The organism is Wenyingzhuangia sp. IMCC45533 (assembly GCF_054111225.1).
This window is the reverse complement of sequence record NZ_CM134197.1, coordinates 672,501-730,171: the sequence shown is the minus strand read 5'-3', so window position 1 is coordinate 730,171 and position 57,671 is coordinate 672,501. Positions and strand designations below refer to the sequence as shown.

At 32.6% G+C, this 57,671-nt stretch carries 50 protein-coding genes, 5 tRNA genes, 2 rRNA genes and 1 pseudogene (2 of these 58 cut by a window edge); 45 read left to right on the top strand and 13 right to left on the bottom strand.

The genetic code is table 11. The features are described from left to right. On the top strand, window positions 1-180 hold the 3' portion of the coding sequence (locus tag ACXGQW_RS03190) for a penicillin acylase family protein (RefSeq protein ID WP_457823653.1). 2,181 nt of this gene lie to the left of the window's left edge; the window shows 180 of its 2,361 coding nt (coding positions 2,182-2,361); its start codon lies beyond the left edge, outside the window; it ends in the stop codon at window positions 178-180. 517 nt (window positions 181-697) lie between these two features. On the opposite strand, the gene odhB is transcribed toward ACXGQW_RS03190, so the two are convergent. Both odhB and ACXGQW_RS03180 read right to left on the bottom strand, forming a co-directional pair. After that, window positions 698-1,933 (bottom strand): 2-oxoglutarate dehydrogenase complex dihydrolipoyllysine-residue succinyltransferase, encoded by a 1,236-nt coding sequence (gene odhB / locus ACXGQW_RS03185; RefSeq protein ID WP_457823652.1) that lies wholly within the window; start codon window positions 1,931-1,933, stop codon window positions 698-700. Between the two features lie 50 nt (window positions 1,934-1,983). Further along, window positions 1,984-4,707: a 2-oxoglutarate dehydrogenase E1 component gene (locus ACXGQW_RS03180; protein ID WP_457823651.1), complete on the bottom strand. Its 2,724-nt coding sequence runs from the start codon at window positions 4,705-4,707 to the stop codon at window positions 1,984-1,986. Between the two features lie 210 nt (window positions 4,708-4,917). Here ACXGQW_RS03180 and ACXGQW_RS03175 point away from each other — a divergent pair. The 9 genes from ACXGQW_RS03175 to ACXGQW_RS03135 all read left to right on the top strand — a co-directional run bounded on the left by ACXGQW_RS03175 (window position 4,918) and on the right by ACXGQW_RS03135 (window position 13,053). Beyond that, window positions 4,918-4,991, top strand: a tRNA-Asn gene (locus ACXGQW_RS03175). Window positions 4,992-5,305: 314 nt separating this feature from the next. Further along, window positions 5,306-5,379, top strand: a tRNA-Asn gene (locus ACXGQW_RS03170). Window positions 5,380-5,446: 67 nt separating this feature from the next. Beyond that, window positions 5,447-5,523 (top strand) — tRNA-Asn (locus ACXGQW_RS03165). Between the two features lie 346 nt (window positions 5,524-5,869). After that, window positions 5,870-7,033 (top strand): tyrosine-type recombinase/integrase, encoded by a 1,164-nt coding sequence (locus tag ACXGQW_RS03160; protein ID WP_457823650.1) that lies wholly within the window; start codon window positions 5,870-5,872, stop codon window positions 7,031-7,033. A gap of 18 nt (window positions 7,034-7,051) precedes the next feature. Further along, window positions 7,052-9,577 carry a DEAD/DEAH box helicase family protein gene (locus ACXGQW_RS03155; RefSeq protein WP_457823649.1) on the top strand — a complete coding sequence of 842 codons (2,526 nt, stop codon included), beginning with the start codon at window positions 7,052-7,054 and terminating at the stop codon, window positions 9,575-9,577. Window positions 9,578-9,962: 385 nt separating this feature from the next. Continuing rightward, window positions 9,963-10,832 carry an ATP-binding protein gene (locus tag ACXGQW_RS03150; protein ID WP_457823648.1) on the top strand — a complete coding sequence of 290 codons (870 nt, stop codon included), beginning with the start codon at window positions 9,963-9,965 and terminating at the stop codon, window positions 10,830-10,832. After that, window positions 10,807-11,784: a DUF3871 family protein gene (locus tag ACXGQW_RS03145; RefSeq protein WP_457823647.1), complete on the top strand. Its 978-nt coding sequence runs from the start codon at window positions 10,807-10,809 to the stop codon at window positions 11,782-11,784. The genes ACXGQW_RS03150 and ACXGQW_RS03145 overlap by 26 nt, the downstream gene beginning before the upstream one ends. A gap of 473 nt (window positions 11,785-12,257) precedes the next feature. Then, the gene (locus ACXGQW_RS03140) at window positions 12,258-12,644 is read left to right on the top strand and encodes a hypothetical protein (protein WP_457823646.1); all 387 of its coding nucleotides are present in this window, start codon (window positions 12,258-12,260) and stop codon (window positions 12,642-12,644) included. Window position 12,645: 1 nt separating this feature from the next. After that, window positions 12,646-13,053: a hypothetical protein gene (locus ACXGQW_RS03135; RefSeq protein ID WP_457823645.1), complete on the top strand. Its 408-nt coding sequence runs from the start codon at window positions 12,646-12,648 to the stop codon at window positions 13,051-13,053. Window positions 13,054-13,057: 4 nt separating this feature from the next. On the opposite strand, the gene ACXGQW_RS03130 is transcribed toward ACXGQW_RS03135, so the two are convergent. Then, the gene (locus ACXGQW_RS03130; protein WP_457823644.1) at window positions 13,058-13,267 is read right to left on the bottom strand and encodes a helix-turn-helix domain-containing protein; all 210 of its coding nucleotides are present in this window, start codon (window positions 13,265-13,267) and stop codon (window positions 13,058-13,060) included. A gap of 130 nt (window positions 13,268-13,397) precedes the next feature. Here ACXGQW_RS03130 and ACXGQW_RS03125 point away from each other — a divergent pair, with 130 nt between their 5' ends. The 9 genes from ACXGQW_RS03125 (at window position 13,398) to ACXGQW_RS03085 (ending at window position 22,982) form a co-directional block, all read left to right on the top strand. Further along, window positions 13,398-13,934: a hypothetical protein gene (locus ACXGQW_RS03125; protein WP_457823643.1), complete on the top strand. Its 537-nt coding sequence runs from the start codon at window positions 13,398-13,400 to the stop codon at window positions 13,932-13,934. Between the two features lie 8 nt (window positions 13,935-13,942). Next, window positions 13,943-14,179 carry a hypothetical protein gene (locus ACXGQW_RS03120; protein ID WP_457823642.1) on the top strand — a complete coding sequence of 79 codons (237 nt, stop codon included), beginning with the start codon at window positions 13,943-13,945 and terminating at the stop codon, window positions 14,177-14,179. A gap of 5 nt (window positions 14,180-14,184) precedes the next feature. Next, window positions 14,185-14,766, top strand: a complete 582-nt coding sequence (locus tag ACXGQW_RS03115) for a DUF4339 domain-containing protein (protein ID WP_457823641.1) — start codon at window positions 14,185-14,187, stop codon at window positions 14,764-14,766. Continuing rightward, a complete protein-coding gene (locus ACXGQW_RS03110) occupies window positions 14,763-15,194 on the top strand; it encodes a hypothetical protein (protein ID WP_457823640.1) in 432 nt (143 codons plus the stop codon). Before ACXGQW_RS03115 ends, ACXGQW_RS03110 begins: the two co-directional genes overlap by 4 nt. A gap of 65 nt (window positions 15,195-15,259) precedes the next feature. Continuing rightward, entirely contained in the window at window positions 15,260-15,694 is a 435-nt protein-coding gene (locus ACXGQW_RS03105; protein WP_457823639.1) for a JAB domain-containing protein, read from the top strand. A gap of 187 nt (window positions 15,695-15,881) precedes the next feature. Beyond that, window positions 15,882-18,440, top strand: coding sequence for an SIR2 family protein (locus ACXGQW_RS03100; protein ID WP_457823638.1), 2,559 nt, complete (start codon window positions 15,882-15,884; stop codon window positions 18,438-18,440). A gap of 480 nt (window positions 18,441-18,920) precedes the next feature. Further along, entirely contained in the window at window positions 18,921-20,057 is a 1,137-nt protein-coding gene (locus ACXGQW_RS03095; RefSeq protein WP_457823637.1) for a sterol desaturase family protein, read from the top strand. Between the two features lie 175 nt (window positions 20,058-20,232). Further along, window positions 20,233-21,255, top strand: coding sequence for a Holliday junction branch migration DNA helicase RuvB (gene ruvB / locus ACXGQW_RS03090; protein ID WP_457823636.1), 1,023 nt, complete (start codon window positions 20,233-20,235; stop codon window positions 21,253-21,255). Between the two features lie 2 nt (window positions 21,256-21,257). Further along, the gene (locus ACXGQW_RS03085) at window positions 21,258-22,982 is read left to right on the top strand and encodes a SulP family inorganic anion transporter (protein WP_457823635.1); all 1,725 of its coding nucleotides are present in this window, start codon (window positions 21,258-21,260) and stop codon (window positions 22,980-22,982) included. Here ACXGQW_RS03085 and ACXGQW_RS03080 read toward each other — a convergent pair whose 3' ends face one another. From ACXGQW_RS03080 to ACXGQW_RS03070, 3 genes are read right to left on the bottom strand one after another with little or no spacing between them, the layout of a single operon-like run. After that, entirely contained in the window at window positions 22,983-24,473 is a 1,491-nt protein-coding gene (locus ACXGQW_RS03080; protein ID WP_457823634.1) for a DUF4301 family protein, read from the bottom strand. Between the two features lie 6 nt (window positions 24,474-24,479). Beyond that, a complete protein-coding gene (locus ACXGQW_RS03075; protein ID WP_457823633.1) occupies window positions 24,480-25,187 on the bottom strand; it encodes a geranylgeranylglyceryl/heptaprenylglyceryl phosphate synthase in 708 nt (235 codons plus the stop codon). Continuing rightward, complete coding sequence (locus tag ACXGQW_RS03070; RefSeq protein WP_457823632.1) at window positions 25,188-25,799, bottom strand: 4'-phosphopantetheinyl transferase family protein; 612 nt, start codon at window positions 25,797-25,799, stop codon at window positions 25,188-25,190. It lies immediately after the preceding gene. A 55-nt stretch (window positions 25,800-25,854) separates the two neighbouring features. Between ACXGQW_RS03070 and ahcY the strand changes: the two genes are divergently transcribed. Continuing rightward, the gene (gene ahcY, locus ACXGQW_RS03065; RefSeq protein WP_457823631.1) at window positions 25,855-27,168 is read left to right on the top strand and encodes an adenosylhomocysteinase; all 1,314 of its coding nucleotides are present in this window, start codon (window positions 25,855-25,857) and stop codon (window positions 27,166-27,168) included. A 127-nt stretch (window positions 27,169-27,295) separates the two neighbouring features. Here ahcY and folK read toward each other — a convergent pair whose 3' ends face one another. Beyond that, complete coding sequence (folK, locus tag ACXGQW_RS03060; protein WP_457823630.1) at window positions 27,296-27,796, bottom strand: 2-amino-4-hydroxy-6-hydroxymethyldihydropteridine diphosphokinase; 501 nt, start codon at window positions 27,794-27,796, stop codon at window positions 27,296-27,298. Between the two features lie 58 nt (window positions 27,797-27,854). Here folK and sppA point away from each other — a divergent pair, with 58 nt between their 5' ends. Beyond that, the gene (sppA, locus tag ACXGQW_RS03055) at window positions 27,855-29,591 is read left to right on the top strand and encodes a signal peptide peptidase SppA (protein ID WP_457823629.1); all 1,737 of its coding nucleotides are present in this window, start codon (window positions 27,855-27,857) and stop codon (window positions 29,589-29,591) included. A gap of 271 nt (window positions 29,592-29,862) precedes the next feature. Here sppA and ACXGQW_RS03050 read toward each other — a convergent pair whose 3' ends face one another. From ACXGQW_RS03050 to pyrR, 4 genes are read right to left on the bottom strand one after another with little or no spacing between them, the layout of a single operon-like run. Next, window positions 29,863-30,777 carry a ribonuclease Z gene (locus ACXGQW_RS03050; RefSeq protein ID WP_457823628.1) on the bottom strand — a complete coding sequence of 305 codons (915 nt, stop codon included), beginning with the start codon at window positions 30,775-30,777 and terminating at the stop codon, window positions 29,863-29,865. Window position 30,778: 1 nt separating this feature from the next. Then, window positions 30,779-31,105: a ribonuclease Z gene (locus ACXGQW_RS03045; protein WP_457823627.1), complete on the bottom strand. Its 327-nt coding sequence runs from the start codon at window positions 31,103-31,105 to the stop codon at window positions 30,779-30,781. Window positions 31,106-31,108: 3 nt separating this feature from the next. Beyond that, window positions 31,109-32,038 carry an aspartate carbamoyltransferase catalytic subunit gene (locus tag ACXGQW_RS03040; RefSeq protein ID WP_457823626.1) on the bottom strand — a complete coding sequence of 310 codons (930 nt, stop codon included), beginning with the start codon at window positions 32,036-32,038 and terminating at the stop codon, window positions 31,109-31,111. Between the two features lie 3 nt (window positions 32,039-32,041). Further along, window positions 32,042-32,590 carry a bifunctional pyr operon transcriptional regulator/uracil phosphoribosyltransferase PyrR gene (pyrR, locus tag ACXGQW_RS03035; RefSeq protein ID WP_457823625.1) on the bottom strand — a complete coding sequence of 183 codons (549 nt, stop codon included), beginning with the start codon at window positions 32,588-32,590 and terminating at the stop codon, window positions 32,042-32,044. A gap of 169 nt (window positions 32,591-32,759) precedes the next feature. Between pyrR and ACXGQW_RS03030 the strand changes: the two genes are divergently transcribed. The 8 genes from ACXGQW_RS03030 to ACXGQW_RS02995 all read left to right on the top strand — a co-directional run bounded on the left by ACXGQW_RS03030 (window position 32,760) and on the right by ACXGQW_RS02995 (window position 41,114). Further along, window positions 32,760-34,100 (top strand): tetratricopeptide repeat protein, encoded by a 1,341-nt coding sequence (locus tag ACXGQW_RS03030; RefSeq protein WP_457823624.1) that lies wholly within the window; start codon window positions 32,760-32,762, stop codon window positions 34,098-34,100. Window positions 34,101-34,134: 34 nt separating this feature from the next. Continuing rightward, entirely contained in the window at window positions 34,135-35,058 is a 924-nt protein-coding gene (locus ACXGQW_RS03025; RefSeq protein WP_457823623.1) for a DUF368 domain-containing protein, read from the top strand. A gap of 3 nt (window positions 35,059-35,061) precedes the next feature. Further along, window positions 35,062-36,063, top strand: a complete 1,002-nt coding sequence (locus tag ACXGQW_RS03020) for a DUF368 domain-containing protein (RefSeq protein ID WP_457823622.1) — start codon at window positions 35,062-35,064, stop codon at window positions 36,061-36,063. Beyond that, on the top strand, window positions 36,060-36,803 hold the full coding sequence (locus ACXGQW_RS03015; protein ID WP_457823621.1) for a shikimate dehydrogenase family protein: 744 nt from the start codon (window positions 36,060-36,062) through the stop codon (window positions 36,801-36,803). The genes ACXGQW_RS03020 and ACXGQW_RS03015 overlap by 4 nt, the downstream gene beginning before the upstream one ends. 54 nt (window positions 36,804-36,857) lie before the next feature. Further along, window positions 36,858-37,268, top strand: coding sequence for a hypothetical protein (locus tag ACXGQW_RS03010; protein ID WP_457823620.1), 411 nt, complete (start codon window positions 36,858-36,860; stop codon window positions 37,266-37,268). 17 nt (window positions 37,269-37,285) lie between these two features. After that, window positions 37,286-37,873 (top strand): penicillin-binding protein activator LpoB, encoded by a 588-nt coding sequence (locus ACXGQW_RS03005; protein WP_457823619.1) that lies wholly within the window; start codon window positions 37,286-37,288, stop codon window positions 37,871-37,873. A 72-nt stretch (window positions 37,874-37,945) separates the two neighbouring features. Beyond that, window positions 37,946-39,340 (top strand): COG3014 family protein, encoded by a 1,395-nt coding sequence (locus tag ACXGQW_RS03000; protein ID WP_457823618.1) that lies wholly within the window; start codon window positions 37,946-37,948, stop codon window positions 39,338-39,340. Window positions 39,341-39,392: 52 nt separating this feature from the next. After that, a complete protein-coding gene (locus ACXGQW_RS02995; RefSeq protein WP_457823617.1) occupies window positions 39,393-41,114 on the top strand; it encodes a DUF349 domain-containing protein in 1,722 nt (573 codons plus the stop codon). Window positions 41,115-41,236: 122 nt separating this feature from the next. Here the strand turns inward: ACXGQW_RS02995 and ACXGQW_RS02990 are convergent, their stop codons facing one another. Next, window positions 41,237-42,439 carry an IS256 family transposase gene (locus ACXGQW_RS02990; RefSeq protein ID WP_457821179.1) on the bottom strand — a complete coding sequence of 401 codons (1,203 nt, stop codon included), beginning with the start codon at window positions 42,437-42,439 and terminating at the stop codon, window positions 41,237-41,239. 136 nt (window positions 42,440-42,575) lie between these two features. Beyond that, window positions 42,576-44,447 carry a peptidase U32 family protein gene (locus tag ACXGQW_RS02985; RefSeq protein ID WP_457823616.1) on the bottom strand — a complete coding sequence of 624 codons (1,872 nt, stop codon included), beginning with the start codon at window positions 44,445-44,447 and terminating at the stop codon, window positions 42,576-42,578. Between the two features lie 245 nt (window positions 44,448-44,692). Between ACXGQW_RS02985 and ACXGQW_RS02980 the strand changes: the two genes are divergently transcribed. The 16 genes and pseudogenes from ACXGQW_RS02980 to ACXGQW_RS02905 form a co-directional block, all read left to right on the top strand. Continuing rightward, the gene (locus ACXGQW_RS02980; RefSeq protein ID WP_457823615.1) at window positions 44,693-45,532 is read left to right on the top strand and encodes a 1,4-dihydroxy-2-naphthoyl-CoA synthase; all 840 of its coding nucleotides are present in this window, start codon (window positions 44,693-44,695) and stop codon (window positions 45,530-45,532) included. Between the two features lie 90 nt (window positions 45,533-45,622). After that, a complete protein-coding gene (gene purU / locus ACXGQW_RS02975; protein ID WP_457823614.1) occupies window positions 45,623-46,495 on the top strand; it encodes a formyltetrahydrofolate deformylase in 873 nt (290 codons plus the stop codon). A gap of 116 nt (window positions 46,496-46,611) precedes the next feature. Beyond that, window positions 46,612-47,226 carry a fumarylacetoacetate hydrolase family protein gene (locus tag ACXGQW_RS02970; protein ID WP_457823613.1) on the top strand — a complete coding sequence of 205 codons (615 nt, stop codon included), beginning with the start codon at window positions 46,612-46,614 and terminating at the stop codon, window positions 47,224-47,226. A gap of 46 nt (window positions 47,227-47,272) precedes the next feature. Further along, window positions 47,273-48,517 carry a CinA family nicotinamide mononucleotide deamidase-related protein gene (locus ACXGQW_RS02965; RefSeq protein ID WP_457823612.1) on the top strand — a complete coding sequence of 415 codons (1,245 nt, stop codon included), beginning with the start codon at window positions 47,273-47,275 and terminating at the stop codon, window positions 48,515-48,517. A 73-nt stretch (window positions 48,518-48,590) separates the two neighbouring features. Beyond that, a complete protein-coding gene (gene rpmB / locus ACXGQW_RS02960) occupies window positions 48,591-48,830 on the top strand; it encodes a 50S ribosomal protein L28 (protein WP_457823611.1) in 240 nt (79 codons plus the stop codon). Window positions 48,831-48,855: 25 nt separating this feature from the next. Then, window positions 48,856-49,038 carry a 50S ribosomal protein L33 gene (gene rpmG, locus ACXGQW_RS02955; protein ID WP_405302807.1) on the top strand — a complete coding sequence of 61 codons (183 nt, stop codon included), beginning with the start codon at window positions 48,856-48,858 and terminating at the stop codon, window positions 49,036-49,038. Between the two features lie 9 nt (window positions 49,039-49,047). Beyond that, the gene (locus ACXGQW_RS02950; protein ID WP_159243856.1) at window positions 49,048-49,200 is read left to right on the top strand and encodes a DUF4295 domain-containing protein; all 153 of its coding nucleotides are present in this window, start codon (window positions 49,048-49,050) and stop codon (window positions 49,198-49,200) included. 107 nt (window positions 49,201-49,307) lie between these two features. Beyond that, window positions 49,308-50,261 carry a signal recognition particle-docking protein FtsY gene (gene ftsY, locus ACXGQW_RS02945; RefSeq protein ID WP_457823610.1) on the top strand — a complete coding sequence of 318 codons (954 nt, stop codon included), beginning with the start codon at window positions 49,308-49,310 and terminating at the stop codon, window positions 50,259-50,261. Window positions 50,262-50,373: 112 nt separating this feature from the next. Further along, window positions 50,374-51,687 carry a 30S ribosomal protein S12 methylthiotransferase RimO gene (gene rimO / locus ACXGQW_RS02940; RefSeq protein WP_457823609.1) on the top strand — a complete coding sequence of 438 codons (1,314 nt, stop codon included), beginning with the start codon at window positions 50,374-50,376 and terminating at the stop codon, window positions 51,685-51,687. 321 nt (window positions 51,688-52,008) lie between these two features. After that, window positions 52,009-53,690 (top strand): annotated as a pseudogene (gene dnaX, locus ACXGQW_RS02935) (DNA polymerase III subunit gamma/tau). Between the two features lie 17 nt (window positions 53,691-53,707). Continuing rightward, window positions 53,708-54,289 (top strand): tRNA isopentenyl-2-thiomethyl-A-37 hydroxylase MiaE, encoded by a 582-nt coding sequence (gene miaE, locus ACXGQW_RS02930; protein ID WP_457823608.1) that lies wholly within the window; start codon window positions 53,708-53,710, stop codon window positions 54,287-54,289. A gap of 8 nt (window positions 54,290-54,297) precedes the next feature. Beyond that, window positions 54,298-54,741 carry a DUF4268 domain-containing protein gene (locus ACXGQW_RS02925; protein ID WP_457823607.1) on the top strand — a complete coding sequence of 148 codons (444 nt, stop codon included), beginning with the start codon at window positions 54,298-54,300 and terminating at the stop codon, window positions 54,739-54,741. A gap of 711 nt (window positions 54,742-55,452) precedes the next feature. Beyond that, a 16S ribosomal RNA gene (locus ACXGQW_RS02920) occupies window positions 55,453-56,975 on the top strand. 85 nt (window positions 56,976-57,060) lie between these two features. Then, window positions 57,061-57,134, top strand: a tRNA-Ile gene (locus tag ACXGQW_RS02915). Window positions 57,135-57,308: 174 nt separating this feature from the next. Further along, window positions 57,309-57,382, top strand: a tRNA-Ala gene (locus ACXGQW_RS02910). Between the two features lie 234 nt (window positions 57,383-57,616). After that, a 23S ribosomal RNA gene (locus ACXGQW_RS02905) occupies window positions 57,617-57,671 on the top strand; it runs 2,752 nt beyond the window's last position. Together the 16S and 23S rRNA genes with 2 tRNA genes alongside form the textbook arrangement of a ribosomal RNA operon.

The window sequence follows — 57,671 nt, the reverse complement described above, 5'->3', positions numbered from 1 at the left end:
TTGATAGATTTTTCGGATGTAGAAAACTCTGTAGCGGTTTTACCTACTGGGCAATCAGGTCATTTTTTAAGCCCGTATTATAAAAATCAAGCGACTTATTATAATCAAGGTAAATATTATAAGATGTTGATGAATGAGCAGGAAATTAGAGCGTTAAAACAAAAAATTACTTTTGAGTAAGCAGTTGTTGCTTAAATGAGAAAGATTGATTTTAGTGGGAGTGAACAACAGGATTTATATTACAGAGTTATACTTTCAAAGAGGTGGATATTTTTGTAGTATAAACGTGGCAATTTTGCATGAGTGATTGAACGGTATGTTTGAGCTCTTTTGTTTGGTGTTTGAGCGGAGTGGAGAACACTAAACAAAAAGCGAGTAGTGAAAGCACGACCCAAGTGAAGGGAGGGGCATGCCCAACTTAGATACATGACATTATTTTTCAGACTATGATTTAGTTAATTGTTACCTTGAACTTGTTACAGGATTGCACTTTGCTTGACGTATAGTTATTGGGATGAGATGCTGAAACAAGTTCAGCATGACGTTCCAAACACAAAAAGTATTTTTTCATTTTGAAGTGATAGATGAATTGGGCACAAAAGTAAAAAGGATGATTGCTAAATAGTAATCATCCTTTTTTAAGATTTAAAATTGCTTCTTTTTACATTTCGTAATAGAATAAACGTTAAGACTTATGTTAAAGTTCTAAAGCCTTTTTAGGATTGTTGTTCATTAACAATTCAATTGGGTTTTCAATAGCTTCTTTAATTGCTACTAAGAAACCTACAGACTCACGCCCGTCTACAATTCTATGATCGTAAGACAGGGCAACGTACATAATTGGTTGAATAACCACTTGACCGTTCACAGCCATAGGACGTTCTACAATGTTGTGCATTCCTAAAATGGCAGATTGTGGAGGGTTGATGATTGGGGTGGATAACATAGAACCAAATACACCTCCGTTGGTGATGGTAAAAGTACCTCCAGTCATTTCATCTACAGTAATTTGTCCGTCACGAGCTCTTAAAGCCAAACGTTTAACTTCTGCTTCTACACCTCTAAACGATAAGTTTTCTGCGTTTCTAATCACGGGTACCATTAATCCTTTAGGACCTGATACAGCGATAGAGATATCTGCAAATTCGTTTTTAATTTGGTAATCTCCATCGATCATAGAGTTTACGTCTGGATACAATTCTAAAGCTCTGGTAACGGCTAATGTAAAGAAAGACATAAATCCTAAGCCAACTCCGTGCTTGGCTTTAAATTCTTCTTTGTATTGTGCACGTAAATCAAAAACTGGTTGCATGTTTACTTCGTTAAAAGTAGTTAACATAGCAGTTTCGTTTTTAACAGAAACCAAACGCTGTGCTACTTTTCTACGTAGCATAGACATTTTTTTCTTTTCAGAGGCACGACTACCTGTGGTAGAACCCATAGCGGGGGTAGCGTTTACAGCATCTTCTTTGGTAATTCTACCATCTTTACCGGTTCCTTGAACAGCACCAGCATTAATTCCTTTTTCTTCTAGTATTTTTTTGGCTGCTGGAGAAGCAGTTCCGCTTGCGTATGTTTTTTCGTCGTTAGAAGGTGCATCTGCTCTAGCAGCTTCTGGTTGTGCTTCTTGTTCTTTTTGTTGTGGAGCTTCAGCTTCTTCCTTTTTTTCTGGAGCAGCACTACCGTCAGGTTTTGCAGCATCCATATCAATCAAACAAACGACAGCACCTACTTCTACAGCATCTCCTTCTTCTGCTTTTAGCGTAATAATTCCGCTTTCTTCTGCAGGTAATTCCAAAGTTGCTTTATCAGAATCTACTTCTGCAATGGGTTGGTCTTTTTCTACATAATCACCATCCTCAACTAACCAAGTTGCGATTTCTACTTCTGTGATTGATTCCCCTGGAGAAGGGACTTTCATTTCTAAAACCATGATAATATTTTATTATGTTATTTGTTTATTTAGTGTGTTCTTTTTTATTGTTATGATTGAAATACTTTATCAATCACTGCTTGGTGTCTTTTCTTAAATCTTGCGCTAGATCCTGCTGCAGGAACAGAGAAGAATCTTAATGAAGCTCCTGTTAACGGAACCAATTCAAAACGTTGCAACATATATGGCCACGCTCCCATATTTTCTGGTTCTTCTTGTGCCCATACATATTCTATGTCGCTAGGGTAGCTGTCTATAATCGCTTGAATTTTTTCTTTGTGTAGAGGGAATAATTGCTCTACACGCACCAAGGCGATAGATTTATTATCTAGCTTTTCTCTCTCTTCTAGTAAATCGTAGTAAAACTTACCTGTACAGAATACTAATTTTTTTACATCTGACTTGTTAATTGTAGAGTCGTCTATCACTTCTTGGAAAGATCCTTCTGCCAGTTGTTCAATAGTGTTTACTGCTTTTGGATGACGTAGCAAACTCTTTGGCGTAAACACAATTAATGGTTTACGGTGGTTACGCTTCATGTGACGACGTAACAAATGATACATATTTGCAGGCTCGGTACAGTTGGCAATCGTCATGTTATCATAATCACATAACTGCAAATATCTTTCTATTCTTGCGGAGGAGTGTTCAGAACCTTGTCCTTCGTATCCGTGAGGTAGTAACATTACAATTCCGTTTTGTAACTTCCACTTATCCTCAGCAGCACAAATATATTGATCGAACATAATTTGAGCTCCGTTTCCAAAATCTCCAAATTGTGCCTCCCAAATAGTTAGGGTATTAGGATGTGCCATTGCATATCCATAATCAAATCCTAAAACTCCGTATTCTGACAATAAAGAGTTGTAAATGGTCATCTTCCCTTTGCTATTCTTATTGGTGTTAAGCAAGTTGATACGCTCTTCAGAAATTTCATCTCTTAAAATTGCGTGTCTGTGACTAAAAGTACCACGTTCTACATCCTGTCCAGAAATACGAACATTGTATCCTTCTTCTAACAAAGATCCGTAAGCTAGTGTTTCTGCAAGACCCCAATCTAATTTGTTATCTTCAAAAACCATTTTAGCACGTCCTTCTATAATACGTTGTGCTTTACGTACAAATTTTACTCCTTCTGGATTTTGAGAGACTACTTTGGTAATATCTTCTAGTTTGTTTTGGGGATATGTTGTGTCTATAGGAGCTAACATTTCTTCCAAACCTTCTCTTACAAAACCTTCCCAAGTTTCTTTCATAAAAGGGATAACTCTAGAAGTCTCATCACTTTTAGCTTGTTGGAATTTGTCTTCTAACAAGTTTTTATAGTCGGTCTGTAATTGCTTAGCATAATCTAAATCGATGCTATTTTCTTTGATCAATTTATCAATATAAATATCTCTAGGGTTTTGATGTTTAGAGATGTTTTTATAAAGTTGAGGTTGCGTAAATCTTGGTTCATCACCTTCGTTATGACCATACTTACGGTATCCTAGTAAATCGATAAAAATATCGCGTTTGAATTTCATTCTAAATTCCAAAGCTAGTTCAATAGCGTGACAAACAGCCTCCACATCATCTGCATTTACGTGTAATACCGGAGATAAGGTTACTTTTGCAACATCTGTACAATAAGTACTAGAACGAGCATCTAAGTAGTTGGTGGTAAAACCTACCTGGTTATTGATAACCAAATGTAGCGTACCTCCAGTTTTGTAACCGTTTAGTTTACTCATTTGAATAACCTCGTACACAACACCTTGACCTGCAACTGCTGCATCACCGTGAATGATGATAGGCAATATAGCTTCTTCTTTTCCATCGTATAAATTGTCAATTTTGGCTCTTGCAACTCCTTGTGCAACAGGTCCTACAGTTTCTAAGTGAGATGGGTTAGGTAAAAGATTCATTCTAATTTCTTTCCCCCCTTGGTAGGTCTTACTACGAGTAAGTCCCATGTGATATTTAACATCACCATCTAAATTTTCTTCTTCAAAGTCTTTTCCTTCAAATTCAGAAAACAAATCTCTTACAGGTTTTTTAAAGATATTGGTAAGCGTATTTAGACGACCACGGTGAGCCATTCCTAATACACACTCTTTAACGCCATATTTTTCCGTAGCACTTTTCATAGCCGTAGCCAAAGCAGGTACAACGGTTTCTCCACCTTCTACAGAAAAACGCTTTTGACCCACGTATTTGGTTTGTAAAAAGTTTTCAAAACCAACAGCTTGTGTTAGTTTTTTTAAGATGTATTTTTTTTGTTCGGTATTAAAAGTAGCGTGATTACCGTTTTTGTTTAATCTGTCTTGCCACCATTTAATTTCTTCAGGTTCACGAATATACATATATTCGACACCAATAGAATCACAGTAAATTTGCTTTAATCTATCTACAATTTTTTCTAAAGTAGCAGCCCCAATACCAATAACGCTACCTGCGTTAAAAACAGCTTTTAAGTCTGTTTGAGATAAACCAAAATTATTTATTTCGAGATTAGGTTCGTAAGACCTACGCTCTCTAACAGGGTTTGTTTTTGTAAATAAGTGACCTCTAGTTCTATACCCATTAATTAAGTCTAAAACCTGAAATTCTTTTGTAACTTCTTCTGGTACTTCTACCTTGCTTTCATCTTGGTATGATTCGTTAGCCAAATCATATCCTTGAAAAAAACTTTTCCAACTAGGCTCAACGCTATCTGGGTTTGTTTGGTATTGCTCGTATAAATCAGCAATAAAACCAGCATGAGCAGCATTAAGGAAAGAAAATTTATCCATGTTAATATGTTGTCTTTATGTTTTTTGTTCGTTGTCGAATCAACAAAAATAATTTATTTGTGGTACACAACGCATATCCAGTCTCTCTTATTCTCTTAAATGATGAAAATTATAACAGATTGATTTTTTTTGTTTTTTTTGAAAAAAGTTGTTTTGCATTGAGAAAAAGAGCTATATTTGCCACCGCAAAAATGTTTGCTATACGCAACTTCCTCCTTAGCTCAGTTGGTTAGAGCATCTGACTGTTAATCAGAGGGTCCTAGGTTCGAGTCCTAGAGGGGGAGCTCAAAGGTCTTAACTAAATTTAGTTAAGACCTTTTTATTTTTCATCACAGTCTTTACTAGTGTATGGTATTACCAATTTAAATATTCTTAGTGGTCATCTCCGTAGTTCATGTACTATCTTACAATTTTTAATAAGACCTGAGATGAGGGCAATTTTAGAAATAGATTGGTTAAAAATTTATTTTTTTGTTTATCAGGATATTCATGTTTTATGTGTAGAAAAATAAATAAAAAAGATAATTTTCTGTTGTAGCAATTGTAAAAAAAGTTATATTTGCAACCGCAAAACGGAAATGTTGCGTTACAAGCAAATTCCTCCTTAGCTCAGTTGGTTAGAGCATCTGACTGTTAATCAGAGGGTCCTAGGTTCGAGTCCTAGAGGGGGAGCAAGCAACACTAATTTAGTTTAGAATTTCTTAGTAAGCGTTAAGGTTTATTTTTCCTATATGGAAATTCCTCCTTAGCTCAGTTGGTTAGAGCATCTGACTGTTAATCAGAGGGTCCTAGGTTCGAGTCCTAGAGGGGGAGCCAAAAAGCATCAACATAAGTTGGTGCTTTTTTTATACCCTTATTTTACTGGGCTTATAGCTACTTTATTTTTTTACAAAATCTTTTATTATTTATTGAATGCCTTAAAATTGCCTAAATATGGCTATTTGGAGGAGTAAAAAAAGGAGGACTTTTTTATTTTTTAGGTGTCCCTATAGTTAAATGAGTTCCACTCTCATTTAAATCAAAGAACATTAAACTATAATAACAATAATTTTAAAAAGCTTAAAGAATCTTTTTAAGAGTGTACTTAACTTTTTAAGTAAATTTCTCAGGTGTCCCTTTTTTAAAATTAGGTGTCCTATTTTATAAACATAAATAATTGATAATGAATAACATAATTATACTTTTCTTCTTAAAAAAGACAAAGAAAAATAAAGCAGGAAAATGTCCTATGTACTGTAGAATTACATATTTAGGAGGTAGAAAAGAATTCAGTATTGGAATATTTATACCTCCTGAAATGTGGAATAGTAAGAAACAAGTTTGCTATAAGGACAAAGAGAATAATACAAAACTAAGCCTGATTAAAAATAAAATTGATCAGGCTTTTTTATTTCTAGAAGTGAATAAAAAGTCTTTTGATGTAGATGATATTTATCTACAGTATAAAGGAGATCATATTAAATCAGATAAAACCATTTCAGATGTATTTAAACTGCATAATGAAAGAATGCTAAAGTTAGTAGGTAAATCTTATTCTAAAAGTACTTATAACAAGTTTAAAGAGACAGAAAATCATATTTCTAATTTTATAAGGGCTGTATATAAAAAGAGGACTATGCTATTAAGAAGTGTAAAAATGAAATTTATTAATGATTTAGAATATTATTTAACTTCTGAAGTAAACCAAAAACCCATTACAGTTAATAAAACAATACAAAGATTTAGGAAAATAATAAAGTTAGCTATTGCAGAAGAATTTATTAAAAATGATCCATTTCTACTTTATAAACCATTAAAAGTAGATACTCAAATAGTTTATTTAACAGCTGAAGAATTATCTAGAATTGAAAAATATCATTTTAAGCAGCTAAGGTTAGAACATATCAAATCTATGTTTATTTTTTGCTGTTATTCAGGATTAGCATTTAAAGAAATGTCAGAATTAAAAACATGTAATATTGTTTGTGAGAATGGAACTTATTGGATTAGACTGATTAGAGGTAAAACTAATAAAGAATTATTTGTACCTATTTTAAAAAAAGCAAAAGCTATTATTGATTTTTATGATGGTGAAGAGTATGTATTTCCTAAAATGACTAATCAAAAATTTAATTCTTATATAAAGGAAATAGGAGATATAGTTGGAATTACAAAGAATTTATCACATCATACAGCAAGAAAAACTTTTGCTACTACAGTTTTATTAGCTAATAATGTTCCTATGGAAATAGTGTCAGCTATGCTAGGTCATAGTAGAATTGATATAACCCAAAAACATTATGCTAAAATAGATTTGAGTAAATGGATAAATAAATTAAATTTCTGATTCTAAAAAATAGAATTAATGCCAGAGATTGATATATCCCAATTATCAGTATTTGAAAATTGTCCAATAGAATTTAAAGAGGTAAATTCTAATGATTTTCAAGACCCATTTACAACAGAAGGAAAGATTATTATAGAACCTAATGAACAAGGTTATATTAATGATGCTTTGCAATCCAATATTTTACTAAATGAAAAAGATACTACTGTAATTAATGCAGCAGTTGGACAAGGTAAATCTTATGGAATTATACAGACAGTAAAGAGGTACTATGATAAGATGCAAAATGGAGAAGACAAGTATTTAATATTTGTAGCTTCTCCATTTGTTAGTTTGGTAAAGCAGTATGTAGATGATATACAAAAAGATGCCAATATTCCTAAAGAAGATGTTTTTAATTATGGAGAACTAGGAAGAAATCCAGAAGCTGAATATGTAGATAAACCTATTCAAGTAGTCACAGCAAATACTTTATTGGGAAATCATGGAGTTGATAGTTTTAAGAGTTCTAAAGCTAAAATGGATTATATTAATAATCTTATAAAATATAGTGAAGACAATGATTTAAAAGTGGTATTTATCTTTGATGAAATACATGATGCTTACCATAATTTTGAAAATAAATTCATTTTCAATCTATGGAAATGGAAGCATTTGTTACTAAAGAATTATGTGATAAGTGCCACTTTTAATGAAGCTTCTAAAATAGTAATAGAATTCTTAGCAGAATTAACAGATTTTAAGATTAGAATTTTAGAATCTAAAAGAACTAGATTTCCTGAAAAGCAAAGTAAACTCCATCTTCATTATTCTAATTCTTACTATTTCAAGGAAAATACACCTGAAATAGTTAAGCTGATTAAAAGTTTAGTTACTAGAAATAAGAATATAGATATTCTATGTCATTCTAAAACTTTAGCTAATTCTATTAAGGATAAGAAATCTGAAATAGGAAAACTACTACATCAAAAGTATGGAGATATAAAACTATGTGTTTCAGAGAATGTATCTAACAATAGAATGGGAAATGAGGAGCCTAAAAATCAGTTTTCCAACTATATGGATAAAGATGATATATCAAAAGGGTATCAGTGTAATATAGGTACAAATTTTAAAACAGGTGTAAGTATTAAAAAAGAGAATCATGCATTTGTAATTATATTTCCACCTAGATCAACAAGACTACCCTTTAAAAATTTATATGGTATTTTTTCTAAAGGAATGAATGATATTATCCAATCTTTAGCTAGGCAAAGAGTACAAGGAGAGATACATATTGTAATGCCTACACCTAATCAATTTAATTATAGTTCTTTAGAGTATAGTTCAATGAGTACTATTCAAAAAGAACTGTTTGCTAAATTCTATGATGAGGTTAAGATTAAGAATCCAAAAGAAGATGAGGAGGAAGTGAGGTTTTATCCAATAAAATCACAATATAAGTTATTATCTAATTTTTATAATGAGGAGTTATATCCTAATGTAAAAGACCAAGTAGAAGAAGTTGGTAAATCAACTAGAAATGGATTAGTGGCTATAAATTATCCAACATTAAAAGAATTTATATTTAGTGATGGTGAAAAGTTTTTAGCTAATCAATATTTACTATTTGGAGCAGACTTAAGTGCTTATGTAACTTACAGTGCCATTACCAATCAATTTATTAATTGTAGACTAGTAGAATTAAATGCAGCAGATGTATTGTTTTTTGAACCTGAAAATATAAGACAAAAATTAGCTGAGTATTACAAGTCAATCCATGGAATTGACTATTTTAACACTTCTGAATATGATAGCTTTGGTAGGTTTTTAGATAAGACTAGGAGGTTTTTATTTGATAATTACACTATTAAAATTAAACATGTTAATAGTTCTAGTGTAGTTAGCTGGAAGACCATTAATGAGTGGAAGAATAGGAATTTTGAAAAGCAGATTTTAGGATTTTGTATAGAAGTATTTTATGGATTAGAACATTTAGAAAATAATACAAATCAAATATTTCAAGATGCTGATATTTCAAGACAATTCTATTTATCTAATGGATTAAAAGATGGGGCACTTAATGAATTCACTGATGCTAAAATTGTTAGATTTTTTGAGATACTAAAAGTTTTAATAAATAAAATAGAGGATAGTGTACTTCATTATGAAACTTCACAAACAAGTTATGCTTACTTATTTAGTAAACCACCAAGGGATTTCTTTTCAGGTGAAGATGTAGTTTTAATAGATGAATTAATTGCTTTAATAGAGTATAATGAGTATTTAAAAAACAATATCTTTCATTTAAAAGCTAGATTAAATACTAATAGTTTAACTAAAAAGAAAGAAGCTATATATAAATTTATAACAGAGGATTTCTTTGAATTTGAACCAGATAGATTGCCTACAGGTAATCCTAGACCTAGAATCAAAAAGAATATTAGAAAAATAGATTTATCTAATTCTAATAAAGTAATCAGTTATTCTATGGATAATGGAGTAGTAATTGACACTACAGATGGTAAATTTGAAATACAATCAAATTTCACATTAGAAATATAAATTTTTAAAAAGTGTCCACTTTTGTATTTACTATATATAGACTAAACACAAAAGTGGACACTTTTTGTTTTTAGTAAAACACAAAAAACATTTTGGAAAATTAAATAAAAGTTTTCCCCTCTCCTTTACAAATCCACTTCCCCTTTCAAAATCTTATGATTTTTACAACACAAGAACTCTGGATGAGGAAGTCTGCAAAGAACTTGACTTTTTGTCTGTAAGTTACACAAAGTTAAGGGTTTAATTTTTAAGATTCAATCACTGATATAAAATTATAGCTAATAGCCTTTTTTTGAATTAGGCATAAAATAAAAGCACTTTACTATTTACAGTAAGGTGCTTTTATCATTTAGCAGAACTAGTAAAACTATTAAATATTTAAATTATGGAATTAAGAAAATCAGAAAGAAAGAGAGCTAAGATTAAGATGGCATTACAAGCTCCAAGTGGAGCAGGAAAAACTTATTCAAGTTTGCTGTTAGCAGAAGGGTTAGTTGGTGGAGATTTATCTAAAGTAGCTATCATAGATACAGAAAATGGTTCAGCAGATTTGTATGCTCATCTAGGTTCTTATAATGTAGTTAGCTTAACTAATTTTTCTCCAGAAGAATATATGAAAGCTATTCAGATTTGTGAAAATGCCTCTATGGAAGTAATTATCATAGATAGTTTATCTCATAGTTGGGACTTTTTATTGGATTACCATAGTTCTTTGTCTGGAAATAGCTTTACTAATTGGGCTAAAATAACCCCTAGGCATAAAAAACTAATCAATAAAATATTACAATGTGAAGCACATATAATAGCTACCATGAGAACTAAACAAGATTATGTATTAAATCAAAAAGATGGAAAATATGTTCCAGAGAAAGTAGGTTTAAAAGCAGTTCAAAGAGAGGGAATGGATTATGAGTTTACATTGGTTTTAGATTTAGATGTAAAACACATGGTTACTAGTTCCAAGGATAGAACAGGTTTATTTATGGATAAATCAGCTTTTAAAATTTCTGTAAAAACAGGTCAAGAGATATTGAAATGGTGTAACAGTGGTACCAATCTAGCTCAGGCTAGAGAAAAAATTAAACAATGTAGAGATATAGAAAATCTAAGAAAATTATATACTCAATATAGTAATTGGAGGGAGCTTTTAGAATATGATTTTATGAAGCAAAAGGATTTAATCTACAATAAAGAACAAGAAAAAATAATATTACCAAAATCAAGTAATTATGGAAGTCATAGCGCAACAAAATAATACATATTTAAGAAAAGAGCATAAAGAAGCTAAGCAAGAAGAATCTCCATTTATAGAATCTAACACCACTAGTATCACAATAACAGATTTAAAAGAAAACTGTATAATACCTGTTTTTAGTAAAGATAATGAAAGGACTATTTCTCATCATGAATTTATACAAACTGTGCTTACTGCTATCTCAGAAGTTTTTCCTAATCAGAAGATATTAGCTCCTGAAATAAGAGTATCTCACCAAATTAAGGGTAGAGCTCCAGAAGCTATTCATAAGTCTGTAAAAGAGCTACTAGATAATGAAAAGACTATGTACTTTGAAAGAATGGCTTTCATTATAAAATTACCTGATATAACTTTTACTGTAGCAGGAAATGAACTAGCCCTGAGTATTGGAGGAGTAAGGGCTTACAATAAGGAAAACTTGTACTCCAAGAAGTCTAGTGAAAAATTCAAAATTTTTGTTGGTTTTCAAAATAAAGTCTGTTGTAATCTTTGTGTTTCTACAGATGGATGTTTAGAAGAGGTTAAAGTATCTAGTATCTATGAATTAAAGCAGTCAGTTACAAATTTGTTGTTAAGTTTTAATCCTCAACAGCAAATAGAAACCCTACAGCAGTATGTGGGATATAGTTTAACAGAAGCTGAATTCACTAAACTGGTTGGAAGAATAAAAATGTACCAGTTTTTACCCAATGGGGATAAGAAACATTTATTTAAACTAGAATTAACAGAATCCCATTTATCTACCATAGTTAAAAATTATTATCAAGATGAAAATTTTGCTAGAGAATTTGATGGAAGTATTAATTTTTGGAAGCTATACAATTTATGTACAGAAGCTAATAAAAGCTCCTATATTGATACTTACTTAGCAAGACATTCTAATATATCAGAATTTATAAATTCACTAATACAAAGCATCAATGGAGGTAGTGACCATTGGTTTTTAAGTTGAGTGATTCCCTACTTCTTTAGTTTGAAGTAGGGATTTTTTATAAAATAAAATTTTTAAAAAATTTTGTGAGTGCATAGGGTACCTTGTAAAAAGTACCACAGGTAAATTTTCTTTTTCTTTCCCCCAGCCTTTGCTATATATTACAATTAAGAATCTTAGGATAATAATAATGATTTTAAAGACAACTGTTTTCAAATACAACAACTTCTGTGTTGAGTTAACTTTTAGTTACTTATCCTAGTTAAGATGAATCTACCTTAAAGATTTTACTTTAAATGTCTTTTGGTAACTAATCTATTACACAAAATACATCTAGTTGCTACACTAAATACCCTTACCAATTTCTGGAAGCTCATGTAGTTTTCTGATTGGGTAGTAAAACCAACTTTTCTAATTTCTAGTTGACAGCAGAAAAAAGAGAGTAGCTTTTATTTTCTAGTCAAATTATTTATTCACTTAAAAACTTAAAAATCATGGTAAAAATTATCAACTACAGAAAATTTACAAAAGATGATGAAACTATCTTTTGTGTATTAGAAGTTCAAGGAGGAGTAGAAATACTTAAAAGTAAGACTACAGGTAAAATGTATGCAACAGTAAGGAGTACAACTATTCCTACTACTTTTGATGAAATGACTTGTCAAGCTCTTTTAGGACAAGAATTAGAAGGAGTTATAGAAAAAAAGGAGTGTGAGCCTTATGAGTATACAGTAAAAGAAACAGGGGAAGTTATTATGCTTACCCATACTTATGAGTATTGTAAAGAAGAAGCTCCAAAACAGGAATATATGATGCAACCAATTTTATCAGATAATCATCAATTTTCAGTAAATGAAAGATTGGAAGAGCAAACCATTTAACATGGATAAAGGTTTAGTACAAAAAGTGCTAAACCTTTATTTTAAGTATTGTGAATTGGATTTACCTTTTAAAATAGGAGATGAATATGAAATTCATGAATTTGATTTGGAGTATCTACATGGTAGAATACAAACTAAATATGATACCTATCAATATGCTAAGGAATTAAATTTTAGTATAAATGATTTTAAAATGGATTCAGCAACTTTAATATTCTGTTGGGATGAATTGACAGAGTTTGAATTTAGTTTTATAAAACCTATTGAAAGAATTGGAAGTAAAAAATCTGATGAGATTTTACAAGAAGTATTTGCTGTTGAAAGCTTATTTATTATTGAAACAACCAAACAAATTAAGCTTAAATATGTGGTTGGTTTAGAAGGGTTAGAGTTTACTATTTATAAATAATTAATTAATCTTCAACATTAATATCCTTAAAAAAATCTCCAATAGGAACTTCTAAAGCATCTGCTATCCTAAATAAAGTAGTTGCAGTAGGATTTCTACTACCAGTTTCTATTCTAGATATATTAGTAGTATCAATATTTCCTTCTACTTTACCAACCAAATCTACCTGAGAATATCCCTTGGAAATTCTGATTTCTTGAATGTTATTGCCCATTTTTTTTAGAAAAACATCTTTATTCATGACTTGCCTATTAGAGCAATTCAATGAAAAGATTATATTTGTTTACTTAAATGCCTACTTAGGCATTTTTTGATAATAAAGTTAAATGATTTAAAACATAAAAATGAAGAGAAAAATAAAATTACTGCTACTATTACTTTGTTTTAGTGGTGCTTGTTTAGGACAAGTAGAAAAAGAAATAGAAAATGGAATATTTGTAACATTCCCCTTAGAAGTTAAATACCAAGTAAATAATAATCAAACTAGTTATGTATGTAAAACAGACAATTGTATGTTTATTGTGCTAACTCAGAGGAATGTAATCCCCAATTATCATTTATACGCTAAAGCAAAGAAAAATTGGTCTAAAAATGAGATTGCTAAAGTTGAAAATTCATTTTTAGATAATGCAGTACAAGGAAAATTAGCCTATACAGAGAGTAAAGGAGAATTTTCAAATTATAAACTAGATCATTTTAATGGTAGATACCTTAATTACAAAGCTATTAATCCTCTAACAGGTAAAAAGTCTACTAGATATTCAAAAATTTTATTGGTTAGAGACAGGTTGATAAATTTTGAATGTTGGTTTTTAAATGAGAACCATGAAGCTTTACAGCAAAAAGAAAATTTCTATAAATCAATCAGATATAAAAAATAAACTTAATTATGGAAAACAAAAAAAACTATTTAGCAGATGAGACAGGAGTTAATCATCCTTTAGAAGCTTGGATAATCTCTATACTCTGTGGAGCAATGTGCACTTGGATTATACTTTATAAAGAAAATAAGGATTTACTAGAGATATCATTTTTTTATTATTTAAAATCTATACTGTATGGTTTAAGTTCATTTGGTATTCTTAGGCTTCTATTTCTATTTTTTAAAACAGATTCAAGTAAATAAAAGTTATGAGTAGAAAATACTTTATTTATAAGAAAGAGAAAGAAGGTCCTTATACATATAAGCAACTAAGGAAGTTAAATATAGATGATACCTATTCAGTCTGGTTTGATGGATTGAAAAAATGGATACCTATTACTCAGGTACCTGAATTAGATGATGTGTTTATTTCTACACCACCAGATTTTGGGGATGTAATAGAGAAGTCAGATCAAGAAATAAAAGTAGCTTCTGATCCAGCTTACAAATATATTTCTGAAGAAGAAAATTTAACTAAAAAAGAAGTAGTTGAGTATTCTGATCCAGCTTTTAAATATATTGGCAAAAATCAAAATTTAGGTAATTCAAGAAAGGAAGCTAAAAAAAAATCTAGAGATGCCTGGTTAGTTGCTTTATTTATAGGTTTGGTAGTAATGATTATTGCTCTAGGTATAATTGAAGAGAGAGAAGATTTGTATAATTCTTATTCTAGTTACTATAGAAGAAAATTAGACCCATATAAGGTAACAGGTTATCTATTTGGGAGGTTTGCAGGAGCTACATTGTTTTGGAGGCTTATCTTCTTTATATTTAGACCTAAAGTAAAATGAAAAAATATATTTTAGCCTTTAGTTGCTTACTTTGTTTGAGTTCATATGGACAATCTTTAAGTGTTACTAAATTGACTCAATTTCTAGAAAGTCAAGATTTTAAAATAATAGAATCAAAATTAATTGCAATGAGTTTTGTAGTTGATAGTAAAAATAAAGAATATAATACCATAACTACTACCTATTTTAAAAAAGGAAGTCTTGGTTCAGAAATGTTAATAGTTGGTAAAAGTGATGAGATTTTTAGTCTAGTATATAAACCAAGTAAGAAACAGTTTTATTCAGTGTTAAAACAAAAATTTTTAACTAATGATTTTAAACATGCCTTTTCAGCAAAGGGGCATGTTTTTTATGAATCAGATTATATGAGAATAGGAATTAAAGACTCTTCCAATATTCTAAATTTAATTGTAAATCTTAACAATTAACTATTAATTCCAAATAACCAAACCACCTCAAAGCAGGTGGTTTTTTTATACCCAAAAATTAAAAAATGAAAGTATCAGAAATACAACTATCTTATAGTAACAAGGTTACTGATGAGGTTTATATTAAATCTCAAGAAGATGCTTATAAATGCCTTGTTAGTCATTGGGATATCAATACAATAGAATTGCAAGAGCATGCAAAAGTAATTTATTTAAACAGAGCTAATAGAGTGTTAGGAATTCAAAACTTATCTACAGGGAGTACTACTGGAACTACTATTGATATTAAACTGATTTTGGCTACTGCTATAAAAAGTAATGCAAGTGGAATTATATTAGCACATAACCACCCAAGTGGAAATTTAAAACCTAGTAAAGTAGATATAAATATTACAGAAAAATTAGCAGAAGCTTCAAAATTATTTGATATTAAGTTACTAGATCATTTGATAATTAGTAAAAGAGCTTACTATAGCTTAGAAGCTGAGGGATTGTGTTAATAGAATAAATAGTATTTATGAATTGTATACATGTGTATTTATTTAAATACACTAATATTTGGTGTATTTAGATAAACTGATAAATTCTGTAGATATATAATATAGCTTTTTTATATATTAATAAAAATATAATGTGTATATAACTTTGATTTCATAAAAGAGAAGATTTATTTTACAAGAAAAAAATATGATGACTTATGAAGATCTTAGAAGAGAACTAGTAACTAAGGAAAGATCCATTGCTGATTTAATAAGATATATTGGAACAAGGACAGATGATAATCCTAATTATAGTTTGTTCATCGGCTCTGGATGCTCAATTACTTCTGGAATAAAATCTGGAAACAAGCTAATAGAGAAATGGAGAAAAGATTTGTGTCCAACAAATGAAAAAAATATTGATGAGTATTTTAAAAAGCAGGTTTGGTATGATGAAAGAAATCCTTATTCAGCTCTTTTTGAAAGGAAGTATGATCTACCAAGGCAAAGAAGGATGTTTGTTGAGGAGGAAGTTAGAGATAAAACTCCTTCAATAGGGTACTCTTATTTAACCAAGCTAGTTGAGGAGAGTTATTTTAAAACTTTATTTACCACAAATTTTGACGATTTGTTGAATGAGTCTTTTTATCAATATTCTAATATAAGACCAATTGTATGTGCCCATGATTCTTCTATAAATAGCATAACAGTAACTTCTAAAAGACCTAAAGTAATAAAGTTACATGGTGATTATTTATTTGATGATATTAAAAGTACTCTAAGAGAAACAGAATCTTTGGAAGAAAATATAAAAAATAAGTTTATAGAGTTTTCAAAAGATTATGGGTTAGTAGTTGTTGGGTATGGAGGTAATGATAGATCAATTATGGATATATTAAATTATCTTTTAAAAAATGAAGAATATTTTAAATATGGAATTTATTGGTGCTTAAGGGAGGATACTGAAATTAGTGAAGATCTAAGGAAACTTTTGTGGAAGGATAGAGTTTATTATGTTAAGATAGATGGATTTGATGAATTAATGTCTGAGCTCAATGTAGAGTTAAATAATGGTGAATTACCTATTGATGGAAGTTTTTTGAATGAGAAAAAAAACAAGTTAATAGATAATTTAATAACAAATAAATACTTAAAAACAACTAAAAATGATTTTATAAAAAAAGACTTTCAAAGACTAAAAAAAGCTAAGAATATTGATATTGTCAATAGTTTTTTTGACTTTCTGAGTGAAAAAGAGACTTCAAAAGAAGATGATGAAAACGATTATATCAAGTCTAAATTCAAATTCAAAAATTCAAAAATTAAGGCTTTAAATAGAGAAGAAGAGACTGTTCTGAAAAAAATAAATAGAAGTTATCTTATTAAAGATTATGAAAAAACATTGAAAGATGTTGACGTTGAATTGTCTATAAATCCGTACAGTAGAACTGAATTAAGAGTAGAGCTGTTATTTTTTAAGGTAAGGGTTTTAATCAAATTGAATAGAGATTTAGAAGCAAAAATATATATTAAAGAATTAATTGGTTTTAAGGAAAATGAAATTAGTCTTTACTTAAAATTATTTGAATTAGAAAAAGAAAAAGATTTAAAATTAGAATGGTTAAATAAGGGGATTAAAAACAATCCTAATGAGTATACATTATATAATAGAAAGGTGAAATTTTTATTTAATCAATATTTAGAATCCCATGAACAAGAAAAAACTCTGCTAGATGAATTGTTAAAGCTAACAGAGATAAGCTTAGAAAAATACCCATTAGTAGAAAATTCCATTTATCAAACTAAAATAGATATTTTATCAGAATTTAAAGAAGAGGAGGAATTAGTTAATATCCGTGAAGGTATATATCAATTTATAAAAAAACAAGACGATTTACACCCCAGAGGAGTGAAAATAGGTTATAAGTTGATGCATGATAAAAATGTAGACAAACAAGAAATAATAGATTATCTAGAAAAATCAATAATCAATTCTAAAGATGATAATTATAAAAAATATAATGAGTTTAATTATTTACACTATTTGGCAGAGATAAATGATATAGATAATCTATTTAAAAGACTCAATTTTATAGAGGAAAATTATATCTTGGATAATGACTACTATGAGTTGAAAGCAGAATATTTATTAGAAAAACGGGGAGATGTGGTTGAAGCAATTAAGTGTTTGGAAAAAATTGAAAATAGAGATCAACTACAGGAAAAGACTCTATTTAAAAATTATCTTTTAAATGATGATTTGGACAAAGCAAAATTAATAATGAATAAGAGTCTTTGGGATAATTATTTAAAAGCTGATTATTATATTGCATCAGAAAATTATGATGAAGCTTTAAAAACTATAGAGCAAGATATTGTTGAAAAAGGGGATAATAAAGACAATGCAATAGCAAAATCTTTTATTTTATTAAAGAAGAAAGATTATCCGGCAGCTTATAATTTCACTAGTAAAAAATTAACTCTTTCAGCTTTTACTGATGGTTATTTATTGGTCAATTATTTTCTAGCTGAAAAAAAATTGAACAAATTTAAAGAGCAAAAAGTAATAGATAAATTTAAAAGGGTTAAATGTGACAATATTTTAAAAGCAGCAAAATATGCATTGTTAAATAAAAAAGATGATATGTATAGCTTTATTCAAAAATCTATTAGGTCTGATAAAAGTTTTAAATACAGAATAAAGAGTTGGGTGGTTTTCAAAGAATATTTGGAAGAACCAAGAATGAAAAGAATTTTAGACGTTTAGGAGTAAAATTAGGAGTGACTAAAATTGTGAATACTTATAATAGTCATAATTTCAGTTGTTTAAAATAAAAGTGGTGAGTCCTAGAGGGGGAGCCAAAAAGCATCAACATAAGTTGGTGCTTTTTTTATACCCTTATTTTACTGGGCTTATAGCTACTTTATTTTTTTACAGAATCTTTTATTATTTATTGAATGCCTTAAAATTGCCTCAATGTGGCTATTTGAAGGAGTGAAAAAAGGAGGACTTTTTTATTTTTAGGAGTGCATATCGGTGGATGATTAATTATCGATATCTGATAGGTTTTGAAAGCCTTGTTTACTTTTTATCGCTAGTGTAACTTATCTGATGCAAGTCAGTCTTAGGTATAAGATTTTCTAGGGTAATTTTGCATCCTCTAAATTTTATGAAAAGTTATGCAGGTTTCTTGTGTTTTGTTATTTATTTAGTTGTGTTTTTATAGTTTTGTTAAAAACTAGAATCATGAAAGAAGAAATTTCTATGATGCCTAAAAATGACAATGCAAGTTTGTTTATAGCGATTGCCATTGTGTTGTTTGTAGTAGGTATAGAGTACTTAGTTGCTAGAAGTAAAGGGAAAAGAATTTTTAGATTTGAAAATACGATTGCCAATTTCTCCATGGGAATATTTGACAGGGTTGCAGGTTTATTTATGATTCCTCTAATCTTTTTTTACTACCATTATCTACATCAAAATTTTGCTATCATCGACATACCTGAAACGACCGCTTGGTTTGTCTTTGCTGTATTTGTTTCCGACTTTATTTGGTATTTTTATCATAGATCTGGGCATAAAATAAATTTATTTTGGGGAGCTCACATCATCCATCATCAGAGCGAAGACTATAACTACTCTGTAGCCTTAAATTTAACTCCTTTTCAAGTATTTGTCCGCATTGCATTTTGGTCGTTAATGCCCATCATTGGCTTTTCTGCAAAAGTTGTTCTAGGAACACATTTGGTTATTGGGTTGTATCAATTCTTGTTGCATTCTCCATTGATTCCTAAACTTGGAATTTTAGAAGAGTTTATGGTAACACCATCTCATCACAGAGTGCATCACGGAAGTAATGAAAAATATTTAGATAAAAATTTTGGGGGGGTGTTAATCATTTGGGATCGATTATTTGGCTCTTTTCAAAGAGAAGAGGAAACAGTGAGTTACGGAATTACTAGGGATATCAACTCCAGAGATTTTGTCACGGGGGTATTTCATTATTACAGCAACTTAATTTTTATGATGAAGCAATTACCATCGTTTTCAGATAAGATTAAAGTTTTGTATAAAGGACCAGATTGGGTTCCTGCACAAGGGGCTTTACAGCAATTACCATTGTATATAGATAAAGGAACTTATCAATACAAAGAATACTCTCTTGTAGAGAAAAGCTATATCATAGGGCAACTTATTTTACTCATACTTGTTACAGGTTTTTTATCTTCTAACATTGCGAATATACCTGTGTTGGGTATAGAAATAATTACCATGTATATCTTAATAACTTTGGTATCTATTGGTAGAATGATGGAAAAACAACAAGTTCTATTTTTAGAGTTATTCAAATATGCCATAATCATTGGCTATGTGTTATTTCTTTAAAAGGTTGCCTATTGTTGATGATGGTTGTAAAACACTTTCACAATAAAATTAAGGGTCGACTTTAAATAGACTTTTCAATTATGATTGCCCAATAAATAATTAAAAAAGAGCGGAGTTTTACTTCGCTTTTTTTTAATCTCTATCGTGTATATTTGTAAATAGAACCGTTTGATGTATGAATGAAAATTTAAATCCTGAGAATTCTAATCTTTCAAATGATGAGTTAGATGTAGAAAAAAAATTACGTCCGCTTTCGTTTGACGACTTTACAGGGCAAGAACAAGCTATAGAAAATCTTAAAATATTTGTAGAAGCTGCAAATATGAGAGGAGAAGCTTTAGACCATACATTGTTTCATGGACCTCCTGGATTGGGAAAAACAACATTGGCTCATATATTGGCCAATGAACTAAATGCAGGAATAAAAGTTACGTCTGGACCTGTATTGGATAAGCCAGGAGATTTGGCAGGTCTATTAACCGGTTTGGATGAAAGAGATGTGTTGTTTATTGATGAAATTCATAGATTGAGTCCTATCGTAGAAGAGTATTTGTACTCTGCTATGGAAGATTTTAAGATTGATATTATGATAGAGTCTGGCCCCAACGCTAGAACGGTTCAAATAAACTTGGAACCTTTTACTTTAATTGGAGCAACCACCCGCTCTGGATTGTTAACCGCACCTATGCGTGCTCGTTTTGGTATATCGAGTCGTTTGCAATATTACGATACTGAGCTATTAAGCACCATAGTTCAAAGAAGTGCTCATATTCTAAAAACACCCATTAGCATGGAAGCTGCCATAGAAATAGCTGGTAGAAGTAGAGGAACTCCTCGTATAGCCAATGCTTTGCTAAGAAGAGTAAGAGATTTTGCACAAATTAAAGGAAATGGATCCATCACTATTGAAATTGCCAAATTTGGATTGAAAGCTTTACATGTAGATGCTTTTGGGTTGGATGAAATGGATAACAAAATTCTGACAACCATTATAGAAAAATTTAAAGGAGGTCCAGTAGGAATTAGCACCCTAGCAACTGCGGTAAGCGAAAACGGAGAAACTATTGAAGAGGTTTACGAACCTTTTTTAATTCAACAAGGATTTGTTATTAGAACCCCGAGAGGTAGAGAGGTAACGGATTTGGCCTACAAGCATTTAAAAATATCAAAACCTACCAACCAAGGAGAATTGTTTTAAATATGAAAAAATGGATTCCTATTTTAGAGTGGTTACCCAAGTACAGCGTTAAAAGCAATTTAAAAGCAGATGTAGTTGGTGGGCTTACAGTAGGAATCGTTTTAATTCCTCAAGGAATCGCATACGCACTAATTGCAGGTTTGCCTCCTATATACGGTTTGTACAGCGCTTTACTACCTCAGTTAATGTATTTGTTGTTTGGTACTTCTCAAAGAGTAGCAGTAGGGCCAGTAGCCATGGATTCATTAATTGTGGCAGCAGGAATTTCAACACTAGCCATTGCTGGTACGGAGGCATACATTACGCTCGCTTTATTGCTCGCGTTTTCTGTAGGAGTTATACAATTATTGTTGGGGATAGGAAAGTTAGGTTTTATAGTCAATTTTTTATCGCAACCTGTAATTAGTGGTTTTAGCTCAGCTGCTGCCATTGTCATTGGAATCAACCAATTTAAAAATTTGTCTGGAATTCCCATTCCACGAAGTAATCGCTTGCAAGAAATTGTTTACTCGATGGTTTCAGAAGCGGATAAAGTTGAAATCCAAACACTATTTGTAGGCTTAATCACGGTAGTAATTTTATTAGTCATTAAACTTACCAAATCAAAAATACCAGGTCCTCTGTTAGTGGTTGTTCTAGGAATTGTGGGGCTTTACTTTTTAAACAAAGAATTGCCTAATGTTGCTGTTTTAAAAGAAATTCCATCAGGTTTGCCTTCTTTTGAGCCTCCAGTAATTACTTTTAAAATGATTTCTGATTTATTTCCCATTGCTATGACTTTAGCAATTATAGGATTTTTAGAAACTATTTCTATCGGAAAAGCCATCGAAAAAAGTACGGATGAAGTGATGATATCTCCCAACAAGGAGCTGATTGCTTTGGGGATGATGAATATAGTTGGTTCGATGTTTAAATCCTACCCATCTACAGCAAGTTTTTCTAGGTCAGCTGTAAACGAAGATGCAGGGTCTAAAACAGGATTGGCAGCTTTATTCTCTATGCTTGTTTTAGTATTAGTTTTACTTTTTTTAACGCCCTGTTTTTACTATTTACCTAAGGCAGTTTTGGCTGGGATTATTATTGTTTCAGTGATAAAATTAATCAATTATAAAGAAGCAATCAGGTTGTGGAACTTAAATAAAAGCGATTTTTGGATGCTAATTGCTACCTTTTTAGGAACCCTGTTTTTAGGAATTAAAGAGGGAATTACCATTGGAGTAGTGTTGTCGTTAATGATGTTAATCGCAAGAACTTCTAAGCCTCATGTAGCCGTTTTGGGGAGAATACCTAACACCAATATTTTTAGAAATGTAGAGAGGTTTAACGAAGTAGAGGTAAACGATGAGGTTTTGATTTTAAGATTTGATGCGAGAGTTTATTTTGCCAATTCAAATTATTATAACGAAGTTTTACAAGTTGAAGTGGACAAGAAAGGCAAAAATTTAAAACTTATTTTGTTAGATTTTGAATGTATCAACGGTGTAGATAGTACTGCTATTCAAATGTTAGAAACAGCGATAGATTTTTATAACGATAAACAAATAAAAATCTTCTTTTCTAACGTTAAAGGACCTGTTAGAGATATGTTTACAAAAAGTAATATTGTAGATAAAATAGGAACCGACAAGTTCTTTATTAATAACAATGATGCTTTAACTTTTTACACCACAGGTAAGTTGGATAGAAAAGAAGATTTATCTAATTACGTTGAACAAGCGAACGTTTAATTAGGCTTGGTGCATAGGAGACAGTAAATCTGTAACAGTTTTAACAGGATTAAAAGTTTCTATGGGAACTTCTATAAATACAGATAGCCAACAGTGCATACCTCCATTCCACAAACCAGGTAATTCTAAGCCTTTTACGGGGTTTCCATTCACTGTTTTGTCAGTAATAAACACCGCGTCGTGATTTACGTATTCAGTCAAATCAAATTTATTTCCTTCAAAATCTTTAGTAGCACAAACTATATCTACAGGATTAAAGTGAGTTGCTTGGTGCAAAATATCCAACTGACTTTCGATGGTTTTATCTACTTGAGCCCCTTCAATAATTTGTATGGAAAGCTGGTCGTCATCATCTTTTATCCAAAATGGACCACCACCAGCATCTCCTTGGTTTTTAATCATTCCACAAACGCGCAGAGGCTTGTTTAAAAAGGCAAACAAATCATCAGAAGTGCAATCCTCGTTAAAGTTAATAAAGAAATTTGCCATGATAAAAAAACGAATTTCTCTCAGGTCTGCTTTCTTAGGGCTGTTTTTTAACAAAATCAAGTAACCAAAAATCTTTTCTTGCAAAAACAGCAATTTACCTGCCAATACTTGCTTGTATTTAATGGTTTCTTCCATGTGGTTTTGATGACTTACATTATCAATATTTTTGATAAAAATAAGATCAGCATCCAAATCATTTAAATTTTCAATAAGCGCACCATGTCCACCCGCTCTAAATAAATAATTACCTTCTTTATCTTTGTAAGGAGTGTTATCGGGATTTAAAGCAATGGTATCTGTACTAATTTTCTGAATAGAGAAATCAATATTGAAGGTAACCCCAGCATCACTATAATTATATTTTATATAGGATTCCGCTTGCTTTTTAAATTCATCTACAAAGTTTGGGTTTACCGTAAAATGCAAATTTACTTGATGATTTTTACTGATGGCATAAAAATATCCTTCATCGATTTGCTCCTCTAAAGCAGATTTATTGTAAATATCATATTGATGAAACTTAATTAAACCTTTAGGAGTTTGTTGGTAATTTAAACCCTTATCACTCAAAACAAAATTTAGGAAAATTAGTTTGTTGGTTAAATTATCTAGTTTTTTAATCTGAGGATGGATTTTATGGAATTCGATAATAACATCCTTAAAAAAAGGAAATTTATGTAAGTTATCAAAAAAGTACTGAGACATAGGGTTGCTAGTCTTGGTGTTGTAAAATTCAGAGAGCCCTTTAAACATTCGGGAGGCTAGTCCTGAGGCAGGAGTAAATTTGCAAATATTGATGTCTTGCTGTTTAAGATTGTACATATTCATAAACTTACTTCGGTCAAAGCTGTTGATTTCTATAATTCCATCACCAATAGTGGCTATTCGATCTAAAGCTATAGTAGAAGTACCCTTAATAAAAGCTAACATTTGATTAGACAATGTTTTCTCAGATATACCTCTTTTATCAATCTCTTCTTTTAATTTTTTTTCTAACCTCATAATTTTTTATTTAAATAAAATATTTTTTTCAAATGCTGTGCCTATTACAACTAATGTAGCTCCGTTGCTATGGGCTTTTTGAATTGCATCGAGAGTTTTAATTCCTCCACCTACAATAATAGGGATATTAACCGAATTATAAACTGATTTTATAACAGGTGTTCCTACAGATGTTATGGCTCCGCTACCGGCTTCCAAATACACAAGTTGTTGTCCCATGAGTTCACCTGCTTTGGCTGTTTGCGTAATTAAATCTATGTTATTTTGAGCGATAGGTTTTGTATTGGAGACCTGCATAGTGGCAGTTTGTGTATCTCCATCGATTAAAACATAACCCGTAGAAATAATTTCTAAAGAACTGCTACTTAAAAATGGCACTGATTTTATTTGCTGTTTTACTAAATATTCTGGATTGTCTCCAGAAATTAAATTTAAAAACAAAAGAGCATCCGCTTGGTTGGTTAACTGCTGATAATCTCCAGGAAACAAAATAACAGGTACTTGACTATACTTTTTGGTTGCCTTGGAAATAATTTCTGTCTGATTTTTGTTGACAATACTACCTCCCATCAAAATAAAATCAATAGGAGCATCGTTAATTCTTGTGCAAATATGTTCCACCTGAGATTCGCTTATTTTATCAGGGTCCATTAAAACTGCAATCAGTTTCTGATTATTTTTTTGTGCCTTTTGTAAAGTTTTTAAAATATTCATTTAAGTAGTTGCAATGGCAAGTGAATAGTTTTCTATCGGGTAAAATTTAATATCACAATTTATAACCAGCTCAGGGGTATTAATTAATCCTATAGCAGATGAATGATTGTAATTGCTTACAATTAAATCATTTTTAAAACTCATGCCCCCGCAAGGATGAATTTTATACATAGATTCCTTTGCACCCCAAATATAAGTAAGCTTTTGAATGTATTGCTCGTTGTCTAGTTGATATTGCTCAATATCCGTAAAACGATGTTTAATTACCTTAATTTTTTCTCTGTTTTTTTCAATATCAATCCCTACGTTTTTATCAGAAATTACAATCGCAGAAAAGTCAAAGGAGTGGGTAATGGAAATATGTAATCCGCTTTTTAATAAAGGTTTTCCATGTTCATTGTAATACAAATCATCATCACTTAAATGAATTTGCTTCAACAAATGTCTAATGCTCAGGAATCCTTTTTGGTGTTGAACAGATTTCATCGAATTTAATCTATTTAAACTGTTTTTAGATAGGTAAATATCCTTTAGGAAGTCAATACTTTCGGTGATTTTCCACACAAAAGCTTGCGTGGTTTCGTTGATTTGTATTGATTTAAATAAAGGCATTTATTGTAGTAAGGATTTTGTAAATTTGCAGTCTAAAAGTAACAAATATACTAATATGAGTTTAGAAACTACATACGTTCCTTATAAAGTAAAGGACATTACATTGGCTGATTGGGGTCGTAAAGAAATACATTTGGCAGAGGCAGAAATGCCAGGATTGATGAGTATTAGAGAAGAATATAAAGGGCAAAAGCCATTAGCAGGTGCAAGAATTGCAGGATGTTTACACATGACTATTCAAACAGCTGTTTTAATTGAAACTTTGGTAGATTTAGGAGCTGAGGTTACCTGGTCTTCTTGTAACATCTTTTCTACTCAAGATCAAGCTGCTGCTGCCATTGCTGCTGCAGGAATTCCAGTTTATGCTTGGAAAGGATTAAACGAAGAGGAGTTTGATTGGTGTATAGAGCAAACTTTATTCTTTGGAGAAGATAAAAAACCGTTAAATCTTATTTTAGATGATGGTGGAGATTTAACAAACATGGTGTTAGATAAATATCCAGAACTAGTTGAAGGGATTAAAGGATTATCAGAAGAAACCACTACGGGAGTTCACCGTTTAATAGAGCGTGTAAAGGCTGGTACTTTACCAATGCCCGCTATCAACGTAAACGATTCTGTTACCAAGTCTAAATTTGATAACAAATACGGATGTAAAGAATCTGCTGTAGATGCTATTCGTAGAGCTACTGATGTAATGATGGCTGGAAAAGTAGCCGTAGTTGCTGGTTACGGAGATGTAGGTAAAGGAACTGCTGCTTCTTTACAAGGAGCTGGAGCTAGAGTTTTGGTAACAGAAATAGACCCGATTTGTGCTTTACAAGCTGCCATGGATGGTTTTGAAGTGAAAAAGATGGACGATGCTATTAAGCGTGCGGATATTGTAATAACTACTACTGGTAATAAAGATATTATTGTAGATCGTCATTTTAAAGCATTAAAAGATAAGGCAATTGTTTGTAATATTGGTCACTTTGACAATGAGATTGACATGGCTTGGTTAAACGGAAGCTACGGAGCATCTAAAGTTGAGATTAAACCACAAGTAGACCAATATACGATTGACGGAAAAGAGTTTTTAGTATTGGCGGAAGGACGTTTGGTAAACTTAGGATGCGCTACAGGTCACCCAAGTTTTGTAATGTCAAATTCTTTTACGAATCAAGTGTTGGCTCAGTTAGAATTGTGGAATAATGCAGATGCTTATCAAAATGATGTGTACACATTACCTAAGCATTTAGATGAAAAAGTAGCACGTTTACACTTAGCTAAAATTGGTGTTGAACTAGATACTTTGTCAGAAGATCAAGCTTCTTATATTGGAGTAACTGTTGAAGGTCCATTTAAACCAGAGTACTACAGATATTAATATAAAGTAGTAAACGAATTATATTTTAAGCGATTCAGAATTTATTTCTGAATCGCTTTTTAGTTTTTATAGATACGTTTAACTATTATTCCGTACATAACACGGAGACTGGTTTTAGTGTAATTACTTATAGTGTCAACTGAATATCAAGTCGTGTAATGTCACTATCATCGTTGGTTTTTGCGAGTAAATTTTCTAGAGTATCTTTTAACACTGGATGTGTAAAATTTTTAACAATTTCGATGGTGGGAATTAATACAAATTTTCGGTCTTGAATTCTAGGATGAGGAATCTCTAAATGAGGTGTATTGATAATATCATTATTAAAAAAAAGAATATCAATATCCAAGGGTCTTGCTTGATAACCTTCAAGGTTTTCATTTCTAAGTCTACCCAATTCTTCTTCAAAAGTCAGCAGTTCAGTTAATAACTCAGATGTATTTAGAGAGGTTTCAATTTGGATAGAAATGTTATAAAAGTCATCACTCTCAAACCCCCAAGGCGGAGTTTGATAAATCGACGAAACTTTTAGAATATTACCAATACCTTTAATTTTTGACAGAGCATTATTTAGATTTTCTAGTTTATTTCCAAGGTTGGTTCCTAAAGATAAAATTGCGGTGTTCATATATTTTTAATCGTTGAACAAAGAAATCATTTATATTTGTTTAATAAAAAAATAAAATATGAATTTCATCAAAAGAGTACTGTCATCTTTAGTCGCAATCTGGATTGCCCTTATTATTTTTATTGTGGTTGGAATTGGAATTGCATTATCGTTTACAGGTGATGAGGTAAAAGAGGTTACAGACAATTCTATTCTGGAAATTAACTTGTCTGGACAAATTAATGATTACGTTCCTGTAGAATCAAACCCGTTTTCCAATATTTTGGGATTAGAAGAATTTAAATACGGATTTAACAATATCTGCAAGGCTATTGAGGTTGCTACTTATGATGAAAAAATAAAAGGAATTAGTTTAACAAATATCCCTAATAGTATGGGATGGGCTCAAACCACTGCCCTCCGCAAAATGTTAGTGAAGTTTAAAGAGAAAGGAAAGTTTATTTATGCTTACAGCGATGTTTACTCACAAAAGAAATATTACTTAAGCTCAGTAGCAGATTCTGTTTTTGTGTCTCCTTTAGGACGTGTAGAACTAAAAGGATTACATTCTGAAGTGATGTTCTACAAAGATTTTCAAGAAAAGTATGGTGTTAAAATGGAGGTAATAAGACACGGAAAATACAAAAGCGCAGTAGAACCATTTATAGCCAATGAAATGAGTGATGCGAATAGAAAACAAATTAGCGAACTTATTAACGGTATATGGAAAGAAATTGACAAAGCTGTTGCTAGTACTCGTAATATAGATGTAGAGAAAGCGGTATTAGAATTGTACGGAAAATCATCGGCTACCGCATTACAGAATAATTTGGTAGATGGAGTTCTCTACAAAAACGATTACCAAGAAAAACTAAACAAGAGACTGCAAACGGAAAAAGACCATACGGTAAAGTTTAAAGATTATATGAATCACGTGCTTTTAAAAGAGATGGAAAAAAAGGAATCTCAAATTGCGGTGGTTTATGCGCAAGGAAATATTATGTATGGAAAAGGAACTTTAGATATTATAGGACAAAAAAAAATGATAAAGGCTTTGAGCGCAGCTGCTAAAAACGACAAAGTAAAAGCGATTGTGCTAAGAGTAAATTCGCCAGGTGGAGATGCCTTAGCTTCTGATTTGATATGGAATGCAGTAGAACAAGCTAAAAAGAAGAAGCCCGTGATTGTATCTATGGGGAATTTGGCAGCTTCTGGAGGATACTATATTGCTTGCGGGGCAGATAGAATTTTTGCGGAGCCTACCACAATAACAGGTTCTATAGGGGTGTTTGGAATGTTACCCAATGCAGCTCCTTTAGCTAAAAAAATAGGAATTAACGCGGAAGTGGTAAGCACGCACGAAAACGGTGTTCATTACAGCGCAGTGCTCCCTGTCGACGAAAAATTTAAAAAAGTAGTAAAAGAAGGGATAGAGGAGGTTTACGATAATTTTTTAGATAGGGTTGCCAAAGGAAGGAATATGTCTATGGAAGAGGTTGATGAGGTAGCTCAAGGTCGTGTTTGGACAGGTGTCAAGGCATTAGAAGTCGGTTTGGTTGACGAGCTGGGAGGTTTAGATGTAGCCATTATGTATGCAGCTAAAAAGGCAGAGATTAAAGAATATTCTTTAAAAGAATTACCTAAGTATGATATGGAATTAAAAGATGTTTTAAGTCCAGGTTCTTTAATAAAACAGCAATTGAATGTAAATGCTATTGCTAAAGATATGGGAATAGCTGAGTTGAGTCCTTTAAAATCAATATTCAAAACAAGGGGAATACAAGCCAAACTTCCTTTTGAAATATCGGTTTACTAATAAAGTAGAAGCTCAACATAATGAGCTAAAGGTCTTAAAATCGTCATTTCGAGCAATTTTCCACCGAAAATTGCTCGAAATGACGATTTTGAACCTAAAAGGGATGGCTTATTCTACATCATCCTAAAATAATCTCACTCAAACTAATCTATTCTTCTGTGATATAATTTAGTCTTATTAGATGATAGAATACTAAGCGCTAAGATAAAAACGGCATTAAAGAGTTTGTCGAGCGGAGTCGAGATGCTAAAATCACAAAAAAAATCAATTTCTAAAAAACAAAAACTTTTCCCGTTTCCGCTAGTTCCACATGTTCAAACTCAGTTTCGGCTTCAACTTTAAACTGACTAATATCTCTGTACCTACTAGAATAATGTCCCAAAATAAGTTTTTTAACATTGGCTAATTTGGCAATAGTTGCAGCTTCTTTAGCGGTGCTGTGTTTGGTTCTTTCTGTAAGGTCTTTTCGGTCTTCTAAAAAAGTAGATTCGTGGTATAGCAGCGTAGCATTTTGTATAATAGGAACAATGTCTGGTTTATAGGCAGTATCACTACAAAAAGCGTAACTCAACGCTTTTTTAGGAGGAAGCGTTAAATCTTCGTTAGGAATAAGTTCACCATTCTGTTTTAAAAAGTCCTTCCCTTTTTTTAGGTTGTGATAATCGCAGATTTCTATTTCGGGTTCCATAGAAACGTTTTCCATGTTTAGCTTTCTTAAAGCTTCTTTTTCCTTAAATAAAAAACCGTTAGTATAAACTCTGTGATCAAGAGGAATGGTGGTTACGCTAATTTTTTTATCATCTAGAATTACTTTGGATTCCTTTGACCCTAGTTCGTGGAACAATAAGGGAAAAGAAGTCCAAGATTTGGATAGTTTTAGCTGTAAAGTGATAATTTCTTTAATTCCTTTAGGTCCGTAAATGTTGAGTTCAGTTCTACGGTCTAACAAACCAAAAGTAGAAATCAACCCAACCAGCCCAAAAAAATGATCCCCATGCAAATGAGAAATAAAAATATGTTTGATTTTAGCGAAAGGAACTTTGTGTTGTCTTAACAGAACTTGAGTTCCCTCACCACAATCAATTAAAAGATGTTGTTCGTTTATTTTTAAGTATTGTGCAGTAGGATGTGCATTGGTTCTAGGAGTTGCGGAGTGGCAACCTAATATGGTGAGTTGTATGCCCATCCTAAAATCCTAAATCGCGAGTCATTTCATCCATATCAATAATGTCTTCTGCTTCGGTTAAAGTAGGAACAACGTTTAGTTCTTCATCAAAAACATCTGCATCAAAAGTTGGGATTACAATCACAAAAGAATTATTGTTTTCTGCTTGGGCTTCTGCGTATTGTGCAAGCTCGTTTATCTGGTTTTCGGTAGTTTGTATATTACTTAAATCTAGAACCAAATTCCCAGCAGTTAATGGGTCATAAGCCGTTTTGAGAAAGTTTAAAAAGTATTCAAAATCCTTTTCTGCTGTTAAGGTTGTAAACTTATCGTTAGAAGTAGTTTTCATCTTTTATTTTTTTATTTGTTCGGCCAAAAGGTATATACAAGCCATTCTTACAGCCACACCATTTTCTACTTGATTTAGAATAATAGCTTGGTCAGAATCTGCAACATCAGAAGTAATTTCTACACCTCGGTTGATAGGTCCTGGGTGCATGATGGTAATTTCTGAATCTAACGAATTTAACAATTTTTTATCTACTCCATAAAGCTGCGTATATTCTCTGGTAGATGGAAAATAATTAATAGCCATTCGCTCATTTTGTACACGTAACATATTGGCAACATCCGCCCATTCTAAGGCTTTTCTTAAGTTTGTCTCTACAGTAACTCCTAAGCTTTCTATGTGCTTGGGAATTAAAGTAGCGGGTCCGCAAACTTTTACTTCTGCACCTTGCAATTTTAAAGCATATATATTTGATAGTGCGACTCTAGAATGTAAAATGTCACCTACAATTACTACTTTTTTACCTGCCACATCTCCTAATTTTTCTCTAATAGAAAAAGAATCTAATAAGGCTTGAGTAGGGTGTTCGTGTGTACCATCTCCAGCATTGATGATTTTGGTATCAACGTGCTTTGCTAAAAATTCGTGCGCTCCTACGTTAGGGTGTCTCATTACAACAATATCCACCTTCATAGACAAAATATTGTTGACTGTATCAATCAGTGTTTCTCCTTTTTTTACAGATGATCCCGAAGCAGAAAAATTGATCACATCAGCAGACAAGCGTTTTTCTGCCAACTCAAAAGATAACTTAGTTCTTGTACTGTTTTCAAAAAACAGATTGGCAATGGTAATATCTCTTAAAGAGGGTACTTTTTTAATTGGTCTGTTAATTACCTCTTTAAAATGGTCTGCAGTTTCAAAAATTAAATCAATATCTTCTTTTACAAGGTGTTTAATTCCTAATAAGTTGGGAACGCTTAAAGTTTTCATCTACTATGATTTGTTCTTGTTAATGATATATACTGCATCTTGAGAGGTGTCGTCACTCCAATTAACCAACACTCGCTCTTCGTTAATAACGTCTACAGCAGCTCCTTTATAATCTGGTTGAATAGGTAAATGTCTACTAAAACGTCTGTCTACTAAAACTAATAATTCTACATCTTTAGGTCTACCGTATGACTGTATGGCGGTTAATGCTGCGTTAATACTTCTACCAGAAAATAAGACATCATCAATAAAAACTACCTTTTTATCTTCTACCAAAAAGTTAATCTCAGTTGAATTTGCGTTTAAAGGAGCTTCTCTACGTCTAAAATCATCCCTGTAAAAAGTAATATCTAATTTACCTAAATCAATATTTCTTATTTGATAGTCATTTCTTAAAATATTTGCAATTCTATCAGCAAAATAAGTACCTCTAGGTTGCAAACCAATTAAAACAGTATCAGAAAAGTCACCGTGGTTTTCAATTAACTGACAAGCCAATCGCTGTAAGATGATTTGAATTTTTTTTGAGTTTAGAAGTATTTTATCACTCATAAGATCTAAGTAAATTAGTTGTACAAATATAGTTTTTTTGTTGATTAATTTGTTAAAAACATTTGATTAACGCTGACCTTGACAAGCCCAATTCTACTTATTTTTATATTAAGAATTGCTTAAAGAACACAAACAAAAAAATATGATGTCATTATCCAAATTTGAGAAAATGCTGAAGACAAATGATGTTTATTTTTTTGATACAACAGAATTTGAGGAAATTATTCATTATTACTTAGATGAAGGGAATACCTCGATGGCAAAAAAAGCAGTTTTTTTAGCTTTAGAGCAGCATCCAGATTCGGCAGATATTAAATTGATTCAAGCCGAAATCATGGTTTTTGAAAACAAATTTAATGAAGCTAGAAATTTACTAGATAATTTGATGGCTATCTTCCCCTCAAATGAAGAGGTTTATATACAGATTGCCAATTTACTATCCAAACAAGACAAGCATCAAGAAGCGATAAATTACTTAAAAATAGCCGAGGAATATACAGATGATTTGGCTGATGTTTCCTCATTGTTAGGGATGGAATATTTGTACTTGGATGATTATCAAAAATCGAGATCACATTTTTCTGTTTGTTTAGATTTTGATTTGGAAGATTATCAAGCGCTCTACAATATTATCTATTGTTTTGAAATGGAATCTAATCATAAAGAAGCCATTTTGTTTTTAAACAATTACATATATAAGAATCCCTATTGCGAAGTAGCCTGGCATCAATTAGGAAGACAATACTTTGTTTTAAAAAGGTTTGAAGAAGCACTGAAAGCTTTTGACTATGCAGTGGTGATTGACGAAGCTTTTATTGGAGGATATGTAGAGAAAGCTAAAACTTTAGAGAAATTGGAATCCTATGATGAGGCAATTAAAAACTATCAGGTTACTTTAGAGTTGGATGACCCCACAGCGTTTGCATATTTAAGGATAGGGGAATGTTACAAAAAGAAAAAAGAGGCAACAAAGGCTACTTATTATTATAAAAAAGCAGTACATGAAGATCCGTTACTAGATAAGGGTTGGATGCTCTTGGCAGTGATAAGTAACGAAGAAAAGAAATACGACAAAGCGTTGCATTATGCCCATAAAGCTGTGGCTCTTGATGAGACGAATGTAGAATATTGGCGATACTTTGCCGATATCAATTTGAGACTCAATTTTTACGAGGAAGCTGTTGAGGCTTTTGAGAAATGTATAGAACTAGGTGATTCTGGAGTTGAGGTTTGGATAACGCTAGCGGATGTTTTTGTTTTTATCGGTAATTTTTCGCAAGCTTTAAATACACTTGTAAAGGCCAAAAAGCAACATAGTAATTTTGCTGAAATAGAGTATCGCTTGGGTTGTTTGTTTCATATGACAAATCAAAAAAAAGAAGCTTACTTACACTTGCAAACAGCCCTAAGTCTAGATTTAGATTATTATCTAATTATGGAAGAGTTGTATCCTACTGTTTTTAATGATACTGAAGTAAAAAGATTGATTTCAAACTTTTTGAATAACTAGTTTTTAAAGCTACTTTTGTTTAAAAACACTTTAAATGAAAAGATCTATTAAAGATTACGTTGTTATTTCTCTAAAAGGAATGGCTATGGGTGCTGCGGATGTAGTACCAGGAGTTTCTGGAGGGACCATCGCTTTTATCTCGGGGATATACGAAGAGCTTTTAACAACCATCAGTAATATAAATCTATCTGTATTTAAAAGTTTAAAGCAAGAGGGCCTCAAGGCCACATGGGAAAAAATTAACGGAAATTTTTTGTTGTCTTTGTTAATAGGTATTGCAATTAGTGTTGTTTCCTTAGCTAAGGGAATTTCTTATTTGTTAACTACTCAACCTATTTTAGTTTGGTCTTTCTTTTTTGGACTCGTCCTAGCAAGTGTTATTTACGTGGGTAAGCAAATTGATAGATGGAGGATACAAGAAATACTCATATTAATAGTTACGTGTACCATCGCTTACTACATTACCATAGTAAAGCCTATGGTTAGCGACGAAAATTCTCTGTTGTTTCTTTTTTTAGCAGGAGCATTGGCCATCTGTGCTATGATTTTACCGGGAATCTCAGGAGCTTTTATTCTAGTGTTGTTGGGAGCCTATCAAACAATTTTAAATGCAGTGCATGCTAGAGACTTACAGGTAATAGCTATCGTGGGGTTAGGAACCATTGTAGGCTTGTTAAGTTTCTCTAGAATATTAAAATATTTATTTGCCAACTATAAAAATATAACACTAGCAGGACTTACAGGTTTTATTATAGGATCGTTAAACAAAATATGGCCTTGGAAAGAAACATTAACAACCAGAATAAACTCAAAAGGCTTTACAGTACCCGTGCTACAAAAAAGTATTTTACCAAATAATTATCAAGGCGAATCTCACCTACTATTGGCTGTGGTATTGGCTTTTATAGGATTTGCCTTAATTTTAGGAATGGAGAGATTGGCAAATCACAAATCTTAAAACATGGTTGTAAAAGGAAGTTTAACGTATAATCTACTGCTTTTTGTCAAAGGCATATCTATGGGAGTTGCCAATAAAGTTCCTGGGGTGTCTGGGGGAGCTGTTGCTTATGTGTTAGATTTTTACAACGAATTGATTTATTCTTTTCAAAAAATAAATAGAAAAGCCTTTGGCTTGTTAATGAACAGAAGTTTTGAAAGTTTTTACACTTATATCAACGCAAAATTTCTATTGTACATAGTAGGAGGGATGGTTTTTAGCTATTTCACAGTATCTAAGCTGCTAGACTATTTTCTGGAAAGACATGAGCTACAAGTGTGGTCGTTATTTTTTGGGATGATTATAGGTTCTGGAATTTATCTAATCAAAAAATATGAAGGTTGGGAACTCAAAAGCTATATTTCTTTAATAGTTGGTGCTTTGATGGGAATTGCGATTAATTACATAGAACCCAGCGGAGAGAATCACAATTTGTGGTTTGTATTTCTATGTGGTGCTATAGGAGTTTCAGGAATGACAATCCCTGGTTTATCGGGTTCCTACATTTTAATGTTGATGGGGAATTACGTTTTTCTTTTGGTTGATACGGTAAACGTGTTTGCTAAAGTTATTGCAGAGTTACTGGTTGGGAACTTTGAGGTTTTACAAAATCCAATAAATAGAGAATATCTTATAGTTTTGGTAGTTTTTACTTTAGGTTCTGTTTTTGGATTGATATTTTTTTCGCAACTACTAGCCTTTGTGTTAAAAAAGTGGGATAAAATAACCAATGCACTTATCATTGGTTTTATTATAGGTTCTTTGGGTACGGTATGGCCATGGAAACACAAAATGTACAATGCAGATATTGTAGATAAGTATAACAACGAAGTAATTATTGGTTACGAAAAGTATTTTCCCAATCTGGCTTCCAGTTACAATTTAACAGCACTAATGTTTATTGTAATAGGGGTTCTATTGGTTTTGAGCATAGAATATTTTTCTAAAAAGAAACACAAACAATGAAAAAAGTAACATTTGGATTGGTAGGTAGAAATATATCTTATTCTTTTTCGAGGGGATATTTTACAGAAAAATTCCAAAAACTGAACTTAGAAAGTCATCAGTATACAAACTTTGATTTACAAGATATTGCTTCCTTAAAAGAGATTATCAGTTTAAAAGAGAATGGACTCAAGGGATTAAATGTAACCATTCCTTACAAACAAGAGGTACAAGCCTTTTTAACAGATATAGATAATGATGCGAAACAAATAGGAGCTGTAAATACTATAAAACTGTCAGATGATGGTAGTGCGGTTGGGTTTAATACCGATGTGTACGGTTTTCAAAAATCAATTGAGCCATTACTAAAATCACATCACACAAAAGCATTGATACTTGGAACAGGCGGAGCTTCAAAAGCGGTTGCTTATGCTTTTAAAAAATTAGGAATTGAATACGAGTTTGTTTCTAGAACCGCTAAAAACACAATTTTAAGTTACGAGCAATTAACGCCAGCGTTAATCAATGAATTTACGGTAATAGTAAACTGTTCTCCGTTAGGAACTTCTCCCAATGTAGATTTAAAACCTGACATTCCTTACGCTGCTTTAACGGAGAGACATTTGCTGTACGATTTGATTTATAATCCGTCTGAAACTACTTTTTTGAGGTTGGGAAAAGAACAAGGAGCTGCTATTAAAAATGGTTTAGAAATGCTGCAGTTGCAAGCAGAAAAGGCCTGGGAGATTTGGAACAATTAATTTAAGGTATGGTATTTGTTTATAATAGTTAATAAACCTTTAAAATCTACGATGATGAAAACGTTATTACATATTTCCATTTTTATGTTTACATTGGGCTTGATGGCTCAAAAGCAACCTGTTTCTGACCAAAATCCAAATCACCAAATAAGTTATCAAAAATATCTAAAGGATAGTTCTCAATACACTAATAAACAAGGAACTACCGAAAATCAGACTTATGTTGCCATAGATCCGATGGAGGAGAAAAGAATTCGTAAAAAAACAAGAAAAGAGCATAGGTCTATGCGCGGATTGTGGAGACATCAAGAACGCTTAGAACGCGCAAAAAACACAAAATATTACAGATATACTCCTAGTTTAGGTTTTTATCCTAACTTTGGATATAGAAATTTAGGTTTCGGTTTTTCTAATCATCTAAATTATAGAAACTCAGGATTGGGATGTACTTATTTTATTAGATAAGCAAAAATAATAAACAAATGAAAAAAAGTATTTTAATAATAGCATTAGCTTCTTTAAGCATTTTTGGATTAGAATCTTGTTCTAGAAAAGTAACAAGAATTGATACCAACGAACAAATTGATTTGAGTGGTAGATGGAACGATACTGATGCTAGATTGTCTGCTGAGGCTTTAAGTGCGCAGGTTGTTACTGGAGATTGGTTAAGTACACATATGATTGAGAAAAAAGTCAAACCTGTGGTTATTGTAGGTTTGGTAAGAAATAAGTCTCATGAACACATTGATGCTGAGTTGTTTACTAAAGAAATGGAAAAAGCTTTGGTAAAGTCTCAACGAGCTAGAGTTGTACAAGGAGGGGAAATGAGAAATGAGTTGAGAGCAGAAAGAGCAGATCAGCAAAACAATGCATCTGTGTCTACTGTTAAAAAGTTTGGTTTAGAAACGGGTGCAGATTATATGCTACAAGGAACAATTAACTCTGTTGTAGATGCAATTAACAGAAAAAAAGTGGTCTATTATCAAATAGATTTAGAGCTTACCAATATTCAAACCAACGAAAAAGTTTGGTTTGGCGACAAGAAAATAAAAAAGTTTGTAAAAAACTAAATATCAATAATTTATTAAAAACTGTTTAGCTGTTATTCCATAACACTAAGCAGTTTTTTTGTTTACAAGACTATGAGAAAAGTAATTGTTTTTTTAGGGATCATGTTTGTTTTGATAGGACTGAGTTCGTGTGCCTCGTATCACGACTTAAGTGCAAAGTATCAGCAGCAGCTGCAGTCTCAAAATTACCAATCTGCTTTAACTAGCGTTGACAAAAACAAGTTCTTAAAAAAAGATAGAAACAAACTGCTGTTTTATTTAGAAAAAGGAAAGTTAGCCCATATCAACAAAAACTATAAGCTGAGTAACGAGTATTTTAATAAAGCAGATGATTTTATAGAGTTCTATAAAAAAAACTTAGCGAACAAGGTTTTGGGAGTGATTACCAATCCAGAAAAAGAAACCTACCAAGGAGAAGACTTTGAAAAAGTAGCAATACATTATTATAAAGCTTTAAATTATATTTTCCTAAATCTGTACGATGAAGCTTTGGTAGAGGCTAAAAGAATAAATTTAGAGTTACTAAAAATAAATGACAGTTACCCAGAAGGAAAAAAGAACAGATATAGCAATGATGCTTTTGCATTGAGCTTGCAAGGTTTAATTTATGAGGCCACAGGCAACATTAACGATGCTTTTATTGCTTACAGAAATGCAGTAGAACTTTATGCTAAGCAGGACGGGAGTTTTTTTGGTGTATCTATGCCAGATCAATTAAAACACGACGTGATAAACACAGCGCATGTTTTAGGTTTTTATGCAGAAGAAGCAAGGTTTAGCAAATTGTTTGGCAAAACATACGATTCAAATTTTACAAAGAAAAAGAGTGTTGTTGTGTTTTGGGAAAACGGATTAATTCCCTATAAATCTCAAACTTATTTTACTTTTACGGCAATCCCCGGAATCAATAGTAATTTTATTTCGTTTAACAACCAAGAACTTGGTTTGTCTTTTAACGTGCCAAGGAGAGGATCGGTATCCAATAGTTTTTCAGATTTGAATATCATCAACGTATCCTTTCCAAAATACGAAGTAAGGCCTACTTATTACGCGCAAGCTTTAATAGGGGTTAAAGAGAACGAAATGAAAAGGTTTCAATTGGCTCAAAACTATGAGGAGATTGCCACCAAAACTTTAAAAGATAGGACAGCCAGAGAAATAGGAAAACTAGTACTGAGAGTTGCCACAAAAAAAATAGCAGAAGGAGTAGTTGCTAATCAAAATCAGAATTTGGGAGCTATATTGGGCTTAATCAATGCTTTTACAGAAAAAAGTGATACAAGAAATTGGCAAACACTACCTAGTAAAATTTATTATTCCAGAATTGATGTAGAGAACGAAACTAGTTTGAAAATTAAATTAGTCGATAAAAATGGAGCAGAAAAATTAGATAACATAAGTATCAACCCTAATTTAAAGCTGAATTTTATTAATTATATAACTCCCCAAATTAATAGCGCTAATTAACTTTTATTGTATAAATTAGGAGAGAAATTAAATATTTGAAAAAAAAATATAAATGACACCGGTTGACGTAGATAAGAATATTCAATCAATTGACTATAAAACAATGTCTCTTGAAAGTTTAATTGCAGAATTAAATACCAAATTAAATCAACATACAATTCCTGAAATAAAAGAAGAGGCTAATGCCATAAGAGCTTCCTTCTATTATCAGTATAACGAAGCCTTAGAAACATCAAAGAAAGAGTTTTTTGAAAAAGAAGGAGAAGATGCTGTTTTTGAGTATGACAAACAATCCGTACAAGTTTCCTTTAAAAACTTATGGAAGCAATATTTGGAGAAGAAGAATGAATATCACCAAAAAATAGCGAAAGAGTTAACAGATAATCTGGCAAAGAAAGAGGCTATTATTGACCAGATAAAAGTTTTAGTAGACCAAGCGGATGTTTCTAATTCATACAAAGAGTTTAAACAATTACAAGAAGATTGGAAAAATGTTGGAGCTATTGTATCTGACAAGTATCAAGAAACTTGGGGGAATTACCATTTGTATGTAGAGCAATTTTACGATTTGTTACACATTAATAATGATTTAAGACAGATTGATTTTAAACACAATTTAGAAGCTAAGCAACAAATTATAGTAAAAGCAAAGGAGTTGTTGGAGCACGCAGATATACAGTTTGCTTTTAATGAGTTACAAGTGCTACATAAAATATGGAAAGAAGAAACGGGGCCTGTGGCCAAAGAGTTTAGAGAGCCCGTATGGGAAGAATTCACCAAAATAACCAATGAAATTCATGACAAGAAAACGGCTTTTTACAATGCTCTAAGAAAGCAAGAAGAAGAGAATTTGTCTTTGAAGTTGACTAAAATAGAAGAAATTAAAAATTTTGATTACAGTAAGAATAAATCTTTTGGTGATTGGAAAAAAAGTATAGAAAAATTTGAAGCCCTTAAAGAAAGTTTTCTAGACATAGGAAAAGTTCCAAAAGCTAACACAAATGAAACTTGGGAGCTTTTTAAAGAGGCCACCAAAAAATTCAACAGTGCAAAGAATGATTTTTTTAAAGAAGCAAAAAAAGAACAGGGCGAAGCGTTGATGCAAAAAGAAGCGTTGATTAAAGAGGCTCAGCAATGGAAAGATTCTGAAGATTTTGAGCAGGCTACTGAAAATTTTAAAAGGATTCAAGCAGCTTGGAAAAAGGTAGGTTTTGTACCAAGAAAACAAGCAGATGCACTTTGGAAAGAATTTAAGTCGTTGTGCGATGCTTATTTTGACAGGCTGAACTTGGTCAAGTTGGAAGGAACACCACAAGAACAAGAAAACTTAAAAGATAAAGAAGCTTTTTTAGAGAAGATAAAACCTTTAGAAATAACAGAATCTAATTACGGAGATATAGTTAAAGAGTGGTTGGCTATAGGTACAGTTCCTTCTCAAAAAAACAAAATAGATCAGGATATACAAACCGTTGTTTTGAGTGTTCTAAACTCTTTTGATGACAAAGAAAAAGCGGACTTGATTAAGTATAAGACAAAAATTGCTTATTGGAGCGCTATTGACAGCAAAAAGTTATATGATGAGCAAAGTAATTTGAGAAAAGAAATAGATCAGATTACAAAAGATTTAAAGCAGTTAGAGAATAATTTAGGATTCTTTGCCAATAGTAAAAAGGGAAATCCGTTGTTAGATACTGCTTTGAAATCAATAGAAAACGAGACCAATAATTTGAAGCAGGCAAAGTTAAAAATGAAGTTTTTGAGATCATTAAATTAGTAATAAAACCAATTTTCATCGAAGAACGTAAAGTCTAAAAAAAAGTTAGGATACAAACCTACAGATAGATAGACAGTATCCAATATTTTGTGTAAACAAAAATTCTACGGGGTTTAACTTTTTTAAAGTTGAACCCTTTTTTCAAATATAGTTAAGAACTGGTTAAGAATTAGTCCCCAATTGTGAATTGGCTGAGTCCATTTCTTAGTAATTTGCATCAAAGATAAATAAACTGATTTTTTCAAGGCATCGTCTGTTGGGAAGCTCATTTTGTTTTTAGTGTATTTTCTAATTTTGCCATTAAGATTTTCAATTAGATTGGTGGTGTAAATTATTTTTCTGATTTCTAAAGGGAAATCAAAGAACACGGTAAGTTCCTCCCAATTGTTACGCCAAGATTGTACTGCATAAGGATATTTATCATTCCATTTTTCAGCAAACTGGTCTAATTCGGCTTTAGCCATTTCTTTATTAGGAGCATTGTAAATATGCTTCATGTCTCCTGTAAAAGCTTTTTTGTCTTTCCAAACCACATAACGTGCACTGTTACGAATTTGATGAACCACACAGATTTGAGTATCTGCTGTTGGAAACACATTTTTAATGGATTGTGTGAATCCGTTGAGATTATCGGTAACAGTTACCAAAATATCTTCAACCCCTCTAGCCTTTAAATCAGTAAGTACTCCTTGCCAAAAAGCGGCAGATTCATTCATTCCTAACCACATTCCTAATAGTTCTTTGTGGCCTTCTCTGTTGAGCCCTACGGCTAAGTAAATAGTTTTGTTAACAACCTTTCCTCCTTGACGAACTTTAAATACAATTCCATCCATCCAAACTACGCAATAAACAGACTCTAAAGGCTTGTTTTGCCATTCTAATACTTCTTGATTGATTCTGTCTGTGATGATAGATATAGATGATGTGGAGAGCTTATAGCCATAAATTTGATAAAGTTCATCTTCAATATCAGAAACACTCATACCTTTTGCATAAAGCGAGATTACGATATTTTCTATAGACAGTGAAGTGCTTTTGTGTTTAGGAACCACAACAGGTTCAAAATCACTATTGCGATCACGTGGAACTTTAATCTCGCTTTGACCGAAGCGGTTCTTTACTTTTTTTGTAGTGCTACCATTGCGAGCATTAGTGTTGCTGCGTTTACCATTTTTGGGATAGCCCAAATGAGCATCCATCTCTCCTTGAAGCATAGCTTCTAAAGCGGCACTGTGTAATTCATTCAATAAATTACTTAAATCGTCTTCTGTTTTTAGGCCTTTTAATAGACCACTTTGTAAAAATTGATTTTTTAAATCATCCATAATAAAACTGTGTGTTATAAAATTAATCAAAAAATTAGGCGGGGTTTTAAAACCCCGCCTAATTTCTGTTTACACAGTTTTTTGGATACTACCGATAGATAAAAAAATGCAGCCAATTGGCTGCTTTTTTTTGATGTTAAAATTGCTCTTCTTCAAATTCAAGTTCTGCATCTTTTTCCCAAATTTCCATTTCACAAGGTTTGCAATTGAACTTTAGTTTGTACTGATTTTCTCCGTGAGTTAAAGTTAAAGGCTCTTTTACTTTTTCTCCCATGGTTTCTCTTTGGTATCTAGCACATTTACCCAATTCGTATTTAACGCAGTACTTAGTGGTCATTACTCTGGCTTTACCAGGTTCCCATTGTAATTCAAAAGCTTTTTCTATTTCTTCTACACCGTGCCTTTTGTAAAATTGCCTAGCCAATTTATTAGAAACATTGTAAGTGAAATCTAATGTTTTCTCTGGATAAGGATGGTCTGTTTTTACAATAGGTTGTTCATCTCTGTCATATTCTTCAATTCTAATATCAATCAATTTATCTAAAACGTTACGTCTTATTTCATTGATTTTAGAAATCGGTACAAACCAATTTTCGTTTAGTGATATTTGAACATCATCAACAATAAAAGGAGTATTTCCAGTCTTTATCAAATTCTTTTCTAAGTTGGCTTTTAAAGCTCCTTCTTTATTGGCTAATTCTTTAGTTATTTTTATTTCCTCAGAGTAAGTATGATGGTCTTCGTCTGTAGCAGTTAGAGTAAACCCATATTGAGTTTCTTCAAAAGACAAATGAACCCCTATTTTTCTGATGGCACTATTGTCCTTTTCTACTTGTTTATTAAAGTTTGCATCAGAATTTCTAGAAATCAAAGTACCAATAGCAATCTCTTTAAAATTGTTTGGAGTAATCCAACCATTATCAACGGTATTTACTTGTACACCGTCTGCCTCATTATTTTCGTTGATAAAATACAAACCATCACCGTTATTTAGCTTGTCAGCATTTTCTACTAAATATTTTCCGTTTTTTATCGCGGTCAGTTTTCCAATAATTTGGCCTTTGGATTTAGGGCTTTCCCAAGAACCTATTTTTTTGATACGTTTATTTACAAAGTAATCAGTATACCCTCTGTTGAAGCTACGTCCCATTTCGGCATCAAAAGTATAGAACGTTCTACCCGATGAAGCTTTTTGGTACTCGTCTTTTCCTTCTCCTTCTAAAAAAGAATCTAACCTGCTTCTTAGGAAAGAAACATTATTTTTAACATATACAACATCTTTTAATCTACCCTCAATTTTAAAAGACATTACCCCAGCTTTGATCATTTCAGGTAATTGATCACTCAAATCTAAATCTTTAATAGACAACAAATGACTGCTTTCTATTAACGTATCTCCATGACCGTCTGTCAATTTATAAGGTAATCTACAGTTTTGAGCGCAAGAACCACGGTTGGCACTTCTCTCTCCACCAGCAACACTCATATAACAGTTTCCGCTAAAAGAAACGCAAAGAGCACCAGAAACAAAAAATTCTAACTCTACATCACAAGCTTCCTTAATATCTTTTATTTGATCTAGGTTTAATTCACGAGCCAAAACCACGCGTTTCATTCCTGCTTTTTGTAAAAACTCTACCTGCTTAGGCTCTCTGTTATTGGCTTGTGTGCTAGCGTGAATAACAATAGGAGGCAAATTCATTTCAAAAATAGCCATGTCTTGTACAATCAAAGCATCTACACCAATACGGTATAAGTCGTGAATTAACTTTTCACAAGTTTCCAACTCATTATCATATAAAATAGTATTGATAACAACAAACACCTGTGCTTTAAACAAGTGTGCGTAACGTACCATTTCTGCAATATCTTCAACAGAATTATTAGCGTTGGTTCTAGCACCAAATTGTGGAGCTCCAATGTATACAGCATCTGCACCCGCGTTAATGGCAGCTATTCCTTGAATAAGATTTTTGGCAGGAGCTAAAATTTCAACTTTTTTCTTCATAATTACTACAAATACTTCGTATGTTATTGTGATAAAAAATGATAAGCCTTTTTTTATCAGAGTTTTACATTTAAAATGTAAGAGGTTTAAAATTTAAGGAAAAGCAAAGTTAAGGTTTTTAATGCTAAAATAATTAACAATCAAAGGATTAAGTTGAGGTTTGTGTATCAGTGAACAATGGTAAAAACACAGATTCAAATAAAATTAAAATGATAACTTTACCAGCGGTTACAAAAAACGCAAGTATGGCAACAACAAACTGGAAAACAGTAAAAGAATATCAAGATATTACCTATAAAAAATGCGAGGGTGTCGCAAGAATAGCGTTTAACAGACCCAATGTTAGAAATGCGTTTAGACCTAAAACAACATCGGAGTTATACGATGCTTTTTATGATGCACAAGAAGACCAAAATATAGGAGTTATTTTACTGTCTGCCGAAGGGCCATCAACCAAAGATGGTGTGTATTCTTTCTGTTCAGGAGGAGATCAAAAAGCCAGAGGTCATCAAGGATACGTAGGAGAAGATGGAGCTCACCGCTTAAATATTTTAGAAGTACAGCGTTTGATACGTTTTATGCCCAAAGTAGTGATTGCCGTGGTGCCAGGATGGGCTGTGGGAGGTGGACATAGTTTACACGTAGTTTGCGATATGACTTTGGCGAGTAAAGAACATGCAATTTTTAAACAGACTGATGCTGATGTAACTAGCTTTGATGGCGGATATGGTTCTGCTTATTTGGCGAAGATGGTAGGTCAGAAAAAAGCAAGAGAAATTTTCTTTTTAGGACGTAATTATTCTGCTCAAGAAGCTTTTGAAATGGGAATGGTTAATAAAGTTGTTCCTCATGACGAATTAGAAGATACAGCTTATGAGTGGGCTCAAGAAATTTTAGCGAAATCCCCATTGTCTATCAAAATGTTAAAATTCGCAATGAATTTGACGGACGATGGCATGGTAGGGCAACAAGTGTTTGCTGGAGAAGCAACACGGTTGGCTTATATGACAGAAGAGGCGAAAGAAGGTAGAAACGCATTCTTAGAAAAACGCAAACCTAATTTTGATAAAAAATACATTGTATAATTTAAGAATTAAAAGATTTAAATATTGAAAGAATAGGTCGTACATCAAATTCTTTAATTCTTTAATTTTTTAGTCATTCAATTCAAAAAAATGAAACCACAAATCATAACTTTTTTAATAAAGTGTCCCGATCAAAAAGGGATTGTAGCTAAATTAACTCACTTTTTTTATCAAGAAGGATTTAATTTGGTCAGCGCACAGCAATACACTAACTCTATAGATGGAATGTTTTTTATGCGTTTAAGAGTGGAGTCCGATGATTCTGTAATTATAAGCAAAGAGCAGTTGGAGGAACGTTTTGCACGCTTAGCAGAAGCCTACGAAATTATATGGAGTGCTGATTATGGGGATAGAAAACAAAAAGTTGCCGTGATGGTTTCTCATACAACTCATAATTTGTATGATTTGTTACAGCGTAATAAGGAAGAGAAATTGCATTGTGATATTAAAATGGTGGTAAGTAATCATACCAAATTAAAACCGATTGCGGACATGTTCGAAATTCCTTTTTATCACTTGCCAGTAACCAAGGATACCAAAAAGGAACAGGAACAACAGTTAATTGATTTGTTTGATGGTAATGATATAGATTTAATTGTGATGGCTCGTTATATGCAAATATTATCGAATGATTTTATCAATCATTATCCTAATAGAATTATTAATATTCACCATTCTTTTTTACCAGCATTTCAAGGAGCAAATCCATACAATAGGGCTTACGAAAGAGGAGTAAAGTTAATAGGTGCCACAGCGCACTACGCAACCGAAGATCTAGATGAAGGACCCATTATTGAACAGGATGTAGAACGCGTTACTCACGAGAGTACCCCAAAAACATTAAAAGCTATTGGTGCCGATATAGAAACAATGGTGTTGGCAAGAGCTGTAAAGTGTCATCTTAATAATCAAATTATAGTAGACAATAACAAAGCGATTGTATTTCCAGAAACAGGAGAGTAAATTTAAAAGTAAAAAGCGATAGAGTAACAAATATTAAGTACAAGACAAATGAAACAGCATTTCTTAATACTATATGTTCGGTACTTTGTTCACTAGTTGTATAAAGCAATAAAAAAATGAAAATTATTTGCGTAGGGCTCAATTACGAGCTACACATAGAAGATTTGGGTTGGAAAAAACCTGAAATGCCTGTGATTTTTTTGAAGCCAGATTCTTCAATTTTACCCAAGAAGAATCCATTTGTCATACCTCCTTTTACGGACAGGGTTGAGTATGAGATTGAGGTGCTTATTAAAATTAATAAAGTTGGAAAATGTATTAGTGAACGTTTTGCCCACAAATACTATGATGAGATTGGTTTGGGAATAGACTTTTGCGCAAGAGATTTGCAGTTAAAGTTAAAGGAAGAAGGGCATCCTTGGGAAATTTCTAAAGGTTTTGATGGAAGTGCAGTTATCGGAGAGCAGTTTTTTCCAAAAGAAAAGTTTTCAGATTTACAAGACATCAACTTTAGACTAGAAAAAAATGGAGAAGTTATGCAATCAGGTAACACCTCGGATATGATGGTGGGTATAGACAGATTGGTAGAACACGTTTCTAAATACTATACTTTAAAAAAAGGAGACATTATTTTTACAGGAACTCCAGCAGGTATCGGTAAGGTTGCTAAAGGAGACATATTACAAGGGTATTTGGAAGAGGATAAGTTAATAGATATTAAAATAAGATAAACAAAGAGGTGAAAGCCTCTTTTTTTTTGAAGTAGATTTATAATATATGAAAGCAAGTATTATTACTGTTGGAGACGAAATTTTGATAGGTCAAGTACTAGATACGAACACTCAGTGGATTGCCAATAAATTATATCATTTAGGGGTAGAATTAACGGAAACTCTCTCTATTTCAGATACAGAACAAGCAATTATTGATGGTGTAAAACGAGCAATGAGTATTGCTGATTTGGTTATTATCACAGGAGGATTAGGTCCCACGAAAGATGATATCACAAAGCATACTCTGGCAATGTTGTTTGATGATGAGTTGGAACTTAACGAGCAGGTGTTGTCACATGTAAAAGAAATGTTTGAAAAGCGAGGTAGACGGTTTAGCGATTTAAATAGAGCACAAGCAATGCTTCCCAAAAGAGCGAAAATACTTCACAATCCAATTGGAACTGCAGCGGGTATGTGGTTTGAGCAGGATGGTAAAAATATCATCAGTTTACCAGGAGTTCCTTTTGAAATGAAAGGATTAATAAAAAATGAGGTTTTGCCAAGGTTGATGAACATAGGAGGTTTTCAAGCGCAGTTGTACCAAACGTTTGTATTATATGGTTTGGGAGAAAGTTTTGCTGCGGAAATGCTAGAAGATTTTGAAAGTAACTTGCCTAGTTTTATCAATTTGGCTTACTTACCAGCCCCAGGCAGATTGAGATTAAGATTAACAGGAAAACATTTAGATAAAGACTTTTTGAGTGAGCAGTTAGCTTTGTTTGGAAGCCAGTTAGCTTTAATTTTTAAAGACCATAGTTTTATGGTTGGAGATGTAGACTATGTGGATTTTGTAAAAACGTACTTTATTAATAGCAAATTAACGTTGGCCGTTGCAGAAAGCTGTACAGGAGGAAGAATAGCCCAAGAAATTACAAGTAGGAGTGGAGTCTCCTCATTTTTTTTAGGAGGAGTGGTGGCTTACAATAAATTGTTAAAGGAAAATGTTTTAAAGGTCTCTAAAAAAACAATCGAAAAACATTCGGTAGTTTCAGAGCAAGTAGTTACCGAAATGGCACTAGGTATAAGGGAACTTACAGGAGCCAAATATGCAATAGCAACAACAGGAAATGCGGGCCCAACCGCAGATGATACTTTAGAAGATTTAGGAGTGGTTTTTATAGCGATTGCTACAGAAAAGAAAATCATAGTAGAAAAATTTAATTTTGGACAACCTAGAGAAAAAGTAATAGAGCAGGCAAAAAACAAGGCTTTTGAAATGTTGGCGAAAGAAATATCAAAAAATCATTAGATTTATTTTGTTAGTATCGTTAATTGTTGTTAAATTTGCACTCCGTTTAGAATTAAATTAAAACTGATACGAGATGTCAAAAGTTTGTGAACTTACTGGTAAAAAAGCAATGGTTGGGAATAACGTTTCTCACGCTTTAAATAGAACAAAAAGAAAATTCAACGCTAACTTAATTACAAAGCGTTTTTATATCCCTGAAGAGGATAAGTGGATTACTTTAAAAGTATCTACTGCTGCGTTAAAAAATATCAATAAAAAAGGTATTTCTGCTGTAATTAAAGAAGCAAAAGAAAAAGGTTTTTTAACTAAATAATTTTTCTTAATAAAAGCATAAAGAGATGGCAAAAAAAGGAAACAGAGTACAAGTTATTTTAGAATGTACTGAGCACAAGGCTTCTGGTCAACCAGGGACGTCTAGATACATTACGACGAAAAACAAAAAGAATACTCCAGATAGATTAGAGGTTAAGAAATTTAACCCAATCTTAAAGAAAATGACAGTTCACAAAGAAATTAAATAATAAAGGAAAATGGCAAAGAAATCAGTAGCATCGTTACAGACAGGTTCTAAGAGATTGTCTAAAGCTATCAAAATGGTAAAGTCTCCAAAAACAGGAGCTTATACTTTTGTTGAAGCTATTATGGACCCTACACAAGTAAAAGATTTTTTAGCAAAAAAATAATTTTGTTAAAATTTAATAATACAAAGGCTACTTTCATTAAGAAAGTAGCTTTTTTTGTATTTTACGGCTTCTTTTCAAAATAATACAACGAGTTAATTAGTAGACTTATGAGTTTTTTTAAAAAAATATTTTCGTCGGAAAAAAAACAAACCTTAGATAAAGGTTTAGAAAAATCTAAAACCTCTTTTTTTTCTAAGTTATCAAAGGCTGTTGCTGGTAAATCAAAAGTAGATGATGATGTTTTAGATAATTTAGAAGAGATTTTAATTTCTTCGGACGTTGGTGTTAATACTACGTTAAAAATTATCGATCGAATAGAAGAAAGAGTCGAAAAAGACAAGTATCTAGGAACTGATGAGTTAAACAAAATTTTACGAGAAGAAATAGCAGCTTTGCTTTCCGAAACTAACGATGAAGATGCTGTAGATTTTATAATTCCTAAAGATAAAAAGCCATATGTTTTAATGGTGGTAGGTGTTAATGGTGTCGGTAAAACAACTACTATTGGTAAATTAGCGGCTCAATTCAAAAAACAAGGATTAAATGTAGTATTAGGGGCAGCCGACACTTTTAGAGCTGCTGCCATTGATCAGTTACAAGTATGGGCGGACAGAGTTGAAGTGCCTATTGTAAGGCAAGAAATGGGGTCTGATCCAGCTTCCGTTGCTTTTGATACTCTAAAATCTGCAGTATCCAAAAATGCAGATGTTGTGATTGTTGATACTGCTGGACGTTTGCACAATAAAATTAACTTGATGAATGAGCTGACTAAAATCAAACGAGTTATGCAAAAGGTGGTGCCAGATGCTCCACACGATGTGTTGTTGGTTTTGGATGGTTCTACAGGTCAAAATGCTTTTGAGCAAGCAAAACAATTTACACTTGCAACAGAGGTAACTTCTTTAGCGGTAACCAAACTAGACGGAACAGCAAAAGGAGGAGTCGTAATAGGAATTTCAGATCAGTTCAAAATTCCCGTAAAATACATTGGAGTAGGAGAAGGTATAGACGATTTGCAGGTTTTTAATAAGTTTGAGTTTATAGATTCATTTTTTAAGTAAGATTTACTTACTGATTCCTCACCTTAATGAACACTCATCTTTAAACATATTTTACAACCGTCCAATTAAATAAACTTTAAACCCAGTACTTAATATTAAGTACTTTATAGATATGCGCACAAAATCAATCAAACAAAATAAAATAAATGTAGTAACCCTTGGGTGTTCTAAAAACGTTTATGATTCAGAGGTTTTAATGGGGCAGTTAAAAGCCAATGGAAAAGATGTTGTACATGAAGATGAAAATGATGAAGGAAATATTGTTGTTATCAATACATGTGGTTTTATTGGAAAAGCAAAAGAAGAGTCTGTAAATACAATTTTACATTATGCCAACAAAAAAGAAGAAGGACTAGTAGATAAAGTATATGTTACAGGTTGTTTATCGGAAAGATATAAGCCAGATTTGGAAGCCGAAATAAATAATGTTGACCAGTATTTTGGAACGCAAGATTTACCAAACTTATTGAAAGTTTTAGAGGCTGATTACAAACACGAATTAATTGGAGAGCGATTAACGACTACACCAAAGCACTATGCTTACTTAAAAATAGCAGAAGGTTGTGATAGACCATGTTCTTTTTGTGCGATTCCTTTGATGAGAGGAAAGCATCGTTCAACTCCAATAGAAGACTTAGTTACCGAAGCACAAAAATTAGCTGCTGACGGTATTAAAGAATTAATTTTAATTGCACAAGATTTAACCTATTACGGTTTAGACATATACGGAAAAAGAAATTTAGCTGATTTGTTAAAAGAATTGGTAAAAGTAGAAGGAATAGAATGGATTCGCTTACACTATGCCTTTCCAGCAGGTTTCCCTTTGGATGTTTTAGACGTGATGAAGGCTGAGCCTAAAATCTGTAACTATCTAGATATTCCTTTACAGCATATTAATACAGAGATATTAAAATCGATGAGAAGGGGAACAACTTATGAAAAAACAAATAAGTTGCTCAAAGAGTTCAGAAATCACGTTCCAGAAATGGCTATTAGAACTACGCTAATTGTAGGGTATCCCAGAGAGACAGAAGAAATTTTTGAAGAATTAAAATCTTGGGTTCAAGAAATGCGTTTCGAACGTTTAGGAGCATTTGCCTATTCTCACGAAGAAGACACTCATGCGGCTAATCTAGAAGATGATGTGCCAGAAGATGTTAAAGAAGCCAGAGTAGCGGAGATTATGGAAATCCAATCTCAAATATCGTGGGAACTCAATCAAGATAAGGTTGGGAAAACCTTTCGATGTATTTTTGACAGAAAAGAAGGTGAATATTTTATAGGTAGAACAGAGAGTGATTCTCCAGATGTCGATAATGAGGTACTGGTTGATGCCAAAAATCACTATATCAAAACGGGGGAATTTATTGATATTCAGATACATGAGGCAGGTGATTTTGATTTATATGGTTCGCCAGTAGCATAAACAAAGGTTGTTCAAAATTTCACTCTATTTCCTACTAGTTGTTTAGAATTTAACTTTTTTAACATTTGATATGGTTATTGAGTTTAACCTTTGTATATTTGAAACATAAATATTTAGGGGTAGGTATTTATATCAACATTATACATATACAATTTTTAGGGGTAGGAATTTATATGTTGTTTTAGATAACAAATAATGTTAACACAATAAACTCAGTTTATAAATTTTATATTTATAGCTGAGTTTTCTTTTTTTAGTAGACCCACATTTATTGCTTACAAACAATCAAATAGGTATATTTGTCTAGAATTAAATTCTCATATGGAACCATTTATAGTATCTGCGCGTAAATACAGACCACTTACATTTGAAGATGTTGTAGGTCAACAGGCCATAACCAATACTTTAGAAAATGCCATTGAGAATAATCATTTAGCACAAGCCTTATTATTTACAGGTCCAAGGGGAGTAGGAAAAACAACATGTGCGCGAATTCTAGCAAAAAAAATCAATCAAAAAGTATCTGGAGAGCAAGAAGAGGGCGATTTTGATTTTAATGTATTTGAACTGGATGCAGCCTCTAATAATTCAGTTGATGATATTAGGTCTTTGATAGATCAGGTTAGAATTCCACCTCAAGTAGGAAAATACAAAGTATACATTATCGATGAGGTACATATGTTATCTCAGGCAGCTTTTAACGCATTTTTAAAGACTTTAGAAGAGCCGCCAACTCACGCTATTTTTATATTGGCAACTACAGAGAAGCACAAGATTATACCTACAATACTATCAAGATGCCAAATTTTTGATTTTAAGAGAATCACGGTGATAGCCGCTAAAGAACATCTCAAAAAAATAGCAATTCAAGAGGGGGTTGAGGCAGAAGATGATGCTTTGCATGTGATTGCTCAAAAAGCAGATGGAGCGATGCGAGATGCACTATCAATCTATGATAGAGTAGTTAGTTTCTCTGGGAAAAACTTAACTAGACAAGCAGTTACCGAGAACTTAAATGTTCTGGATTACGATATATACTTTAAAATAACAGACGATTTACTGGCAAACAAAATACCTGAAGTTTTAACAGAATTTAACGCCGTTTTATCTAGAGGTTTCGACGGACAGCATTTTATTAACGGATTAGCTTCTCACTTTAGAGATTTGTTAGTTTCAAAAGACAACCATACAGTAGAGCTATTAGAGGTAGGAGATAACGCCAAAAAGCAATATTTGGAGCAAGCAAATAAAGCAGATTTAGCTTTTTTAATCGCAGCGATAGAAAAAGCAAACACCTGTGATTTACAATACAAAGCAAGTAAAAACCAACGACTGTTGGTAGAACTTTGTTTAATGCAATTAGCTTCCATCACTTTTAGTGAAGTAAAAAAAAAAGCAGTAACTTCATAATACCTGCATCTTTTTTTAAAGTAGATGTTTCAACATCTAATCAGCATAAAGTATCTGTAGAAATAAAATCCACAATCAAAACAACTGTTGTAACAGAAGAAAAGCCACAAGAATTACCCAAAGGTGCTCCACGCCGTAGAAGACCCTCTGCATTATCTCTAAAAAAAATACACAACAAATTAGAAGACATCGATTACATTGCAAGTGATGAAGATTATAGCAATAAACCCAAAGATGTATTTTCAGAATCGGAGTTAATCTCTAAATGGCAAGAATTTGGACGAAAGTTAGAAGCCGATGGAGATCTGAACTTAGCATCTATTGTTAATGCCAGTAAACCCTCTTTACAACAAAATCAAATTACTTACGCTTTACCCAATAAACTAATGGAAGAGCAATTTGGTGGGGTAAGGCCTAGATTAATGAATTACTTAAGGTTAAGTTTAAACAACTACAGCATACAAGTAAAAACAATTGTTGTCGCAAGCGAAAAGAAAAAATACGTGTACACACCTCAAGAAAAATTTCAAAAATTAGTAGAGGCTAATCCAAGCGTAATGTTGTTAAAAAACACATTCGGATTAGATATTTAAATCATAAAAACAAAAAAATGTTAGGTCTTAAATTACCAACAGATCCAAGATGGGTCAATATAGCAGAAAAAAACATAGACGAAATATTAATCGATCATGCGCATTGTGAGCAAAAAGCTGCCTCAACTGCAATTTCGTTAATTGTTAGCTTTCCAGAGTACACAGAACTAGTAACAGAAATGATTGCTTTGGTAAAAGAAGAAATGAGTCATTTCAAATTAGTACATGACAGACTCATAAAAAAAGGGATCCCCTTGGGTAGAGATAGAAAAGATGAATACGTCATGAATTTGATTAAGTTCTTTCCTAAAGGAGGAAGCAGAACAAATCAATTAGTACACCGTTTGTTGTATGCTGCACTAATTGAGGCAAGAAGCTGTGAGCGTTTTCGCCTATTATCAGAGAATTTGCAAGATAAAGAACTCGCTAAATTCTATAGAGATTTAATGGTTTCAGAAGCCAACCATTATACTTTGTTTTTAAATTTTGCTAGACAATATGGAGAAAGAGCCGAAGTTGATCAGAAATGGAGTGATTTATTAGAGCATGAAGCTAAACTGATGCATAATTTAGGTACCAAAAAATCTATCCACGGTTAATCATAATTATGTACAGCAGAGAAGAAGCAGCTAGAATAAGAAAAGATTTTTGGGTGAGTTACGGAAAATCTTTTCCTAGAAAATGGATTTTATACAACACTAAAATAAAAGACTTTGGATTTAAATTTGTAGCCAATAGAAAACAAGCCCAAGTAGCTTTAGATATCGCTAATTCTGATATAGACCAAAGAGAATTATTATTCGACCAGCTTCTGTCGTTAAGAAAAATTATAGAATCGGAATTTTTACCAAATATCATTTTTGATAAAGATTATGTATTAGAAAGTGGTAAAGTTGTTAGTAGAATCTACGTCGAATTACCTACAAAATTCAGCATACATAATAAAGATACATGGGCTTCGTGTTATTCTTTTTACAATGACTCTATGCATCAGTTCGAGCTTTTTTGGTACGAATATCAAGAATATATAGAGCAAGCCGTTATCAAATAATACAGTTTTTACAATTATTTATGGCGTTCCCCTTGTGGGTCGGGCTATTCGCTATATCTTTTGCTAGTTTTCGATACAAATTTATTCCGTTCCACTCCACAAATTCACTCAAACTGACCGTAAAAGGATGCCGCTACTATCCCTAACGCAAAAAGTAAAGTTTACTAAAGGTATAAGACAGAAAAAAAACATCAAATCATAACATTCTATTATAGCTCAAGAACCACAAAATCTCTAACTTGACTACTGACTACTGACTACTGACTACTGACTACTGACTACCAACCACCAACTATTCATATTACCCCCCTGACTAGCAACACCCTAAAGAAATAGATAAAAACTTCACAAAAAAACTACGTAAAAACATTAAAATATGCGTATGTTTGCAGCCCCTTAGTAGCGAGAAGTATTCGAGTTATAAAGGGAAAAGATCAGATACATGATATAGCATTTAATAAAGGAGCATCTCCTTTACAAACAAGTAAAAAAAAGATTTAGAAATAAATCAATAATTATTTGTTTGGGATTAAATAAAGTTAGTATATTTGCATCCGCTTAGCTGAAGAGCTAAGAGATAAAGTCACGAAGTGACAAAGTTCATTGAGAAATTTGAAATTGACAGCGTAAATTAGAGCGTAAATTACATGACTAGATCATGAGATTTTTTTGAGCATCGTCTAAATAAGCAGTGAGAGCTGTAAAAAAATAACGATGAAGAGTTTGATCCTGGCTCAGGATGAACGCTAGCGGCAGGCTTAACACATGCAAGTCGAGGGGTAACAGGGATAGCTTGCTATTTGCTGACGACCGGCGCACGGGTGCGTAACGCGTATAGAACCTACCATAAACAGGAGGATACCCTTTGGAAACGAAGACTAATACTCCATGGCGATATGATTTGGCATCAGATTATATTTAAAGATTTATTGGTTTATGATGGCTATGCGTCTTATTAGCTAGATGGTAAGGTAACGGCTTACCATGGCAACGATAAGTAGGGGTCCTGAGAGGGAGATCCCCCACACTGGTACTGAGACACGGACCAGACTCCTACGGGAGGCAGCAGTGAGGAATATTGGTCAATGGAGGCAACTCTGAACCAGCCATGCCGCGTGAAGGATGACTGCCCTATGGGTTGTAAACTTCTTTTATAGAGGAAGAAACGTGGTTACGAGTAATCATTTGACGGTACTCTACGAATAAGGACCGGCTAACTCCGTGCCAGCAGCCGCGGTAATACGGAGGGTCCAAGCGTTATCCGGAATCATTGGGTTTAAAGGGTTCGTAGGCGGGCTAATCAGTCAGAGGTGAAATCCAGCAGCTTAACTGTTGAACTGCCTTTGATACTGTTAGTCTTGAGTTATATGGAAGTAGATAGAATATGTAGTGTAGCGGTGAAATGCATAGATATTACATAGAATACCGATTGCGAAGGCAGTCTACTACGTATATACTGACGCTGATGAACGAAAGCGTGGGGAGCGAACGGGATTAGATACCCCGGTAGTCCACGCCGTAAACGATGGACACTAGTTGTTGGGCACAAGTTCAGTGACTAAGCGAAAGTGATAAGTGTCCCACCTGGGGAGTACGGTCGCAAGATTGAAACTCAAAGGAATTGACGGGGGCCCGCACAAGCGGTGGAGCATGTGGTTTAATTCGATGATACGCGAGGAACCTTACCAGGGCTTAAATGTAGGATGCATTGTTTAGAGATAGACATTTCTTCGGACTTCTTACAAGGTGCTGCATGGTTGTCGTCAGCTCGTGCCGTGAGGTGTCAGGTTAAGTCCTATAACGAGCGCAACCCCTATTTTTAGTTGCTAACAGGTTAAGCTGAGGACTCTAGAGAGACTGCCGGTGCAAACCGCGAGGAAGGTGGGGATGACGTCAAATCATCACGGCCCTTACGTCCTGGGCTACACACGTGCTACAATGGTAATGACAGAGGGCAGCTACCTGGTGACAGGATGCGAATCTTCAAACATTATCACAGTTCGGATTGGAGTCTGCAACTCGACTCCATGAAGCTGGAATCGCTAGTAATCGCATATCAGCCATGATGCGGTGAATACGTTCCCGGGCCTTGTACACACCGCCCGTCAAGCCATGGAAGCTGGGAGTGCCTGAAGTCGGTCACCGTTAAGGAGCCGCCTAGGGTAAAACTGGTAACTAGGGCTAAGTCGTAACAAGGTAGCCGTACCGGAAGGTGCGGCTGGAACACCTCCTTTCTAGAGAAACGAGATGTATGTTACAAAGAGATTATTTACCTCTAAGCTGTTAATTTAAAAAGATATAGAATACAATCACATATTGAGTCTCGTAGCTCAGCTGGTTAGAGCGCTACACTGATAATGTAGAGGTCGGCAGTTCGAGTCTGCCCGAGACTACAAACAAAGTTTGTTTAGGCAGGCATTAGTTACTAAAAGATTACTTAGGAAAGTAAGATTTAGATTGTATTTTAAAAAGGAAATTCTAGAAGCAACGCAATTCAATTAGCAATTGACAATAAGCAATTAACAATTATTGAAAATTGTATATTGGGGATTGTTCATTGCAAATAAGGGGGATTAGCTCAGCTGGCTAGAGCGCTTGCCTTGCACGCAAGAGGTCATCGGTTCGACTCCGATATTCTCCACAATAGATTGACGATTGATTATTTTACATTGACTATTTAATAATCAATAGAAAATAGACAATAATCAATTTTAAAAGTTCATTGACATATTGATATTATAAATATGGGAAACCATATTTACTTGAGTAGACATTAATAGTTAATATTGAGTACGAAGTACAAAGTATTAACTAAAGATAAAAATAAAATATTACAGTCGAAGACTGTAATAAAGATTAAAGACGCAAAAGAGTACAATAAGCTAATTAAGGGTGTATGGCGGATGCCTAGGCTCTCAGAGGCGAAGAAG

Excerpts from the sequence above, each read along its gene's own strand:
- odhB (WP_457823652.1), bottom strand. The coding sequence starts at position 1,933 with ATGGTTTTAGAAATGAAAGTCCCTTCTCCAGGGGAATCAATCACAGAA.
- ACXGQW_RS03180 (WP_457823651.1), bottom strand. The coding sequence starts at position 4,707 with ATGGATAAATTTTCTTTCCTTAATGCTGCTCATGCTGGTTTTATTGCT.
- ACXGQW_RS03160 (WP_457823650.1), top strand. The coding sequence starts at position 5,870 with ATGAATAACATAATTATACTTTTCTTCTTAAAAAAGACAAAGAAAAAT.
- ACXGQW_RS03155 (WP_457823649.1), top strand. The coding sequence starts at position 7,052 with ATGCCAGAGATTGATATATCCCAATTATCAGTATTTGAAAATTGTCCA.
- ACXGQW_RS03150 (WP_457823648.1), top strand. The coding sequence starts at position 9,963 with ATGGAATTAAGAAAATCAGAAAGAAAGAGAGCTAAGATTAAGATGGCA.
- ACXGQW_RS03145 (WP_457823647.1), top strand. The coding sequence starts at position 10,807 with ATGGAAGTCATAGCGCAACAAAATAATACATATTTAAGAAAAGAGCAT.
- ACXGQW_RS03140 (WP_457823646.1), top strand. The coding sequence starts at position 12,258 with ATGGTAAAAATTATCAACTACAGAAAATTTACAAAAGATGATGAAACT.
- ACXGQW_RS03135 (WP_457823645.1), top strand. The coding sequence starts at position 12,646 with ATGGATAAAGGTTTAGTACAAAAAGTGCTAAACCTTTATTTTAAGTAT.
- ACXGQW_RS03130 (WP_457823644.1), bottom strand. The coding sequence starts at position 13,267 with ATGGGCAATAACATTCAAGAAATCAGAATTTCCAAGGGATATTCTCAG.
- ACXGQW_RS03125 (WP_457823643.1), top strand. The coding sequence starts at position 13,398 with ATGAAGAGAAAAATAAAATTACTGCTACTATTACTTTGTTTTAGTGGT.
- ACXGQW_RS03120 (WP_457823642.1), top strand. The coding sequence starts at position 13,943 with ATGGAAAACAAAAAAAACTATTTAGCAGATGAGACAGGAGTTAATCAT.
- ACXGQW_RS03115 (WP_457823641.1), top strand. The coding sequence starts at position 14,185 with ATGAGTAGAAAATACTTTATTTATAAGAAAGAGAAAGAAGGTCCTTAT.
- ACXGQW_RS03110 (WP_457823640.1), top strand. The coding sequence starts at position 14,763 with ATGAAAAAATATATTTTAGCCTTTAGTTGCTTACTTTGTTTGAGTTCA.
- ACXGQW_RS03105 (WP_457823639.1), top strand. The coding sequence starts at position 15,260 with ATGAAAGTATCAGAAATACAACTATCTTATAGTAACAAGGTTACTGAT.
- ACXGQW_RS03100 (WP_457823638.1), top strand. The coding sequence starts at position 15,882 with ATGATGACTTATGAAGATCTTAGAAGAGAACTAGTAACTAAGGAAAGA.
- ACXGQW_RS03095 (WP_457823637.1), top strand. The coding sequence starts at position 18,921 with ATGAAAGAAGAAATTTCTATGATGCCTAAAAATGACAATGCAAGTTTG.
- ruvB (WP_457823636.1), top strand. The coding sequence starts at position 20,233 with ATGAATGAAAATTTAAATCCTGAGAATTCTAATCTTTCAAATGATGAG.
- ACXGQW_RS03085 (WP_457823635.1), top strand. The coding sequence starts at position 21,258 with ATGAAAAAATGGATTCCTATTTTAGAGTGGTTACCCAAGTACAGCGTT.
- ACXGQW_RS03080 (WP_457823634.1), bottom strand. The coding sequence starts at position 24,473 with ATGAGGTTAGAAAAAAAATTAAAAGAAGAGATTGATAAAAGAGGTATA.
- ACXGQW_RS03075 (WP_457823633.1), bottom strand. The coding sequence starts at position 25,187 with ATGAATATTTTAAAAACTTTACAAAAGGCACAAAAAAATAATCAGAAA.
- ACXGQW_RS03070 (WP_457823632.1), bottom strand. The coding sequence starts at position 25,799 with ATGCCTTTATTTAAATCAATACAAATCAACGAAACCACGCAAGCTTTT.
- ahcY (WP_457823631.1), top strand. The coding sequence starts at position 25,855 with ATGAGTTTAGAAACTACATACGTTCCTTATAAAGTAAAGGACATTACA.
- folK (WP_457823630.1), bottom strand. The coding sequence starts at position 27,796 with ATGAACACCGCAATTTTATCTTTAGGAACCAACCTTGGAAATAAACTA.
- sppA (WP_457823629.1), top strand. The coding sequence starts at position 27,855 with ATGAATTTCATCAAAAGAGTACTGTCATCTTTAGTCGCAATCTGGATT.
- ACXGQW_RS03050 (WP_457823628.1), bottom strand. The coding sequence starts at position 30,777 with ATGGGCATACAACTCACCATATTAGGTTGCCACTCCGCAACTCCTAGA.
- ACXGQW_RS03045 (WP_457823627.1), bottom strand. The coding sequence starts at position 31,105 with ATGAAAACTACTTCTAACGATAAGTTTACAACCTTAACAGCAGAAAAG.
- ACXGQW_RS03040 (WP_457823626.1), bottom strand. The coding sequence starts at position 32,038 with ATGAAAACTTTAAGCGTTCCCAACTTATTAGGAATTAAACACCTTGTA.
- pyrR (WP_457823625.1), bottom strand. The coding sequence starts at position 32,590 with ATGAGTGATAAAATACTTCTAAACTCAAAAAAAATTCAAATCATCTTA.
- ACXGQW_RS03030 (WP_457823624.1), top strand. The coding sequence starts at position 32,760 with ATGCTGAAGACAAATGATGTTTATTTTTTTGATACAACAGAATTTGAG.
- ACXGQW_RS03025 (WP_457823623.1), top strand. The coding sequence starts at position 34,135 with ATGAAAAGATCTATTAAAGATTACGTTGTTATTTCTCTAAAAGGAATG.
- ACXGQW_RS03020 (WP_457823622.1), top strand. The coding sequence starts at position 35,062 with ATGGTTGTAAAAGGAAGTTTAACGTATAATCTACTGCTTTTTGTCAAA.
- ACXGQW_RS03015 (WP_457823621.1), top strand. The coding sequence starts at position 36,060 with ATGAAAAAAGTAACATTTGGATTGGTAGGTAGAAATATATCTTATTCT.
- ACXGQW_RS03010 (WP_457823620.1), top strand. The coding sequence starts at position 36,858 with ATGAAAACGTTATTACATATTTCCATTTTTATGTTTACATTGGGCTTG.
- ACXGQW_RS03005 (WP_457823619.1), top strand. The coding sequence starts at position 37,286 with ATGAAAAAAAGTATTTTAATAATAGCATTAGCTTCTTTAAGCATTTTT.
- ACXGQW_RS03000 (WP_457823618.1), top strand. The coding sequence starts at position 37,946 with ATGAGAAAAGTAATTGTTTTTTTAGGGATCATGTTTGTTTTGATAGGA.
- ACXGQW_RS02995 (WP_457823617.1), top strand. The coding sequence starts at position 39,393 with ATGACACCGGTTGACGTAGATAAGAATATTCAATCAATTGACTATAAA.
- ACXGQW_RS02990 (WP_457821179.1), bottom strand. The coding sequence starts at position 42,439 with ATGGATGATTTAAAAAATCAATTTTTACAAAGTGGTCTATTAAAAGGC.
- ACXGQW_RS02985 (WP_457823616.1), bottom strand. The coding sequence starts at position 44,447 with ATGAAGAAAAAAGTTGAAATTTTAGCTCCTGCCAAAAATCTTATTCAA.
- ACXGQW_RS02980 (WP_457823615.1), top strand. The coding sequence starts at position 44,693 with ATGGCAACAACAAACTGGAAAACAGTAAAAGAATATCAAGATATTACC.
- purU (WP_457823614.1), top strand. The coding sequence starts at position 45,623 with ATGAAACCACAAATCATAACTTTTTTAATAAAGTGTCCCGATCAAAAA.
- ACXGQW_RS02970 (WP_457823613.1), top strand. The coding sequence starts at position 46,612 with ATGAAAATTATTTGCGTAGGGCTCAATTACGAGCTACACATAGAAGAT.
- ACXGQW_RS02965 (WP_457823612.1), top strand. The coding sequence starts at position 47,273 with ATGAAAGCAAGTATTATTACTGTTGGAGACGAAATTTTGATAGGTCAA.
- rpmB (WP_457823611.1), top strand. The coding sequence starts at position 48,591 with ATGTCAAAAGTTTGTGAACTTACTGGTAAAAAAGCAATGGTTGGGAAT.
- rpmG (WP_405302807.1), top strand. The coding sequence starts at position 48,856 with ATGGCAAAAAAAGGAAACAGAGTACAAGTTATTTTAGAATGTACTGAG.
- ACXGQW_RS02950 (WP_159243856.1), top strand. The coding sequence starts at position 49,048 with ATGGCAAAGAAATCAGTAGCATCGTTACAGACAGGTTCTAAGAGATTG.
- ftsY (WP_457823610.1), top strand. The coding sequence starts at position 49,308 with ATGAGTTTTTTTAAAAAAATATTTTCGTCGGAAAAAAAACAAACCTTA.
- rimO (WP_457823609.1), top strand. The coding sequence starts at position 50,374 with ATGCGCACAAAATCAATCAAACAAAATAAAATAAATGTAGTAACCCTT.
- miaE (WP_457823608.1), top strand. The coding sequence starts at position 53,708 with ATGTTAGGTCTTAAATTACCAACAGATCCAAGATGGGTCAATATAGCA.
- ACXGQW_RS02925 (WP_457823607.1), top strand. The coding sequence starts at position 54,298 with ATGTACAGCAGAGAAGAAGCAGCTAGAATAAGAAAAGATTTTTGGGTG.